Origin of the sequence: Eremococcus coleocola DSM 15696, from assembly GCF_000428865.1 — a bacterium.
GTDB classification, from domain to species: domain Bacteria; phylum Bacillota; class Bacilli; order Lactobacillales; family Aerococcaceae; genus Eremococcus; species Eremococcus coleocola.
Window position 1 is genome coordinate 115,343 of the sequence record NZ_AUAT01000001.1, and the last position, 42,040, is coordinate 157,382.

General features: G+C 38.6%; 42 protein-coding genes, 1 other RNA gene, 1 pseudogene and 1 other annotated feature (1 of these 45 only partly in view). Of the genes and pseudogenes, 8 read left to right on the forward strand and 36 right to left on the reverse strand.

Features of this window, described 5'->3' with window-relative positions; genetic code table 11:
• On the reverse strand, positions 1–51 hold the start of the coding sequence (locus G396_RS0100550; RefSeq protein WP_028124703.1) for an APC family permease. The gene continues 1,290 nt to the left of window position 1, outside the view; 51 of the gene's 1,341 nt are visible here — the first part of the coding sequence; its start codon is at positions 49–51; its stop codon lies off the left edge, out of view.
• Positions 52–314: 263 nt separating this feature from the next.
• On the opposite strand from G396_RS0100550, the gene G396_RS0100555 reads away from it, so the two are divergent.
• A complete protein-coding gene (locus tag G396_RS0100555; RefSeq protein ID WP_034907289.1) occupies positions 315–1,754 on the forward strand; it encodes an FAD/NAD(P)-binding protein in 1,440 nt (479 codons plus the stop codon).
• A 77-nt stretch (positions 1,755–1,831) separates the two neighbouring features.
• Here the strand turns inward: G396_RS0100555 and G396_RS11095 are convergent.
• The 17 genes and pseudogenes from G396_RS11095 to G396_RS0100640 form a co-directional block, all read right to left on the reverse strand.
• A pseudogene (locus G396_RS11095) lies at positions 1,832–2,014 on the reverse strand (M13-type metalloendopeptidase); the annotation flags it as partial.
• An 86-nt stretch (positions 2,015–2,100) separates the two neighbouring features.
• Positions 2,101–3,420, reverse strand: coding sequence for a bifunctional folylpolyglutamate synthase/dihydrofolate synthase (locus G396_RS0100565; protein ID WP_034907292.1), 1,320 nt, complete (start codon positions 3,418–3,420; stop codon positions 2,101–2,103).
• A gap of 328 nt (positions 3,421–3,748) precedes the next feature.
• Positions 3,749–5,449, reverse strand: a complete 1,701-nt coding sequence (locus tag G396_RS0100570; RefSeq protein ID WP_028124706.1) for a M3 family oligoendopeptidase — start codon at positions 5,447–5,449, stop codon at positions 3,749–3,751.
• A 116-nt stretch (positions 5,450–5,565) separates the two neighbouring features.
• The gene (locus G396_RS0100575) at positions 5,566–7,326 is read right to left on the reverse strand and encodes an ABC transporter ATP-binding protein (RefSeq protein WP_006418319.1); all 1,761 of its coding nucleotides are present in this window, start codon (positions 7,324–7,326) and stop codon (positions 5,566–5,568) included.
• Positions 7,313–9,061 carry an ABC transporter ATP-binding protein gene (locus G396_RS09740; protein ID WP_051221007.1) on the reverse strand — a complete coding sequence of 583 codons (1,749 nt, stop codon included), beginning with the start codon at positions 9,059–9,061 and terminating at the stop codon, positions 7,313–7,315. Before G396_RS09740 ends, G396_RS0100575 begins: the two co-directional genes overlap by 14 nt.
• Before the next feature lie 341 nt (positions 9,062–9,402).
• Positions 9,403–9,726 (reverse strand): HesB/YadR/YfhF family protein, encoded by a 324-nt coding sequence (locus G396_RS0100585; RefSeq protein WP_028124707.1) that lies wholly within the window; start codon positions 9,724–9,726, stop codon positions 9,403–9,405.
• Between the two features lie 61 nt (positions 9,727–9,787).
• Positions 9,788–10,423, reverse strand: coding sequence for a response regulator (locus G396_RS0100590; protein ID WP_006418272.1), 636 nt, complete (start codon positions 10,421–10,423; stop codon positions 9,788–9,790).
• Positions 10,420–11,505 carry a sensor histidine kinase gene (locus G396_RS0100595; RefSeq protein WP_028124708.1) on the reverse strand — a complete coding sequence of 362 codons (1,086 nt, stop codon included), beginning with the start codon at positions 11,503–11,505 and terminating at the stop codon, positions 10,420–10,422. The genes G396_RS0100590 and G396_RS0100595 overlap by 4 nt, the downstream gene beginning before the upstream one ends.
• Positions 11,502–12,251, reverse strand: coding sequence for a cell wall-active antibiotics response protein LiaF (liaF, locus tag G396_RS0100600; protein ID WP_006418183.1), 750 nt, complete (start codon positions 12,249–12,251; stop codon positions 11,502–11,504). Before liaF ends, G396_RS0100595 begins: the two co-directional genes overlap by 4 nt.
• Before the next feature lie 251 nt (positions 12,252–12,502).
• The gene (gene greA / locus G396_RS0100605; protein WP_006418595.1) at positions 12,503–12,982 is read right to left on the reverse strand and encodes a transcription elongation factor GreA; all 480 of its coding nucleotides are present in this window, start codon (positions 12,980–12,982) and stop codon (positions 12,503–12,505) included.
• A gap of 22 nt (positions 12,983–13,004) precedes the next feature.
• Entirely contained in the window at positions 13,005–13,634 is a 630-nt protein-coding gene (gene udk, locus G396_RS0100610; protein WP_006418460.1) for a uridine kinase, read from the reverse strand.
• Positions 13,635–13,788: 154 nt separating this feature from the next.
• A complete protein-coding gene (gene mltG / locus G396_RS0100615; RefSeq protein WP_028124709.1) occupies positions 13,789–15,024 on the reverse strand; it encodes an endolytic transglycosylase MltG in 1,236 nt (411 codons plus the stop codon).
• A 114-nt stretch (positions 15,025–15,138) separates the two neighbouring features.
• Positions 15,139–15,441 carry a DUF1292 domain-containing protein gene (locus G396_RS0100620; RefSeq protein ID WP_006418206.1) on the reverse strand — a complete coding sequence of 101 codons (303 nt, stop codon included), beginning with the start codon at positions 15,439–15,441 and terminating at the stop codon, positions 15,139–15,141.
• A 14-nt stretch (positions 15,442–15,455) separates the two neighbouring features.
• On the reverse strand, positions 15,456–15,893 hold the full coding sequence (ruvX, locus tag G396_RS0100625) for a Holliday junction resolvase RuvX (protein WP_028124710.1): 438 nt from the start codon (positions 15,891–15,893) through the stop codon (positions 15,456–15,458).
• Complete coding sequence (locus G396_RS0100630) at positions 15,894–16,151, reverse strand: IreB family regulatory phosphoprotein (RefSeq protein ID WP_028124711.1); 258 nt, start codon at positions 16,149–16,151, stop codon at positions 15,894–15,896.
• A gap of 87 nt (positions 16,152–16,238) precedes the next feature.
• On the reverse strand, positions 16,239–18,890 hold the full coding sequence (alaS, locus tag G396_RS0100635; RefSeq protein WP_006418356.1) for an alanine--tRNA ligase: 2,652 nt from the start codon (positions 18,888–18,890) through the stop codon (positions 16,239–16,241).
• A 271-nt stretch (positions 18,891–19,161) separates the two neighbouring features.
• Positions 19,162–19,971: a Cof-type HAD-IIB family hydrolase gene (locus tag G396_RS0100640; protein WP_028124712.1), complete on the reverse strand. Its 810-nt coding sequence runs from the start codon at positions 19,969–19,971 to the stop codon at positions 19,162–19,164.
• 141 nt (positions 19,972–20,112) lie between these two features.
• Here G396_RS0100640 and G396_RS0100645 point away from each other — a divergent pair, with 141 nt between their 5' ends.
• The gene (locus G396_RS0100645) at positions 20,113–21,069 is read left to right on the forward strand and encodes a diacylglycerol/lipid kinase family protein (RefSeq protein WP_028124713.1); all 957 of its coding nucleotides are present in this window, start codon (positions 20,113–20,115) and stop codon (positions 21,067–21,069) included.
• A gap of 65 nt (positions 21,070–21,134) precedes the next feature.
• Here G396_RS0100645 and G396_RS10820 read toward each other — a convergent pair whose 3' ends face one another.
• The 5 genes from G396_RS10820 to G396_RS0100670 all read right to left on the reverse strand — a co-directional run bounded on the left by G396_RS10820 (position 21,135) and on the right by G396_RS0100670 (position 27,026).
• Entirely contained in the window at positions 21,135–21,686 is a 552-nt protein-coding gene (locus G396_RS10820; RefSeq protein ID WP_006418439.1) for a GNAT family N-acetyltransferase, read from the reverse strand.
• Positions 21,687–21,696: 10 nt separating this feature from the next.
• Complete coding sequence (gene recD2, locus G396_RS0100655) at positions 21,697–24,210, reverse strand: SF1B family DNA helicase RecD2 (protein WP_028124714.1); 2,514 nt, start codon at positions 24,208–24,210, stop codon at positions 21,697–21,699.
• 154 nt (positions 24,211–24,364) lie between these two features.
• Positions 24,365–25,489 carry a tRNA 2-thiouridine(34) synthase MnmA gene (mnmA, locus tag G396_RS0100660; protein ID WP_028124715.1) on the reverse strand — a complete coding sequence of 375 codons (1,125 nt, stop codon included), beginning with the start codon at positions 25,487–25,489 and terminating at the stop codon, positions 24,365–24,367.
• Between the two features lie 15 nt (positions 25,490–25,504).
• The gene (locus G396_RS0100665) at positions 25,505–25,846 is read right to left on the reverse strand and encodes a cysteine desulfurase (RefSeq protein ID WP_006418274.1); all 342 of its coding nucleotides are present in this window, start codon (positions 25,844–25,846) and stop codon (positions 25,505–25,507) included.
• A 25-nt stretch (positions 25,847–25,871) separates the two neighbouring features.
• Positions 25,872–27,026, reverse strand: coding sequence for a cysteine desulfurase family protein (locus tag G396_RS0100670; protein ID WP_028124716.1), 1,155 nt, complete (start codon positions 27,024–27,026; stop codon positions 25,872–25,874).
• A gap of 180 nt (positions 27,027–27,206) precedes the next feature.
• On the opposite strand from G396_RS0100670, the gene G396_RS0100675 reads away from it, so the two are divergent.
• The 3 genes from G396_RS0100675 to G396_RS0100680 all read left to right on the forward strand — a co-directional run bounded on the left by G396_RS0100675 (position 27,207) and on the right by G396_RS0100680 (position 29,100).
• On the forward strand, positions 27,207–28,481 hold the full coding sequence (locus G396_RS0100675) for a replication-associated recombination protein A (RefSeq protein ID WP_028124717.1): 1,275 nt from the start codon (positions 27,207–27,209) through the stop codon (positions 28,479–28,481).
• Between the two features lie 95 nt (positions 28,482–28,576).
• Positions 28,577–28,765, forward strand: a non-coding RNA gene (gene ssrS, locus G396_RS11100) — 6S RNA.
• A gap of 59 nt (positions 28,766–28,824) precedes the next feature.
• Positions 28,825–29,100 carry a hypothetical protein gene (locus G396_RS0100680; protein ID WP_006418548.1) on the forward strand — a complete coding sequence of 92 codons (276 nt, stop codon included), beginning with the start codon at positions 28,825–28,827 and terminating at the stop codon, positions 29,098–29,100.
• Positions 29,101–29,272: 172 nt separating this feature from the next.
• Here the strand turns inward: G396_RS0100680 and G396_RS0100685 are convergent, their stop codons facing one another.
• The 3 genes from G396_RS0100685 to G396_RS0100695 all read right to left on the reverse strand — a co-directional run bounded on the left by G396_RS0100685 (position 29,273) and on the right by G396_RS0100695 (position 32,915).
• Positions 29,273–30,739, reverse strand: a complete 1,467-nt coding sequence (locus tag G396_RS0100685; RefSeq protein WP_028124718.1) for a C69 family dipeptidase — start codon at positions 30,737–30,739, stop codon at positions 29,273–29,275.
• A gap of 286 nt (positions 30,740–31,025) precedes the next feature.
• Positions 31,026–31,553, reverse strand: a complete 528-nt coding sequence (gene pyrR, locus G396_RS0100690) for a bifunctional pyr operon transcriptional regulator/uracil phosphoribosyltransferase PyrR (protein ID WP_006418539.1) — start codon at positions 31,551–31,553, stop codon at positions 31,026–31,028.
• A gap of 174 nt (positions 31,554–31,727) precedes the next feature.
• Entirely contained in the window at positions 31,728–32,915 is a 1,188-nt protein-coding gene (locus tag G396_RS0100695; protein WP_028124719.1) for an acetate/propionate family kinase, read from the reverse strand.
• A 203-nt stretch (positions 32,916–33,118) separates the two neighbouring features.
• Between G396_RS0100695 and G396_RS0100700 the strand changes: the two genes are divergently transcribed.
• The gene (locus G396_RS0100700; protein WP_028124720.1) at positions 33,119–33,472 is read left to right on the forward strand and encodes a hypothetical protein; all 354 of its coding nucleotides are present in this window, start codon (positions 33,119–33,121) and stop codon (positions 33,470–33,472) included.
• A gap of 109 nt (positions 33,473–33,581) precedes the next feature.
• On the opposite strand, the gene G396_RS0100705 is transcribed toward G396_RS0100700, so the two are convergent.
• The 4 genes from G396_RS0100705 to G396_RS0100720 form a co-directional block, all read right to left on the reverse strand.
• A complete protein-coding gene (locus G396_RS0100705; RefSeq protein ID WP_028124721.1) occupies positions 33,582–34,106 on the reverse strand; it encodes a GNAT family N-acetyltransferase in 525 nt (174 codons plus the stop codon).
• Positions 34,107–34,118: 12 nt separating this feature from the next.
• A complete protein-coding gene (locus G396_RS0100710) occupies positions 34,119–34,781 on the reverse strand; it encodes a hypothetical protein (protein ID WP_155857385.1) in 663 nt (220 codons plus the stop codon).
• 132 nt (positions 34,782–34,913) lie between these two features.
• Positions 34,914–35,852 carry an LCP family glycopolymer transferase gene (locus G396_RS0100715; protein ID WP_006418405.1) on the reverse strand — a complete coding sequence of 313 codons (939 nt, stop codon included), beginning with the start codon at positions 35,850–35,852 and terminating at the stop codon, positions 34,914–34,916.
• Positions 35,853–35,867: 15 nt separating this feature from the next.
• Positions 35,868–37,250, reverse strand: a complete 1,383-nt coding sequence (locus tag G396_RS0100720; RefSeq protein WP_028124723.1) for an MATE family efflux transporter — start codon at positions 37,248–37,250, stop codon at positions 35,868–35,870.
• A gap of 256 nt (positions 37,251–37,506) precedes the next feature.
• Here G396_RS0100720 and G396_RS0100725 point away from each other — a divergent pair, with 256 nt between their 5' ends.
• Together G396_RS0100725 and G396_RS0100730 are read left to right on the forward strand one after the other, a co-directional pair.
• Complete coding sequence (locus G396_RS0100725; RefSeq protein WP_006418140.1) at positions 37,507–37,686, forward strand: PspC domain-containing protein; 180 nt, start codon at positions 37,507–37,509, stop codon at positions 37,684–37,686.
• Between the two features lie 11 nt (positions 37,687–37,697).
• Positions 37,698–37,874 carry a PspC domain-containing protein gene (locus G396_RS0100730; protein WP_028124724.1) on the forward strand — a complete coding sequence of 59 codons (177 nt, stop codon included), beginning with the start codon at positions 37,698–37,700 and terminating at the stop codon, positions 37,872–37,874.
• Positions 37,875–37,997: 123 nt separating this feature from the next.
• Here the strand turns inward: G396_RS0100730 and rpmA are convergent, their stop codons facing one another.
• The 6 genes from rpmA to G396_RS0100760 all read right to left on the reverse strand — a co-directional run bounded on the left by rpmA (position 37,998) and on the right by G396_RS0100760 (position 41,726).
• Entirely contained in the window at positions 37,998–38,288 is a 291-nt protein-coding gene (gene rpmA, locus G396_RS0100735) for a 50S ribosomal protein L27 (RefSeq protein WP_006418182.1), read from the reverse strand.
• A gap of 18 nt (positions 38,289–38,306) precedes the next feature.
• The gene (locus G396_RS0100740) at positions 38,307–38,648 is read right to left on the reverse strand and encodes a ribosomal-processing cysteine protease Prp (protein WP_006418565.1); all 342 of its coding nucleotides are present in this window, start codon (positions 38,646–38,648) and stop codon (positions 38,307–38,309) included.
• On the reverse strand, positions 38,648–38,956 hold the full coding sequence (rplU, locus tag G396_RS0100745; RefSeq protein WP_006418178.1) for a 50S ribosomal protein L21: 309 nt from the start codon (positions 38,954–38,956) through the stop codon (positions 38,648–38,650). Before rplU ends, G396_RS0100740 begins: the two co-directional genes overlap by 1 nt.
• 37 nt (positions 38,957–38,993) lie before the next feature.
• Positions 38,994–39,066 (reverse strand) — a sequence feature (ribosomal protein L21 leader region).
• Positions 39,067–39,163: 97 nt separating this feature from the next.
• Entirely contained in the window at positions 39,164–39,712 is a 549-nt protein-coding gene (gene mreD, locus G396_RS0100750) for a rod shape-determining protein MreD (protein ID WP_245526825.1), read from the reverse strand.
• Positions 39,709–40,686: a rod shape-determining protein MreC gene (gene mreC, locus G396_RS0100755; protein ID WP_006418360.1), complete on the reverse strand. Its 978-nt coding sequence runs from the start codon at positions 40,684–40,686 to the stop codon at positions 39,709–39,711. The genes mreD and mreC overlap by 4 nt, the downstream gene beginning before the upstream one ends.
• 17 nt (positions 40,687–40,703) lie before the next feature.
• On the reverse strand, positions 40,704–41,726 hold the full coding sequence (locus tag G396_RS0100760; protein WP_006418483.1) for a rod shape-determining protein: 1,023 nt from the start codon (positions 41,724–41,726) through the stop codon (positions 40,704–40,706).
• Positions 41,727–42,040: the final 314 nt, after the last annotated feature.

Sequence of the window (42,040 nt, forward strand, 5' to 3'; positions counted from 1 at the left end):
CATAGTAATGGCATTGGTAAGGCCATAAGTTTTTTTAATCTCATTTTGCATTCACTTCACTCCTATATAGGTCATTATTATAGGCTTTTTATTTGCAGATGGAAATACTTTTCTGCTTAAAAATTTGAATTATATAAATACTCCACTTTTAAACAGATCGTTTTCCTGTACTACTTTTATATTTTTACGCATTATCCTATTTATTCATTTGTTACAATAAAAAATAATAAATATAATTAAAATTTAGTCTAAGAATTTAATCATTATAATTGATTTTATTGTATACTTACTTTAACAACATAAGGAGGTCACTTATGACCCAGAAAATCGCAATTATTGGGATGGGGGTTGCTGGGGGCGCAGTCCTAGCCAGTTACCACAAATTTTATCCCAAGGAAAAACTAGAAATTGACTGTTATGATGACCCTATCCATTTTGGTAAAGGTATTCCCTTCCGACCTGATTCTAGCCTCGCCTTAAATAACTCCAGGTCTGACGCTATATCCTTTGATTACCAAGACATGGATGATTTTGTATCTTGGTTGAAAGACCAAGATATCCCTTTCCAAGAGTATATGCCCCGCTGGACTTATGGAGATTATATGCTAGACCGTATCCAAGAGCTTAGCCATGACTTAAAGGCCAAAGCCATATACCAAAGAGTGACCGACATAACTTGGCTAGACCAAACTCAGCAGTGGCAACTAGTCGATCAAAGTGGCCAAAGCCAGGATTATGACCAAGTCCACCTTTGCTGTGGGGATTTACCCGCCCACGATTTTTATCACTTACTCGGCCAAAACCACTATATTCATAATCCATACCCGCTCCAAGCTATACCTATGACTGAAATGCCAGACCAAACATTAACAGTCATCGGTACTGGCCTTGCGGCCATCGATGTCCTAAAATATTGTTTGACACATAGTCCTCAAAGTCTGATTCAAGTCTTTTCTTTAAACAATTATTTTCCAACTATCCGCGGCAGGGACCAAGTTGACCTAGATTATAAATTTTTGACAGAGAATAATTTAGACCATGCCATGGCTAACAATCAAGGTCACCTGTCTTTTAATGACTTAGACCAATGGATTCAAGCAGACTTCGAACAAGTGGGAGTCACCTGGCCCGTTTTCAAATCAGAATGGCTTTTACCAGGTAAGGCAGGCCTTGACTTAAGTATGGGGCACCCCAAAATATTTGGCCGGGCCCAAGCTCTATTTCTCCACCTCTCAAACCTCTTATCCACCCGCCTTGCCACGATGACCGTTTCTGATTACCAAGCATTTAAAGACCATTATATGGATGCCCTCATCAATCTAAGGAATCCTATGCCCAAAGATTCTGCACTTATATTATTGAGAGCCTTCGAAGAAGGACGCTTGAAAACTTTAAATGGTATTGACAGTGTCCAAGCTGAAAACCAGACCTTCCATTTATTAAATGAGGACCATACTCTCATAGCTAGTTCTGATTGGGTTATTAATGCCACTGGCTACGGCTTAAATGACCAAAATCTAAATCAAGCGTCTTCTATCTTTAAATCTCTCATTAATAAAGGCTATGTTCAATTTGCAAACCTAGGTGGCCTAGCCATTGACTTGGACACAGGTCAGACAATTTCACCCAAATTAGGCCCCATTAGCCACCTACTGATTCATGGCACCCTGATTAATGGCCAAGTATTTCAGAATAATTCCACTATTAAGATTCAAGCCTGGGCCGATAAGTTAATCAAAAATAAAGCGCTATAACCCATAAAGACCTCCCGTCTTGGATAAAATTTTCCAAGCACAGGAGGTCTTCTTTTTATTTCTTTTCTGACGTTAAACTACCAAATAACCACCCGGTCTTCAGGAGCTAGGTACATACCATCGCCTGGTTGAGTTTGGAAGACTTCATGGAACTCCGCCAAATTACGGGGTTGGATATTAGCACGTAATTCACCCGGTGAATGCACGTCAATCTTTAAGAGGAGTTGCATGTATTCTAAGCGGGCCTTACGACACCAGATTAAATAAATAAGGCCACCTAGCTTTCATAATCAATTAAGCTAGGTGGTGACATTCTTTTATCAAAAATTTTCTTTGTAAATATTAATTAATTTCTTAGGCCATGTAAGATATATTGGCGGACTTGAGAGATAAAATAAAGCGAGCCTGTCACTAACAAGACTTGATTGTTTTCCCCCTCAAATTGATCAATGAATTCAGCCCAATCACCAATTACATGAAGATTAGGATTTGGGTCTTCATTCACTAGATTTTGCCATTCAGCCTGACTATAGGATTCATGGTGGTCAAAAGGGGCAATATAAATTTGACTAGCGGGGAAAAGATCTAATATTTGCAAGTGGGCTGACTGATTTTTACGATTCAATCCAGCAAAAAGAATTGTCACTTGACGGTCAATTAAATAAGTTTCAACCACTTGTTTTAAAGCTTCAAGTCCAGCTTCATTATGGGCGCCATCAATAAAAATTAAAGGCTGGTCACTAATTTTTTCCATCCGCCCTTGCCAGTGGGTAGTTAATAAATCTTGAGCCATCTTTTCTTTATGGAGCTCTATACCCTGATCATACATCCAATGTTGGAAGACCATCAAGGCAATTGCGGCATTATGCATTTGGTGTTGTCCTAACATTGATAGGCGAAATTCTTCTTTCTCCATACCTAAGTCATTCCAGTAAGTAAATTTGGACCCGTTTTCTAAAGATAAAGTCATAGGTAGGGCCCCAAATTCGTGGCCGTATTGGTAGAGCTTAGCCCCCTCTTCTTCCACCTTTGCTTCCACTACAGCCACACTGGAAGCTGGTAGTTGTCCAATAAAGACCTGGGCACCCCTCTTGATGATTCCTGCTTTTTGGTAGGCCACTGCCTCGACGGTATCGCCTAATTTGTCCACATGGTCTAATGCAACGGTGGTAATGACCGCATATTGGGCATCAACGACATTAGTACAGTCATTTAAGCCTCCAATTCCGACTTCAATCAGACATACATCAGGTTGCTTTTCATGGAAATATAAAAACAATAAGCAGGTATAAATCTCAAAAAATACTAATCGACCATATTGGGTTTGAGCCATATGTTCATTTAAATCATAAATTAGTGGCATTAACCGCAATAAATCTGCATCAGAAATATCATGGCCAGCATAAGAAATTCTTTCATTAAATTTTTCAATATGGGGTGAAGTAAAGGTCCCCACTTTTAAGCCTGCCCCAGCAAAAAGATTTTTTAAAAATGCGGTCGTGGACCCCTTTCCATTGGTTCCAGTCACTTGGATGACTTTCAGCCCTTTTTGGGGGTTACCCAAATAATTCATCGCATAATAAATCTTTTCAATCCCTTCACGTTGAATGGGATTAGACTCTTGGTTCATCCAATTTAAGGCTGCATTAATATCAGTAAATTTCATAAGACACCTACCTTATTCAAACTAGACAAATCATACTTTATTTAACAACAAATTTCTATAGAAATTTAATATTTTACAAAGAATTAACATAAAGATTCACTAGGATACTTCCACGAGCTTTTGCTAGGACAAATGGGATGATAATAGACTTTCTGAGTTTGATAGTGACGACTTTTTCCTTATTCGTCAGTCCTTGCACAATATTATGACGACTTAACCTCCAACTCGTCACCCCTCCCTACTCCCCGCCAAAACACACGCCTTTTAAGACTAGAACGCAAAAAAGCCCTCGCCTAAGAAACGGGCGAGAGCAAATTAAAATTATCAATTAAACTAAATCTGATTCAGGAATAGCAGCAAGGTAGTCACGAATAGTATTAACCAAACCTTCTAAGTTGCCTTTTTCAAATGGTGACTTCAAGTTAGCTTTTTCCACGATTTGACGGAAGGATAAGGTACCCCCAGCACGACAGATTGCAAGATAATCTTCCCAAGCTTTTGGATCGTGGTCAATGACTTGACGTTTCCAGAATTGTAAGGCACAAACTTGGGCCAAGGTATAATCAATATAATAGAATGGTGAGCTAAAGATGTGTCCTTGTCGGAACCAGAAGCCACCAGCTTCTAGGAACTCATCACCATCAAAGTCTTTCCATGGATTATATTGTTTTTCGAGTCGCCGCCAAGTTGCCCGGCGTTCAGCTGGAGTCATTTCTGGATGTTCGTAAACTTCATGTTGGAAGTGGTCTACTAGGACTCCATACGGTAAGAAGGTCACTGTTCCCATTAAATGACTGTATTTATATTTTTGTTCTTGGTCTTGGAAGAAGTCTTTCATCCAAGGATAGGCAAAGAATTCCATGGACATGGAGTGAATTTCACAGGATTCAAAGGTTGGCCAGACACATTCTGGACTTTGGATCCAACGAGAAGAATAGACTTGGAAGGCGTGGCCCGCTTCATGGGTCAGTACATCCACGTCACCAGAAGTCCCATTAAAGTTAGAGAAAATAAAGGGTGATTGGTAACCTGGAATATAGGTACAGTAGCCGCCCCCTTGTTTACCTGGTTTAGTAACTAGGTCTAATAATTCATGGTCAACCATAAAGTCAATGAACTCACCGGTTTCAGGTGACATTTCATGATACATCTTGACCCCATTGGCCAAGATTTCATCGGAAGTCCCTACTGGTGTCGCATTACCCTCTTTAAATTCTAAAGGCAAGTCATAAGACTTCAAAGCATCCAATCCTAAACGCTTAGCTTGGCGGGCATAGAGTTCTTGGTCCAACGGAACTACATGTTTTAGAATTTCTTGCCGGTAGGTCTCCACATCTCGACGGTTATAATCTAAACGGTCCATGCGGACATAACCTAATTCAACGAAGTCTTTAAAACCAAGGTCTTTAGCAATCTTATCTCTCACCTTAACCATCCGGTCATAAATTTCATCAAGTTTTGCTTGATTATCTGCAAAGAACTTACTGTTTAAGGCAGCTACTTCTTTTCGGACTTGGCGGTCAGGGTCTTGTGCAAACTTGCCTAAGCCTGGTAAATTATAAGTTTTACCCTTGTATTCAATCTCAGCCGATGCAATCAAACGATTATATTCAGTCACTAGACGATTTTCTTCTTGAATCAATTCAATGACCTTAGGATCAAAGGATTTCAAGGAGTTTTCAGCTAATTTAAAGAAGGTGCCTGGTAAATCTTCTTTTAATTGGTCTAAGTAGGATGAATTGAGGATAGCCCGATAGAAGTCAGTGAACCATTCTGTCACAATTGGACTGTGTTCATCCCAAAAAGCTTGTTCAGCTTCATAGAATTCATCCCGACTATCAATGGAAGCCCGGATGCCCACTAATTCTTGTAAGGTCATTAAATCATTTTGAAGGGCTTGTAGCTTATCAAGATTTTCTTTGACAGTTTCATAAGAATCTGCCTTTTTAATCGCATCAATATAGCCATAGAATTCAGCTTTAGCTTGGTCTAAGTCAGGTCGTTCATATTTGTATTCACTAAATTTCATTCAAAAACCTTCTTTCATTTTCATAAAGCTAGTATAGCACAATTTACAGCGTGCACCCTACTACTTATCTTATTAATCATCTTCCAGGAGAATATTCTCACAACTGTTCTAAAAATCTAAGGAGCTGTCCCACCTGCTTCTTCAACTTGAGCTTGATACATTTGCGCATAACTTCCCCCAGCTGCTAAGAGTGACCGATGATTACCCAATTCGACAATTTCGCCTTGGTCCAAGACTAAAATCAAATCTGCATCCATAATGGTCGATAAACGGTGGGCTACTACAATCGACGTCCGGCCGGTTTGAACCACTTGCATAGCATGTTGAATTAAGCTCTCTGTTTCAGTATCAATATGGGAAGTGGCCTCATCCAAGATTAAAATCTTAGGGTCAGAGGCTAAAGCCCGAGCAAAAGAAATTAATTGTCGTTCACCCGAAGATAAGTCTTGACCTTTTTCAACCACTGGACTTTGGATACCCTGGTCTAACTTAGCCAAAAGGGGGCCTGCCCCTACTTTAATTAAGGCTTCTTCTACCATTTGATCACTAATCCCTGCTTGGTTCATGGAGACATTGGAAGCGATGGTACCAGTAAATAGATAAGGATCTTGTAAGACAATTCCCATATCCTGGCGCACACTTTCCCGGTTATAGTCTTGAATAACTTTCCCATCAATCCGAATTTGGCCCTTTTGGGGGTCATAAAAACGGAATAATAAATTAATAATGGATGACTTCCCAGACCCGGTATGGCCCACCAAGGCAACCTTCTGCCCTTCTTGCACAGAAAAAGTAATATCTTTCAGGATATAATTATCCCCGTCATAAGCAAAGGATACATGATCAAAGTCAATATCTGCTTGCTTTATGGTCAAGCTAGCCTCTTGGTCCACTTCAACTGGTTGGTCTAAGAGTTCAAACACCCGTTTGGCTGCAGCTAAGGCTTGTTGAACCTGGGTCATCATCCGTACAATCATAGTAATCGGGTCAAAGAGACGGCTAACATAATTGATGAGCATATAGATTACCCCAACTGAAAAGCCTAATATTCTTTGGTTAAAACGAATCCCAATCATCGCCATAATCGCAAATAGAACAAGGTTTTTGAGTAACTCAGATAAGTTCCAAGATAAAAAGGCATCAGTGAATAAGTATTTCTTTTGCGAATTGAGGTATGCATCATTATCTTGATCATATGCATCAACCATATATTTTTGGCGACCGAATATCTGAACAATTCCAATCCCATTCACTAGCTCAGCTACATGACTATTTAAGTTGGAATAGGATTCACGCATGGCGGTATTGACCGGTCCAATGATCCGACTATAGGTGAGTTGCCAAAGGATAATAATTGGAATCAGTACCAATAAGGCTAAGGCAATCCACCCATTGATGCGGGCAATGGCCCAATAGGCCCCAATCACAGTTAAGGCATTAATCAAGACATTATTGGCAAAGACAGCAAAGAAATTATTTAAAATCACTTCGGTATCATTCACCACCCGGGTAGCAACCTTTCCGGCCGGCTTATCATCAAAATAAGAGACAGGTAACTTCTGCATATGAGCATGGGCCTGATCACGGAGAATCTTCCCAATTCGATTGGTCATATGTCTTAAAAGGACTGCTCCTGAAAAAGACAGTATTAAATTTAAAATCTGCAAGCCCATATAAATTCCGAAAAACTGGGTTAATTCAGCGAGTGGGACTTGACTGCCCTCCCTATAGGCATGAGTCAACCGGTCAATCAATTTGGAAGCAAACATAGGTAAATATACTGAGATTGCAATAGCTGACACAAGGAGTAAAAGTCCTATAAGTAAGCTTTGCCATTCATAAATAAAATAAGCGGACAAACGTTTAACGAGTTTCATAAGGACTCACCTCCTTAAGATAACCCTGCCGACGAGCCTGGGCTTGATACCAGCCATCCTGACTTATCAACTCCTGATGGGAGCCCTGTTGAATAATCTTACCCTGGTCTAACACCAGAATTAAATCAGCCTCTTCTACAGCTGATAGGCGATGACTGACAATAATCTTAATTTGGTCTTGGGCCTGGGCTTTTAAGTTGTCAATAATTTGACTTTCTGTTTTCGCATCAACCGCTGATAAAGAATCGTCTAAGATAAGTAAATCACCTTGAGCTAGAAAAGCCCGGGCTAAGGAAACTCTTTGTTTTTGTCCCCCCGAAATGGCGACCCCTTTCTCACCAATCATAGTATCTAAACCTTGGTTAAGATTGACAATATCTTTTTTGAAGTCTGCGGCAATAATGGCTTGATCAAGTGAACTTTCATCTGCTTGCGGATTGGAAAAATAAATATTATCCGCTACCGATTTAGAAAAAAGAATGTGTTCTTGCGGAACATAAGCCACTAATGATTCATATTGACTGAGATCAAAGTTTTCAATTGACTGACCATTAATCAGAATTTCCCCCTGGTGACTTAAGGAATATTGTCGGAGTAACTGCCGGATTAAACTTGACTTACCTGCTCCGGTTTTACCCACTAAGCCCAGAGTCTGACCTTTACTTATTTTAAAAGAAATATGATCTAGGCTTTTAAGTTTAGCACCAGGATAGGTAAAGGAATAATCCCTAAATTCAATTTGTTCAATCTGACTAATCGGTAGATTCCCCTCTTGGTCAGGCTCCCCTTTTTCTGTCTGTAAGGTAGTTAACTTACCGTAAGAAATCATAGCTTGTCGATACATCACAATAATTTCAGATAACCCCCAAATTGACATATGAAACATACCTAAGTACATTTGAACCGCCACTAGTTGCCCCAAGGTTACCTGACCCTGGCCTAAAAGATAGCCGCCATAAGTCAAAGAAATTGCTAAACTGAGTCCCCCAAAAATATTAGGAACTGATCCGAAGGTGGCAAAATATGGGTTCAACCGGTCTGCTTGGGCGACCACATCCTGGGTCCGATTGGCAAAATTTGTCTGTAAGGTCTCGGATTGACCGAAAGCCCGCATCACACGGACCCCCTCGACTGACTCTAATACTTCTTGGTTTAGGGCGACTACCGCATCCCGTTTTTGATCGTAAAGGCGGTCAAAAGTCTGACTTACATAATACATAATCACTGAAAAAAGGATGAAAGGACTCAGAGAAATTAAAACCAATTTAGCTGGATATAATAGGAGCATTACCACAAAAACCGCAACACACCGGAAGCAATCTCCGACTACCATCATAAACCCATAGCCAAGAAAGTCCCCCACCATATCCATATCTGAAGACAAGCGGGTAATTAAATCTCCTGACCGGAAGCGTTCATAGAAGGGGGCCCTAAAGCCTAACAAACGTTTAAAAAAATGATGGCGTAAATCTTTAACATAAGTATAAGCATTTCCTAAAATAAGAATAACCCAGGATAAATCCACCAAATATAAAGTGACAATTGCCAATAAAAAAGTAAGCATCAGGGTCATCAACCGCTGATTAGATAATTGATTAGCCACGACCGTATCAACAAATGTTTCAACCACCCGGTTAGGAACCATCCCAATCAGATTAGATAGCATGGCAAAGAGCGTGGCCAAACCATAAGTGATCGGCTTGCTGCGCATATATGCCCATAAATCCTTTAACATAGGGACCTCTTTTCTAAGTAAATTTGCATAAAAAACACCTATTCATAGAGTTATAATCTCCACAAATAGGCGCTCTTGACAGAAAATTGGTGTAGGGGTACACCAAGACCTAAATATCAATGTGTGGAGAATTTAACTGCATTGTATTTTGAATTACTTTGATCATATTAAACCCTCCTCTTCAATAGATATTAACTGTATTTTAACCCTTTTCTTAATTTTAGTAAAGATAAATTTGCATTTTTATTAGAAAATACAGCTGTTTTTAATCAATTACTTAATAATAAATGTTATGAGCTATAATCAAATTAGGATAGCTAAGTATAAAATATTCTAAATAACTAAGCCTGAATGGCTTGCCCATCTTTTTCAAAAATATATATAGGTTCATCCCGGCTCGCATCATAGCTCACCCGTAAATCATGGCCATCAAAGAACCACTCATCACTGGCTTCAACAAAGAATAAATAACCATCTTTTGCTTGGAACTGAGCTACTGGATTCTGTGGTTGACTTAACTCGATAGCCAAGCCAAAGGAATCAGTCACTGGTGAATCACCATAAATCCGGTTGCGAAATCGTACTCCTATACCTGTGGGTTCCTGCGGCATCCCTACAGATTCCTTAAACCATTGGCCCGCTTTTTCTTCAATAATTATTTTCATGTCATACCACTCCTTAAAGACTCATTATAGAACAAGTTCTTAAGTTGGCACAGGAATTTGCCTAGTCTTCGACTAGTTTATGCTGATAAGCATAAATTGTTGCTTGCGTCCGGTCAGAAACTTCTAATTTAGCAAGTATATTAGACACATGGGTCTTTACGGTTTTCAAAGTAATAAATAATTCATCTGCAATTTCCTGATTAGAGTAACCTTTAGCAATCAAGAGTAAGACTTCATATTCACGCCGCGTTAATTCATCGTGGAGCTGAGGTTGACTATCCTTGATATCTTTAGCCAATAAAATGTCATTGACTTCATCGTCCATAACTTGTTCACCCGAATAAGTTTCTCGGATTGCTTCCGCAATTTCCTTGGCTGATGAAGTTTTTAATATATAGGATTTTGCACCAGCTTCCAAGGCTGGATAGACTTTCTCATCATCTAGGAAGGAAGTCACAATGATTATTTTAGCCTGGGGCCAATCTTGCATTATCCGTTGTGTCGCTTCAATCCCATCCATGACGTCCATGACCAAATCCATCAAAATAATATCCGGCTTTAGCTCAACCGCTAAATGGTAGCCTTCCAAACCATTGGCCGCCTCACCAATCACTTCAATATCATCTTGAATGGATAAATAGCTAGATACTCCCAGCCGAACCATTTCATGATCATCAACTAATATCACTTTAATCATACTGTGCCTCTTTCTATTTGCATCGGTCTAGTTTTAGGAATCGAAATAATAATGGCTGTGCCTTGTTTTGGTAGAGTACGGATCCGTAATTGGCCACCTAAACTTTTGACCCGTTCTTCAATATTAGCCAGGCCATAGTTACCCGCATTGCGTAATTTTTCTAGGTCAAAACCAATGCCGTCATCAATGACCCTTAAGTCTACACTATCGGGGCTCGCTTCAAGATAAACATCCAACTGGCTAGCCTGAGCATGGCGGAGCGTGTTGGAAATTGATTCTTGGGCAATCCGGAAAAGATGATCTTCAATCCCCGAGTCTAACCGAATACTAGGATCTAGTTGCCAGTTAATGGTAATCGGCACCCGTCCTTGTAATTCTTTAAGAATCTGTTCCAAGCCCTCAGTTAACCGCCTGTCCCTCAATTCAACCGGACGTAAATGTAATAGGAGCGCCCGCATTTCAGTTTGTCCCCTAGCAATCACTTGGTCAATCCTAGCCACAGCTTGCTTAAGTTTTTCTGGAGCTAGGTCATCCATGCCCTCATTCAAAGCTGAAAGCATCATGGTTGCCGCAAACAAATCTTGACTAACCGAATCATGTAATTCTCGGGCAATCCTGCCCCGCTCCCCTTCAATAATCTCTTCTTTGGTATCTTGGCCAACAAAGGTTGGAGCAGCTGAATATTCTTGAATATCACTGGATAATTGAATCAATTTTTGTCTTAAGTCTTCAATATCCTGATAAAGACTAATCATCTGATTGCTCGCCCCCTTTTTCTGATTGGTTTCAGAAAAAATAGTATGGTTATATTTCCCCATGACTAACCAATTAAGCCGAGCCTGGATATCTTCATAAGGTTGATTAATTTGCAAACTATAAATTGAAGCATAGAAAGCTGCAATTAATATAATCGCCGCTAGTAACAAAGCGGTTAAAGGTAAGTCAAATGCTTTTAGGTCCCAGAACTGCTGAAAGCTCAGGAGATCAAGCCCCCAAATAAAGAAAGCTAATAAAGCAAGTAATGGTACAAATAACATGAGTAGTTGTTGGGCAAAAATAAGAAGCCACAGCCGTCCTTTCATAAGAAAATCACCTCAATATCTCCAAAAGCAACCGAAATAATTAACTTAATCCGGCGTTGATTTTTCTCATAGTCCGGGGTCAACCAGCGGAAATTTTCCATCAATAGTTGATACTTTTCCTGCTCAAAAACTACTTTACCTGACATAATTGAAATATTTAAGTGAATACCCAAGTCTTTTGGAATAATAATCCGGGTATTCCCAAAAAGCTTACGTATCATCACAACATTCTCACCTTGAGGCATAACAGCATTACCTAGATCGATGATATCATTGCCGCCAATATAAACTAAATTAATATCATCCCACTCAAAAATCGTTTGATGATTACTTAAAGAATCTTTGATATTTTGTTTTCTTAAGAGATGAACCTGGCCATGCTGGGGTGCCCTTAATTGAAGACCTCGATAGTAAGTCGACCGATTTAAAGGCCGCAGATAAGCTTGATCAAAATGTAGCAAACTATTTCCTTCATCGGTTGAAAACAATAAATAGACGATAATTAACATGGCGGCTGCCAACCAAAATGATTTAGTGGCTAGAAGGGCTGACAACATCAGAAACAAGCTCATTAAAGTCAAAATAATCCTTGGTATCCGTGCTTCAAAGAAAAGAGAGGCAACTAATAATATAGCTCCAAGAGCAAATACAATTAAGAAATGCCCATTCATTAAAATTTCTAAAAAGATCAGCAAAATCGAGAATAATAAGACAATAAAAATATTTCGCTTTAATAATGACTTCATAGGCCACCTCCCTGTGCTCTCCTATATTTTACTTTAGCCCTAGGGAGCCTGCAAGGCCTTCAAAAGATTTCACCCTTATTAATAATAAAATTTTGGAATTATTTATATCCAGAGTTAAAGCAAGTTTTGATTCCCTTTAATTTTTTTCCAAATAAAAAAACCTAATCCTTACGCGCAGATTGACTTTTGACTCAACAAAAGCCTACCTAATAGCGCCAGCGGACTAGGTTACTTGATACTATTTATTTTCCTTAAATTTTTTCAATATTGGTGATTTCTACATCGAAAGCTCCACCAGGAGATTCGATTGAAACAATTTGTCCCAATTTTTTTCCAATCAGTGATTTGGCAATAGGGGAATCATTAGAAATTTTGAATTCCATTGGATCTGCTTCAGCTGATCCAACAATAATGTAGGATTCTTCATCACCATCAGGTAATTCTTTAAACGTAACTTTCCGACCTAAAGAAACTTCATCTTCATCAACATGCTTATCATCGATAATTTCAGCAAAGCGAATCATGTTTTCAATGGTAGCAATGCGACCTTCAAGCATGGCTTGTTCGTCTTTGGCAGCTTCATATTCTGAGTTTTCAGATAAATCACCAAATGAACGAGCAATCTTGATTCGTTCAATAATTTCTTTACGACGGTTTACTTTTAAATCTTCTAATTCAAGTTCCAATTTTTCCTTTCCCTCAAGGGTCATAGGATATACTTTTTCGTCCATGGGTCTATATTTCCTCTCTAACTTAACCATTCACATGATTGAGAATGGTTGCAACTTTGGTTGTTAACAAATCGATTGCCACTTGGTTATAACCACCTTCGGGCACAATTATATCGGCGTAGCGTTTTTGGGGCTCCACAAATTGATGGTGCATAGGTTTAACCACATCCACGTATTGGTTAATTACGGAATCAATCGACCGCCCCCGTTCCTTAATGTCTCGTAGAATTCGACGACATAAACGAATATCATCATCTGTATCGACGTAGACTTTGATATCCATCAAGTTACGTAAACGAACATCATCTAAAATAAGAATACCTTCAACAATAATAACTTCTCGTGATTCTAGGAATTGAAATTCACCTGTCCGTGTAAAACTAGCAAAATCATACACAGGCATTTCTACCCCACCACCTTTAATTAAGGTAGTTAAATGTTGGAAAAATAAATCATTATCGAAAGCAAGTGGATGGTCATAGTTCACCTGACGTCTTTGTTCCATACTTAGATCAGATTGGTCCCTGTAATATGAATCTTGTTGTAATAATAAAACGGATAAGTCCGAAAAATTTTCTACAATTTGTCGGCTTACACTCGACTTACCCGAACCAGATCCCCCGGTGACACCTATGACAATGGGCTGTGCCATCAAGCTCCCTCCTTAATCAAAAACAGAAGTGAGACTAGGAAACCTAATCTCACCGAATGTTTTACATTTGGTTGTTCTAAACATCCAATTAATAATGATAGTATACTATAACTTTCAAAAAAAGCTATAGTAAATTGCTTCTATAAATAAAAATTTATTGATTTGATTCATCTTGGTTATCACTTGCTTGTTCTTCTTGGTTGCTTCCACCAGTACTTTCAGATGAATCATTAACATATTGTTCCACTAAGGCATTATGCTCTTCTATCGTTGTTGAATAATATATTTTTTGCGTTTCAATATCTGCAACAAAATAATAATATTCATTCCAAGTTGGATAAATAGCTGCAACAATGGCTGTCTTCGACGGGCTATTCATAGGTCCTGGTGCAAGTCCGGTATTTTTGTATAAATTATAGGGTGAATCTACTTCTAAATCATCATATGTCACTTTTTCCTTATGCACTCCTAAGGCGTATAAGACTGAAATATCAGATTGAAGTGGCATTTCCGCCGCTATCCGATTATAGAAGACACCTGATACTAGGCCACGATCTTCCTCAGTCACCGCTTCACGTTCAATCAAGGAGGCTAAGGTCAGAACTTGATGATAATTTAAGGTAGTATTGACTAAATCATCTTTTAATTCTTGATAAACTAAGTTTGAAGCAGCGACCATATCTTCAATCAATTCTTGGGCAGACATCCCTGCAAAATAATCATAGGTTGCCGGATACAGATACCCCTCTAAAGGCACCTTCATTCCACTGGTATCTGCTAAACCTTCTAGCAAGGAAGGATATTTCTTCCTTAACTGCTCTAAATAGTCTTCGTTTTTTAATTCTTTCATGAAATCATCGGCCGAAATAGCAGTGTTTTCCCCTACCATCTCAGCAATTTGGTCTGCAGTCATCCCCTCAACCACGGTTAACTTAGTATCTGCATCAACAAAGATAGGTTCTCCTCCAGCCTGAATGGTTTCCATTACCTTAGCCGCATTCATATCCTTAGAGAACTCATAATGACCAGCTTGAAGTGCTTTATCATTATTAAAACGCATATAATAGTTAAAAATTTGACTATTTTTAATGATCCCAGCGTCTTGTAAAATTTGAGTCACATCTTTGGTAGACGAATTAACTGGAATCGTGACAGCAACTGTCTCGTGATTATTGGGATCCATAGCTTTTAAGGCATCATTTACATACCAGAACCCCAAACCAGCCCCAATAATTACTAGGACAACCAGGCCTAAAACTAAGTATTTTAAAATTCGATTCGTTAAACGTTGTTCTTGTTTGACTTGTTTTTCTTTGTCTCGCGCTTGTTTGCGCGCTTCTTGCCACCGTTCTTTGAATGACAGATTGGACTTTTCTTCTTTCTTGGTCATACATGCTCCTCTATCTTCTAGGATTTCCAAAATTATAACAAAAATTTCAGGAAAATACCATGCAGACAAGGAAAATCCCACTTTTCACTAGAAAAAGTGGGGTTTTCTTCAAATTTATTCATCATCATCTGCAAGAAATGTATTTAGGACCTCATCAATCATATCCCATTCTTCTTCAGTCTCAATCGCTTGAAGGGCACCCGTTGTCCCGTCATCCGCTTCGACATAAGAGTAGGCCTGTAATTCAATGTCTTCTTCTTCAGCCAAGCCTGCAGGGTAAATTAATACATAACTCTTATTAAAGTCAGGAGATTCAAAGGTAAATAAAATTTCATAAAGGACTTCATTACCCTCTTCATCGACAACAGTAATATATTCATGGTCATGATTGTGGTCTAATTGTGGTTGGTATTCCATTTTATGCTCCTTTACTACTTAGAATTAGCATCTAAATAATTTTGTAAAATAATTACAGCGGCAAGTTTATCAATGATTTTCTTACGTTTTGACCGTGATACATTCCCCTCAGAAACTAACATCCGTTCAGCCTGAGAAGTTGTTAAGCGTTCATCTTGATAAGCTATCAATAAATCAGGACGGATATCCAATAATTTCTGACCATAGCGCTGTGAAGCTTGAGCTCGTGGCCCAATCGTATTATTCATATTTTTAGGTAAGCCAATAACAACTTTTTTTACTTGGTGCTGATCTAATAGTTCTAAGAGACGATCAAAACCAAAATCACCCGCTTCTTCATCAATGCGAATGGTTTCTAATCCCTGAGCTGTCCAACCCAAGAGGTCACTCATGGCAACCCCTACGGTCTTAGAACCAACGTCAAGGCCCACGATCCGTTCATATGCTGTCATTTAGGCTTGATCCTTAAGATACTCACGCACCAATTCTTCCATAATTTCGTCACGTTCATAACGGCGAATTAGGTTACGAGCATCATGATAACGTGGGATATAAGCAGGGTCGCCTGATAAGAGGTAACCAACAATTTGATTAATCGGATCATAGCCTTTTTCTTTCAAAGCTTCAAAGACGAGTTCTAAAGTTTCTCGAACACTATGTTGCGCAAGATCATCAACATTGAACAATATTGTTTCATCTAATGACATGATAACATCCTTCCTTTCTAGCAATAATTGCTAAATAATCGTTTTAGAATGGTAAAAAATTCTAAGCTTGTTATCTTTCTACATTATAAACTATTTTACTAATTTTTCAATTTCTAGGTCGATGGATTCCATTAATTCAGGAATACCGACTGGATTTTTACCACCTGCTTGGGCCATTTGAGGCTTACCGCCACCACCACCTTGAACATATTTAGCCAAAGCCTTAATCAAATCACCAGCTTTTACCCCTTTGTCAATTGCTTGGTCATTCGCCAACACTAGTAGGTTAGCTTTTTCTCCATTATCGGCGGCGACAATTAAAAGATCGGCATTGGCTTTTTGCTTCCAAATGTCCCCTAATTGACGCATGGCATCAGCAGATTGGTCTTTTAGGCTTAGAGCAATATAGGATACAGCGCCTACTTCTTTTACTTCATCAAATAATTTATCAGAAGCGGCTTGCATTACCTTAGCTTGAAGGGATTCAATTTGAGCATGAGCTTCTTTAAGTTCAGCTTGCATTTGATCAATGCGATTCACTAACATATCAGTTTGACTTACTTTTAGACGGTCTTGGATTTGATGTAAAATTGCTTCTTGGTCGCGATAATAATTAAAGGCGGCTTGGCCAGTTAGTGCTTCAATCCGACGAATTCCAGCACCAATCCCTGTTTCACTTAATAACTTAAAGGTACCAATTTGGTTGGTATTAGCCACATGGGTTCCGCCACACAATTCAATGGATTCATTTGAAATATTTACGACTCGGACAACATCTCCGTATTTTTCACCAAAGAGGGCCATGGCACCTAAAGCTTTTGCTTCATCAATTGGCATTTCGGTCGTATTAACTGCAAGGGAAGCTTCAATAAAGGCATTTACCTTATCTTCAACTGCCTTTATTTCTTCAGCGGTCATCTTGCCAAAGTGAGAGAAGTCAAAACGTAACCGGTCTGGTCCAACATAAGACCCTGCTTGGTTGGCATGGTCACCCAAGACATCTTTTAAAGCCCGATGGAGTAAGTGAGTTGCCGTATGGTTTTGGTTAGTTAAAGTCCGGTGTTTAGGGTCTACTTGTAAAGTATATGATTGGTCTAGGTTGATTGGCATCGTTAAAGCTTCAACCTTATGCATGGCTTGCCCATTTGGTGCTTTTTGAACATCAAGGACCCGACCCACTTCATCGTTACCGTCCATTATTAGACCCTTATCAGCAATTTGTCCTCCCATTTCAGCGTAAAAAGGTGAGCGATTAAAGAAGACCCAACCAATTTGGTTTTTAGCCAAGTTTTGGACGGACTCATCTTCAAAAACAATGGCTTTAACCGTCGCATTGCTAACTAAGCTGTCATAGCCAACAAAATCATATTCCGTATGGATATCCGTAAAGACTGTTGATTGAACGTTCATTGACTCTTCTTTAGACCGTGCTTGACGGGCTCGTTGTCTTTGTTGTTCCATTTCGGCTTCGAAACCTTGAGTATCAACAGAGAAACCACGTAATTCAGCTTCTTCTTGGGTTAATTCAAGTGGGAAGCCAAAGGTATCATAGAGTTTGAAGGCTTGGTCACCAGGGATTTCATAAACTTCTTCAGTCTTAAGGCTTTCAATAATCGAAACCAGGTGGTCTTCCCCTGCTTCAATCGTTTCATGGAAGCGATCTTCTTCTGAAGCTAAGACTGACTGAACAAATTCAACTTTTTCTTGTAATTCACTATAGAATTGACCCATAATTTGAGCAATGGTTGGGACTAACTGAGCCAAGAATTTATCTTTTATACCTAAGCGTCGACCGTGCATCACAGACCGACGAATTAAACGACGTAAGATATATCCACGGCCTTCATTAGAAGGTAAGGCCCCATCAGAAATAGCAAAAGAAACCGCTCTGATATGGTCAGCAATCACTTTGAAGGAAACTTTATTAGCACCAGCTTCTTCGTAGACAATCCCATCTGTTAAGCCTTCGATTTGTTTAATAATTGGTAAGAATAAGTCTGTTTCAAAGTTGGTTGGTGTATCTTGAACTACGGAAGTCATCCGTTCCAAACCCATCCCGGTATCGACGTTCTTGTTAGGTAGGGGTTGATACGTATCATCTGGCATATGGTTAAATTCAGAGAAAACTAAGTTCCAGATTTCTAACCAACGTTCATTTTCCCCCCCTGGGTAATTTTCAGGGTCATCCTCGGCTAAATTATTATAGGCTTCACCACGGTCATAGAAAATTTCGGTATCAGGACCACATGGGCCAGCACCAATATCCCAGAAGTTGTCTTCAACTGGCACTAAATGATCTGGATTGAAATTAGGTTGTTGTTTCCAGATTTCAGGTGTATCGGTATCTTCCGGATAGTAAGTGGCATACAATAACTCTGGCTCAAAGCCCATCCATTTGTCTGAAGTTAAGAATTCCCAGGCCCAGGCAATGGCTTCTTCTTTAAAGTAGTCACCAATTGACCAGTTACCTAACATTTCAAATAAAGTATGGTGGCGGGCCGTCACGCCAACATTTTCAATATCGTTGGTCCGAATACATTTTTGGGCATTGGTAATCCGTGGATTGGCTGGCACTTCAGTCCCATCAAAATATTTCTTAAGGGTGGCTACCCCTGAATTAATCCATAAAAGGGTTGGATCATTGATTGGAATCAATGAAGCAGATGGTTTCACATCATGGTTTTTCTCTGCAAAGAAATCTAAATACATTTGCCGAATTTGTGCACTGGTCAATTCTTTCATTTATAGTCTCCATTCATAAAAATATATAAAGAGCCGCTATATGCAAGGGCGACATTCCGCGGTACCACCTTACTTATAACGACTCATCATTATCTCTCTTCTATCATTAACGCTGATGAACGCCAATTTTTCAATTGGGATACTTAAGGGAGCATTATCACTGTGTCCTTTCACCAACCGACACTCGCTTTTCATCGGATAATATGGCCTTAATCATTGGTATTATACAGAATTATAGGGACTAAAGTCAATCCATACAAAGTCGATTCATTTATTTATTCAAAAAATACTTATCCACGATCGCTGCAACCCCATCTTCATCACTCGATAAGGTGACCTCATCAGCCACAGCTTTTAGGGCTGCCGATGCATTCGCCATGGCTACCCCAAGTCCCGCTGCTTGAATCATTGAAATATCATTATTCCCATCACCCATGGCAATCACTTGGTCGATTCCATAACCTAATTTATTAGCTAGGGTTTGTACAGCTAACCCTTTAGACACCTTAGAATTATAAAATTCAAGGTAAAATGGTTTGGAAGAAGTGCAGGTTGTTTCTTGACCAAAGTGTTGTTGTAAATCCATTTCAACCGTGTTGACTAGGTCTGGTTCCCCTACTGCAATAAATTTTAACTTAGCTTCTTGTAAATTTTTGAAATAGTCTGGATCAATATAATCAGACATCCCCGTAAGCTCAGACTCAACATGACTATAGGTAGAAACTTTATCTACAATGATTTTCCCCTCATGGTAGGTTAAGACAGAAAATCCTTTTTCTTGCAAGAAAGGAATAAAGGCTTTTTGGTCTTCAAAATTTATTGGCTGCTTAAAGATTATAGCTTGGTCTTGCATCCGATTCACTTGAGCCCCATTCATTGAAATAATATAGGAATTATAAGAATGCAAGTGAAGTTCTTTAGCTAAACTAATCATACCTTCATAGGGTCTACCTGAAGCAAGCACCAATTGAAACCCTGCTTCTTGAAAAGCCATCAAGCGGTCATAAGTTTTAGGGCTAATTTCTTGGTCAGAGTTTAGTAGTGTGTCGTCAATATCTAATACCAACATTTTATAAGTCATGGGTCACGCTCATTTCTTTTTTTGTTATGTCTCTATTATACATGGACCTAAATAGGAAACAAAACAAAAAGTTGGACAGGATGGTTTATTTATAAAGTCATATAGCTTATAATAAATACAAATTTTAAAAAGGAGTTTACTATGGGTAAACCAATTTATATCATTTGTCATCCTGGTTCTGGTAATGGTAAGGGAGGCAAATTGTTAAAAGCCGTCACCGATTGCTTAAAAGAATTTCATTTAGACTATTTAACCTATTTAACCGATTATCAAAATCATGCTCAACTTTTGTGCCAACAACTAGTAAAACGGACCCAAGGGAATTTTCAGCAAGCCGTCATGATTATTGGGGGGGATGGCACCTTACACGAAGTCATCAATGGTTTCCTTGCCAGTGGTTATAAGGTGCCTCTCGCCTATCTTCCGGCAGGAACAGGCAATGACTTTGCTCGAGTTTGGTCACCTAAGTTAAGTCCTCGTCAACTGGTCGAAAACCTAATCTACCAAAGAAAAATCAGCCAAGTACCTATCATTAAAGCCTTTAACAATGCTAATGAACATATTGATTATATGCTAAATAGCAATGGGTATGGCCTTGATGCCCAGATTAACTACCAGGCCCAGGTCTTTCAAAAAATGCCCCTCTTTCAAAAGTTTGGTCTCCATAAACTTGTCTATCTAGCCGGCTTAGTCAAAAGTTTAAGTCAAATCCAACGTTTTCAGGTTGAATTAAAAGTTGATGGACAAAGCTATCACTTTAATGAAGTTGGAATCCATTGCACCATGACCAATCCTTACCTTGGGGGTGGCATCTACCTCAGTAATCTAACTCAGCCTGAAGAAAAATTACTTTGTGCTGTAACCTACCATGATATCACCCTTAAAGCCGTCTTCGATGCGATTAAACGCGTCTTTCTTTCAAAAGACCATGATCAATCACCTTACATCTCGCAAATTAAAGGCAAACAAATGCAGGTTATGATTCAAGAGCCTGTTTGGGGACAAGCCGATGGTGAAGTAATTAGCAAAGATTTGGTCAATGTTTCTTACGAAATGGATACCTATCCGTTTATCCTTAATGAAGAACCTAAGTCATAGCTTATCCAAAAAAGGCCACTGTATCTTAGTCTAACTAAGTTACAGTAGCCTTTTTCTATTTTGAGTCAATCCTTATTTTGTTGAACTGGAATAAAATCTAATTGGTCTGATTGTTGATTCAATAATTGCTCCAGTTCATCGACATAAACTTGCTTGCCACGGTACAATATATCCAAGGGATAGCCATTCATAATTGACTGATATTTGGATACTTGAAAGTCATTGGCTAAATAAAAAGCGAGCCGACGTTGCCGCTGCTGGGCATTAGCCGCTGCTTTATCCTGAGGTTCAACTTCTAGGACGATGCTATAGTCAGGAAATGAGTGACCCAAGGCTTTGAATACACGACTACCATAGCCTTTGGAACGCTTGCTTGGATCAATTACCAAGTAATTGATATAAAAATGATGAGAGGACCGCATGGCTGTTAAGAAACCCACAAAGTCTAAACCATCAAAAATTCCAATTAAATCTACATGGTCTTGATCCAACATAACTAATAAATCTGACCAAGATAATAACTCTGCAGGCGGAAAACTATCTAAATAAAGTTGTTTAATCCTCTCAATTAAAGGCGACTGGTTCCCACGAGCATGTAGAGTTTTAAGCTGTATCATTTTATCCCTCCTATAGTTTTATGCCTTCCATCCCTATCATAGGATCAATATTTTGGTAATTATCCATGGTCAGATGATAGTCTGCCACTGCTTCTTCAATTTTATCCCTGACACCGAGCTCTTGTAATCCCGCTTCTTGAGCTAGCTTTATTTCCTTTATTTCCTTAGCTGATTCTTCTTGGCCTGGCTTAAGCACGATCCTTGCTTCACTTGTCTCTTTATGGTCTTCAGGGATTGGGCTAACAGAATTATTTTCATCGACTTGGTCTACTCCTAGTATTGCTACTTTTAACAAGTCTAAGAGAAATGTTTTGCGCTTGACTTGTCCTGAGCTCACGGCTTTTTGAAAGGCAGACAATGAGCCCAATAAAATTAAGCTATCTTGTGCCCTTGTTACAGCGGTATAAAGAATGTCTTTACGTAGCATCCGGTAATAATCATTGACAATAGGTAGGATAACCAAGGGATATTCCGACCCTTGTGCCTTATGGATGGACATACAATAGGCTAAAGCTAAATTATTGAGGTCTCCAGTCTTATAGGCCAAGACTTGATCATCAAACTGAACTAACATCTCAAAGTTTTCCTTAAGCTTCTTGTTAGCTAAATTAATCTCAATAATTTGCCCAATATCGCCATTATAGACCCCATCTTCACTATTATTCACTAATTGTAAAACCTTATCTCCTTCACGGAAAATTCGGTTAAAATGTTGGTATTCAATTTTTTGAGGACTTTGAGGATTAAGGAGGTCTTGCAGCATGGTGTTCAATTGGTTGATGCCAGCCGGACCTTTGTACATGGGGGCTAAGATTTGCATCGTTTGGGCCGAAAACCCTTTATTTAGAGCATGACCTACTATTTGTTGGACCGATTTAACAATTTGATTAGCGGGAGCAGGAATAAAAGTTCGGTCATTGCGCTTTACTTGAAAATCTTCTGGTAAATGGCCTTGGCGAATATGGTGAGCAAGGTCAATAATCGAAGAATCCTGGGCTTGACGGTAAATCCGATTTAATTCAGTAGTAGCTAGGGTCCTTGATTCAATCATATCAGCGAAAACACGGCCAGGACCTACAGAAGGTAATTGGTCGCGGTCACCGACAAATACGACTTGAAGATGATAAGGAATGGCCTGAACCAACCAATTCATTAACCAAGTGTCGACCATTGACATTTCGTCAACTACCAATAAGGATCCATCTAACTCTTGACCAATAAATGTTTCATAAGAAGCCCCTAAGGTATAGCCAATCATCCGGTGAATGGTAGCAGCCGGAAGTCCTGTCGTCTCTTGCATCCGTTTCGCAGCACGCCCAGTAGGAGCTGCTAATAAAATAGGCATTTGATTGGGATTTTGATCTAATTGACTTAAGTCATAGTCATGTAAGATAGCATGAACTTGAATAATGGCATTAATCAAAGTGGTTTTACCGGTTCCTGGCCCCCCTGTAATAATTGACATAGGTGCACTAATTGCCTGTTTAATCGCTGCTATTTGGTCTGGGTCATAATTAATCCCCGTTTGCAGAATTACCTGGTCAATTGCTTGTTGGATATCCTCATTGGAGTAACGTTCTACTGCTTCATATTTAAGGAAATCACGAATACGGCGCGCAATATTTGTCTCCGCATGATAGAGACTAGGTAACATAATGCCTTGATCTAACCTCATCAAATGCTGGGTTCGGATTGCCTCCTCTAAAGCTTCTACTAGAAGATCTTGGGAGACCATGACAGGTCGACTCGTTTCTAAAATTTCTTGGGCTTTTTTGAGGGCTTGGTCTTGACTTAAAAAGGTATCTCCTTGATTGTTCGATACCTGATAAACTGCGGTATAGAGCCCGGCAACGAGACGCTGGCTAGCCAAAGCATCAATGGCTAAACTTTCTGCCAGGTCATCCGCCTTATTAAAGCCAATTCCTTCAACCTGTTCGATCAGTTGGTAGGGATTATCATGAATCACTTCGAGGGTTTTTGATTCAAATTGACTATATATTTTCTCAGCCAAATGGTTCCCAAACCCCCACTGGTTTAATTGCATAAAAATCCGCTCAGTGCCCTGGTTCTCCATTAGGGTTTGGTGAATTTGATCGGCAACTTCTGCTTTCAAACCTTTGATTGAATCCAAAACCCGACGGTTTTCGATAATCTGATCAATAGTGCTTTCACCCAAAGCTTCAACAATTCGGCTAGCTAAAACTTCGCCCACTCCCTTAAATCGATAAGAAGATAGATAATCAATGAGTCCTTCTTCCGAAGTTGGGGTCAGTTGTTGGTAACGATTCACCTGAAATTGTTGGCCATATTTAGGGTGGCTGGTTACATAACCAAAAAATTCATATTCCGTGTCATAATGGAGGGTGGCCATTTGACCAGTTAAGGTCATAGTACCATCGCTCATAAACGAGGTTTCGTTAGCATCGACTGCAACTGCAACCACCTTATAAAAATTAGTGGGGTTCTCAAAAATAATCGCATCCACCTGACCGACTAGCCGTTCTTCGCCTTGCTTTGCCTGCATCAATCCCCCACCTTTCCTTCAAAGATTTACTATGTTCTACTATATCACAATCCCGCATATTATTTTAGTTTCCTACAGGAAATTATATTAAAAAACACGAAGCTCAAGCCATACGGACGAGCTTCGTGTAAAATTTAGTAAAATTTGTAATCATTTAAACATATTGACGTTGGCCTTGGGCCACTGAGTAAGCAGCATCAATAATTCCGCCACCCAAACATTCTAAACCATCATAGAAGACGACCGCTTGACCGGGTGTAATCGCCCTAACCGGATCTTGGAAATAAACCCGACCACTCCCTTGGTCCTCATTCAAGACTACTTTTACCTTAACGTCTTTTTGACGGTAACGGAATTTAGCAGTACATTCAAATTCCTGCGGCATATCCCTATCCACGGTAAAATGGATTTGAGAAGCATCCAAGTAATCTGAATATAGATTAGGGTGGTGATAACCTTGACCTACATAGAGCGTATTGGTTTCAAGATCTTTGCCAACTACAAACCATGGCTCGTTGGATTCGCCTCCACCGCCTATCCCCAATCCGTGTCGTTGACCAATGGTATAGTACATCAAACCGGCATGGTCCCCCATAATTTGGCCATCAAGGGTCACCATCTTACCTGATTTATTCGGTAAATAGTTAGATAAGAATTCATTGAAATTACGTTCACCAATGAAGCAAACACCGGTTGAATCTTTCTTTTTAGCAGTCGCTAAACCAGCTTTTTCAGCGATTTCCCGTACTTGTGATTTTTGCAAATGCCCTAATGGGAAAAGTGATTTTTTTAATTGATCTTGAGATAATTGGCTTAAGAAATAAGTTTGATCTTTATTATCATCCAAACCTCTTAATAAATGAACCGTTCCATCTGCATCGGTTTCCACTTGGGCATAGTGCCCCATAGCAACATAATCCGCGCCTAAGTCCATGGCATAATCTAAAAAGGCTTTAAATTTAATTTCTTTATTACACATCACATCTGGATTAGGTGTGCGGCCGGCCCGATATTCGGCTAAGAAATATTCAAAAACCCGATCCCAATATTCTTTTTCAAAGTTAACAGAATAATAAGGAATCCCAATTTTTTCAGCCACTAAGGCTACATCCTTATAGTCTTCCGTTGCAGTACAGACACCATTTTCATCAGTATCATCCCAATTTTTCATAAAGAGGCCGATCACATCATATCCCGCTTCTTTTAGTAAGAGCGCTGCGACAGAAGAATCCACCCCACCAGACATACCCACAATGACGCGGGCTTTTTTTTCAGTCATAATTGCTCCCTTCTCTTAGTCTTTAATTTCTACGAAGACATTCCGGTCTACGAAACCATCAAAGATAAAGTTCACTTTTTCTAATAACATGTCATTATTTGCTAATTTGGTAATATCAACTGCCTGTATGCCAGACCCGTTTACGGTTGAAATTTTTAATCCTTTTAAGTCTTTATCTACCGTTACTTTTAAGACAAATTCTTGATTGGATTCATTCTCCATATCTCGCTTATACTGGAAATTACCCCCCCGGGTATTCACGAAGCCATTATCTCTCAAAGTATAGGGTCTAGCTTCTGGACTCACGGCAAAAACTCGGTCTAATCCTTTAATACTTGCTTCTTTTTTAAATGCCATAATCTTACTCCTTTATACTATACAATTATTTTTGACGTTTACGATGAACGAGTTCACTTAATACTTTAATAAATTGATCAATATCCGCCCGACTGGTTTCACGCCCAAAGGAAATACGAATACTTTCTTGCCACCGATCTTCTTGACCTGGATAGTATGCTTGTAGAACCGCTGAGGGTTGAATGGAACCAGCTGAACAAGCCGAGCCAGCTGAAAGATAAATCCCTGCTAAATCCATTTGAATCAGAACTTGACTTGCAGGAATCCCCTTCAGCCAAAGATTATGAATATGAGCTGCTTGGTGATCTGAATCACCATTAGACTCATAGTCAATGCCTGTCTGATCCATCTGGTCAAATAAATAACGACTAAGGTCTTGATGTTGCTTCAAAACCTGGTCTAGGTCAGCTTGCATTAAGGTCAAAGCATGACTCATACCAGCAATATAAGGTATATTTTCAGTTCCTGACCGTTTGCTAGCTTCTTGGCCCCCCCCATATAAGAGTGGTTCTAGCACCATTTCTTTTTGGAAAGGTTGGTAAACAAGAAAACCAATCCCTTTAGGGGCTTGAAATTTATGACCCGAACCTACAAAAGAAGTACAAGGTAAATCAGCAAAACTCCAATCCAAATGTCCAATGGCTTGCACTGTATCGACATGGAACCAATAACCTAATTCTTTCGCCGCTTGCCCTAACTCCCTGATAGGCAAAATCGCGCCCACTTCATTATTCACCGCCATAGCGGTCCACCCAATGGTATTAGCTTTAGAAGCTGCTTGAAAATCAGTCAACTTAAATTGGCCACTTGCATCAGGATTAATATAAGAAACTTCAAAGCCTTGACTCTCTAAATGCTTAAGTACATTTTTTACTGAGGGATGTTCAATCGCTGAAGCAACAATATGGTTACCCAAGCCTAATTTACGAGCTTGGTGGGCTTGTGACCGTAGGGCCCAATTATTAGACTCGGTCGCACCAGAAGTAAAATACAAGGAATGGGAATCCACACCTAAAATATTTGCAAATTCTTGCCGAGCTTGCATGAGCTCCATCTTGGCGTTCTTACCTAAACGGTAGGTTGCAGATGGGTTACCATAATTTTCTTGCAAGACTTGCTGGATTTTAGTCACCACTTCCGGTCGCACTGGACTAGTTGCTGCATAATCAAGATATACCACACTGTTCACCCCTTTTTTTAATAACCTGGTTATTATAACATTGATTTGAACGTAATCAAGTCACAAGACTTAACTTCTTTATATTATACACTAGACATCCGGGGAAACCAATCTCCACCTAAGCTTAGAAGTCGAAAATCATGTATACTATCTTTAGATAAAGAAATGAGGGATTCTAAAATGCAACAACCCCTAGCTTACCGGATGCGGCCGCAAGATATCGACCAAGTCTTGGGCCAAGAACACTTAGTTGGACCTGGTCGTATCATTCGCAGGATGGTTCAAGCCAACCGTTTAACCTCCATGATTTTATACGGACCCCCAGGTACAGGTAAAACCAGTATTGCCACTGCCATAGCTGGAACTACCCACTACGCTTTCCGCCAACTAAATGCTGCCACAGATAGTAAAAAAGACTTAGAAATTGCGGTCGAAGAAGCTAAAATGTCCGGCACCCTAATTTTACTGCTGGATGAAATTCACCGTCTGAATAAAGTAAAACAAGACTTTCTCCTCCCCCACCTAGAAAGTGGTCGTCTCATTTTAATTGGAGCCACCACCGAAAACCCTTACATATCAATTAATCCTGCCATTCGCAGTCGTGCCCAAATTTTTGAAGTCAAGCCCCTCTCTAGTGAGGAGATTGTTTTAGGTTTACAAAGAGCTTTAACTGATGAAAAAAATGGCCTGGGTAAGTATAATGTCTCTATCAGTAGTGATGTCTTACAACATTTTGCCCATGTTACCCAGGGGGATATTCGCTCGGCTCTAAATGCTTTAGAATTAGCGGTCTTATCTACCCCACAGAATGACCAAGGACAGATTGTTATCAGTCAGGCAATTGCGGAAGAATGTTTGCAACATAAACGTTTAACCCATGATAAGGATGGAGATGCCCATTATGATGTGATCTCGGCATTACAAAAATCAATTCGTGGCTCAGATGTCAATGCTGCTCTTTATTATTTGGCAATCTTACTTGAAGCTGGCGAACTTGTCATTGCTTGCCGCCGCCTCCTAGTCATTGCTTATGAGGATATTGGGCTCGGTAATCCCCAAGCCACTGAGCGCACTGTCGCAGCCATCAATGCTGCTGAAAAGCTGGGTTTACCCGAAGCCAGAATCCCCTTGAGCTTTGCCACCATTGAATTAGCCTTAAGTCCCAAATCAAATACTGCTATCACTTCAATAGATGCCGCTATGGCTGCTATTCATGCCGGTCAAACGGGATCCGTGCCGGACCACTTGCGAGATAGCCATTATCAAGGTGCCAGTAAACTAGGTCGTGGGACTGATTATAAGTACCCCCATGCCTACCCTGGTCATTATGTCGTCCAAGATTACCTCCCTCAGAACCTCCTTAATAAGGAATTTTTTCAGACTGATCCTAATAGTAGTTATGAAGAAAAATTGGTTCAAATCTACCAAAATATTCAAGCAAAAAAAAGTCAATAGAATATTGCTGAAAGAGTTTTCTTTATTATTAGAATAACCTTTAAACCAATATTCTTTACAAGTTAATTGCTACATGCTATACTATAAACAGTAAAAAGTGTCTGAGATGTGCGTTGTTCATATATCGTGTGGACCGAACACTTCTAATCAAGGGATCCTATGATTTTGTAACAATGACGAGCCAATGAAACTTTGGATGTCAAGACCTATAAATGTGGAGCCCACCTGTATATACTTACAGGTTCAGTACATATATGTACATAGACGGCATCATCGGATTCTTTTTAAGCCAACCCTCGGGTTGGCTTTTTTAATCGGTAAAATTGAACCGGAGGTATCATTCATGTTAAAACTTGCTTTATTTCTCTTCGCCTTGCTCTTGGGTTTTATAGGGATATTTGTTCTGATAAAAGCCTCTAGCTTGCAACAATTATTTAGCCTCAAAAACAAATTAGGCTTAAGCATTTATGCTGCTATTTTTCTCATATTATGTTTGGTTATTAATTGGGCGACCTTAAGTGATCAGATTCAAATTGCCTTGGGTGTGGTCTTTATTGCCATCCTACTTTCTCTTTCTTTAATGCCGATTCTTTATTTTATGTTAAGTAGGAAATTATAGGTTTATCTTTTATCCATATCCACCATAGGAATTACATTTCCAAGCACTTCTCACTTTGCCCATAAGCATTTAACTAAAAAGGAGACTGAGTATTAAAAAACTCAGTCTCTCTTTTTTAAAGAATCAATTAATTTTTAGACTAGGCTTAACTAGGATAACTAGTCTGAAAATTTTATTCTTTAGCAAATTCATCTTGTAAAGCTTTGATAAATTCAAAAGCTTTATTAGCTTTTTCAATCGTAGTGTCAGTCACATATTTAGCAGCATCTTCTGGATCCGCTGCAAATTTTTCATTTAATTGAGCCACGATATCATCAATTTCAGCTAAGGTTGCTTCTTCTTCGGCATTCACTTTTTCACGAACTGCCATCTTAACATTGTCTTCATCTGCTAGGACAGCTTCACGAATCTTATTAGTTACCCAATAATATGAATTTTCGTCATATTCATTTGTGGTTACCTTATAAGATTCAGCAGTATCAGTAATATTAGCAAAGAATGGTAGGTATGGTGAAGCCAATGGTGAACCAATTGTTAACCACATAATAGCTGGAGATTCAGCTGGCATATCCTCCCGAACTTGGAAGATATGAGCTTCCATCGTATTTTGGTTACCAATTGGATATAATTCTTTCACTTCTTCACCTTCAGCTGCGGCAGCTTCTTCTTCAGGATTACCTGTAGAAGATGATTTTCCATCAACTGCTTTTACATCAGTATCTTCGAAACGATCACGTTGGAAAGCAAAAATATCATCAATTGAAATCTTTTCATCGGTAGTATGATAGAAAGGATATTCTTCCATTTCTAAGTCAACTTCTTCAGTTGGGTTAAGGCGGTTAACCCCTGCCCAATACCGAGAATAAGTTCCTTCAGTTGGTTTTTCGCCATAAGAAGCAGCTACTTTAATCATTTCACCATCTTTAACTAAAGTGCCCGCTTCTTCAGCGGTTTTAACTAAGTTTTCAGAAGCAATCACATTTTCTGTATCAGTTACATCAATGGCACCCATAAAGAATGCATTAGGGAAAACAACGAATTTATCCGTTGGCATTTTGATTGCAGCATAGTTATGACCAGAAACAATTTCGATATACCAAGTTTCAGTTTGGTCAGCAATAATCAAGGAGTTGCCCTCAGCGGCACCTTTTTCATCGATGACTTTGGCTAACATTTCTACCCCTTCACGGGCGGTTTTAACGTGTGGCAAAATTAGGTTGGTAATAGCTGATTCAGCTAAACCATCTTCAAGTAATGGGTCAACAGCTAAAATTTCTTCCTTAACATAGGTAGAAACCGTAGCATCCATCATCACACCAAATTCATTGAAACCTGCTTCATGATATTCACCATATTCTGGTGTGGTATCAGGTAAAGCAGTATATTTGAAAGATTTTTCAGGTAATTCATATTTAAAACCATTCACATCTTCTAACATAGCACCTTCTTCGTTATCCTTTTCAGGGAAAACGACGAAAGTCTTATTATGATCTGTTTCCAAATCTTCAGTCCGACCAAAGATAGTTGAACCATCTTCAGTTAAATCCTTACCAACATAAACCCCAGTACAAGCTAGTGCTGGTTGCGACAACAAGAGGGCCAAGCCCAATCCTGACATCAAACTAACAAGTTTTTTCATTCTCCATAACTCCTTTTCTTTATTATTTATTACTATGATAAAACTTGTTTATTCTAAAGCGTTCACTTGTCAATTTCTCTCCCAAAAAATTTACCAAGCTAATCTGGCTATATTATAATACAAAAATAAAGATTTTGATAAAAACTTTGAAAATTCATATCTAATTCTTAAAACGTTTTCATTTCATTATAAGCGTTTTCATTATATTCTAATGATTTGTTCAAACAAAAATAACCCAAAAAAGTAACTTCAGAAACCACCTTTTCTTAAGGGTTATTAATTAAGTTTAATTTACAATGACCACCCGTTCATCCTGATCAACCTCGGTTAAGCGTACTTCTACCCGTTCACTTCTTGCAGTAGGAATATTTTTTCCAATGTAATCCGGACGAATCGGTAATTCGCGGTGACCACGGTCCACTAGGACAGCTAATTGAATGTTAGCGGGTCGGTCATGCATCATTAAGGCATCCATGGCAGCCCTAACCGTCCGACCCGTATACAGGACATCATCAACAATCACACACCGTTTATTCGTCAAACTTTGCGAAAAGTTAATTGACTTAATGCGGGGCTCAGCTTGTTTTTGACTCAAATCATCACGGTAAAAGGTAATATCTAAGCTCTCTAGTGGAATATCTACGCCTTCAATTTCTTTAATTTTAAGAGCTAGGCGCTGGGCTAGATAAATACCACGTGTTTTTATTCCGACCAATATCAAATTATCAGTGCTTTTATTGCGTTCTAAAATTTCATGAGCAATCCGCTTTAAAGTCCTGTCTAAAGCAACTTGTTCCATTATCTGTCTTTCCATGAATATCCTCCTCTCACAAATAGAATCAATCGATAAAAAACACGAACCTAGACAAGATGAGACTGTATTTTGAATTTCATTTCTCAATAATTATTAGAGAAGTGACTCAATACTCTGCCCTTTTCTGGTTCGTGTTTTTATAGTCAATAATGACTGTTTAAAGATGATAAATTTCTATTTTAAACGTTCAACATCACGGGCAATTTCGACTTCTTCATTTGTAGGAATATTAATTACTGTAACTTTAGAATTATCAGCTGAGATAATCGCTTCTTTACGAGTGTCATTACGTTCTGGGTCAAGTTCAATACCAAACCAAGTAATGCCCTTAAGAATATTTTCCCGTTCTTCTTTAGAGTTTTCACCAATACCAGCCGTGAAGACAATCACATCTACACCATTCATGGCTGCAATATATTGACCAATATACTTTTGAACCCGATTGTCAAAAATTTCAAGCGCTAATTGAGCACGTTCGTTTCCTTCGTAAGCAGCTATTTCAACATCCCGCATATCAGAAGAAACACCTGAAATACCTAATAAACCAGATTGTTTATTAAAAATATTAATCATTTCATTAACATCCGTAATATTTAATTTATCCATTAAGAAAGGAATTAATGAAGCATCAATATCACCAGTACGTGTTCCCATAGTAATCCCAGCTAATGGAGTGAAGCCCATTGAAGTATCAATTGATTTACCACCATCAACGGCAGTAATAGAACCACCATTTCCTAGATGGCAAGTAATAATTTTAAGCTCTTCGATCGGTTTACCTACAATTTCTGCAGCACGACGTGAAACATAACGATGGCTAGTACCATGCGCCCCATAACGACGAGCTCCAAACTTTTCATAATATTCATAAGGTAAGCTATATAAGTAATTTACCGCTGGCATAGTGGTATGGAAGGATGTATCGAAAACAGCAACCATATGCGCATTTGGTAAGCGTTTTTGGAATTCACGCATCACTAATGCTTCAGCAGGATTATGAAGTGGCGCAAATTCTGCCAATTCTTCAACTTTTTTAATTACATCTTCAGTTACAACGGTTGAATCCTTAAAGAATTCGCCCCCAGCAACAACCCGGTGACCCACACCTGTAATTTCTTCTAAATCTTCAATGATTTTGAATTCTTTTAATTTTTCAAATAAGATTTCAACTGCACGACCATGGTCGGCAATATCTTCCACCGTTTTAAATTCTTGGTCATCACCGTATTCAATTTTGAAGATAGAGTCACCAATCCCAATTCTTTCTACAAGGCCCTTAGCGATGACGGTTTCAGCCGGCATTTCAAAAAGTTGGAATTTTAAACTAGAAGATCCTGCGTTAATTGCAAATGTTTTTGTCATTTAGACATACGCTCCTTTATTTTTAATCTTACATATTCTATATTATACAGATTTTTCTTATTCTGTGCAGTAAAAGTTAAGCCTTTCCATAAAAAAGGCTTGTTATTTTCTTATAAAATCTATTAATCTATGTAATAACCTTTGGCTTTTATCTTTCTTTAGCGTAGAATAACAATAGAATTTCTTTAGAGAGAAGGATAATTATGGCTTTTAAAGATACATTTACTTTTGACCATTCAAAATCTTTAGGAGATGTCTTAAAAAAAATTCTTACCAAAGATAATGATCAGGCAGAGCTGGGAAAAATCAAGGATGAAAACGGGAATGTTTTACCTTACGATACATACTTAGACCAACTAATTTTCCAAGAAGAGTTTGAAACAGCCCATCAATTTATTAATGATTTTAAGTTTCAATTATCTCTCCATGACCACACGGTACTAGTCAATCAATATATTAATGGGCTTTACGATCTTGATCCTGCAATTCGGGAAAGAAATGGTCTGGGTGAACAACAATTAGAAGCCATCAGAACCCGCCTGAATGATATTTTATAATCCTTAATAGGTGGAATTGATCAAACATCAGTTAACACAAATAAACAGAAATATAAATTTTAAAAAATAGAGGGGGTTGGGCTTTTTTGCCCAACCCCCTCTATTTTTTTTAATTATTCTCTAAAGCTTTTTCATAAACATATCTTAAGCCCTTTGGTTTCTCTGCCACATAAATTATCCCAGACTGAATAAAACCTAAACTAGCAGCCAATGCTTGTAAGCGTCGATTCTTAGGATGAGTATCAATTCGAACAAAATGGTAGCCTTGATTAAGCGATAAGGTCAGTAAATGGCTGACGAAATTTCTGCTTATTCCCTGCCCCCTAACTGAAGGATCCAGGGCCAAACGGTGGATGGTTGTATAGGGTTGGTCAGGATACAGCCAATGGCCCGCATAAATTTCTTGATAGAAAGGATCCGCTTCTGTCATTAAAGTCGCGGTCCCAATAATCTTGTTCTCATGAATTAATAGTTGACACCACTGCTTATCAATATCTGCTTTCAAAATCTCTTCATTTGGGCCTTCGCCATTTTGCCACTGGTCTGATCCGTCCTGGGCTAAAAGCTGACGAGCACTCGCAATAATATCCATTATAGAATGTAAATCTTCAGTTTTTGCTGGACATACATACATAAGATGGCCTCCCTACTTGGAAATCCAACCTTGAATCATGGTTGTTTTATTTTCAAAAACCTGGTCCTCAATCTCACGATCAGACGTCTTATTTTTTAATTGGATCGGAATTTGGTATTTCTCCAACATCACCCGTGATTTTTCATTAAACCCAATTTTTTGAAATTGATTATCATTAAGATAATAGACTTTACCCACCCGCCGCGGCTGATCTACTTTATCAGTAAACTCAATCCAGCGTTTACCAGCAGAATAAATTCCATCTTGAATTTTAAAATAATAGACCCCTTGGGGGTTTTTACCAAGGTATTCGATGTCTTGGCTTTTTTCTTTGGCTATATATAAATCTGTCTTCTCAAATACTTGCGGAATCAAAGCGATACTATAGGCTGACTTCTCTGTAGCTGAATAAGGAAAATCCATCATAAAAAAAGTCCGTTTATATTGTCTTACTGCAGCGTTTAGGCCACCGGTTTTATTAATTAAATCACCATATTTAGTAAAACCATAAGCAGAATAGGCCCCTACAAGGAGTAAGACTATGCAGGAAGTTTGTAAAATTCTTTTTGCGGTTTTAGAAACTTTTATATGTGAAACAGTCGAAATTACCAACAAAAATGCAATTAATCCAATAATCAACATCACCGCGAAATGCCAGTAATAAAATTGTTCCATCTTTAGCCACTCTTGATACACCAGTAAATCCTCTTTTCATTTTCTTATTTTCTTCTAGGAAGTCTCTAGATAGTATCCTTGTGTTTTTCAACATTAACTTATTTAAAAGTATTTTTCTAAAAAATTTTAGGTCTAGTCAAGCCCAAGTTCAGTCTTTAACCGCACCTGAGTCTCAGCTAAAGTATTTTCATCTAATACTTCATAAGAAACACCATCAATCGTTTGCCCTTGACCACTTAACTGATATTCATTTACTTGGCTAATTGCAGGTCGGTAGTGATCATTCAAGTACATTAATTGTTTGATACTTAAATTGGTTTGAATATTATTTTTTAAACTCTTCATTAACCCCAAGTATTTAATTGGATTTTTTATTTCTAACGCAGATTGTAGAATAGCCATGATTACAATCCGTTGGTTACCTTGGCGACCGTAATCACCACCTGTATCATCCCTATTTCGAGCAAAAGCTAAAGCTCCTTGCCCATCTAAATGAATGGCTTGACCTTCAACAAAACTATATCCGTCTTGGTCAAAAGTGGAAGTAGGGGTAATATCTATACCTCCTACCGCATCAACAACTTCTTCTAGCCCTTCCATATTTACTGTGATGAAAAAATCAATTGGAATATCCAATAAGTCTTTTACTGTCCGACTGGCCAAATCTTCACCCCCATAGGCGTAGGCGTGATTAAGCTTGTCCATCCCCTCTTGTCCTGGAATTTGCACATAGGTATCTCTAGGAAGAGATGTCAGATTTGTTATTTTTGTCTCTGGATTAATGGTTGCTAAAAGCATGGTATCAGAGCGTCCCTGCTCGGTACGACCTAGATCTCCTGTATCTACTCCTAAAAGCAGGATAGAAAAAGGTACTAAGCCTTTATCCTTATCAGATAGCGTAACTCTTGGCGGTTCGTTTTTGACTGCCGCCATAGTCTGAGTTGGAACTGGATTTGCTAATAATTGACTATTTACTAAACTATATACACCTAGTACAGCGATTAGAATTAAGAATGCAATCGTCCATGGCCATTTATGACGTTTATGATGTCGTTCACTTCTAGATTTCATAATATTCCTCCAATTTTAAACTGTCGTTTGTGTCCAATCACGGGTCTTATAAATATAATAACCAAAAAGACAAACACCTGCATTTGATACGAGCATGGCGATCCAAATCCCTGTAGACCCCAAACTAGTCATTTCACCCAATACCCAAATAACGGGTAGGCGTAATAACCAAAGCCGACCAATTTCCATGAACATACCGTATTTGGTTTTACCACATCCTTGGAAATAACCATTAAAAATCGAGAATAAACCCATAAAGAAAATAATAAAGGCTGTATAAGCTAAGTATTCTTTAGCCTGCATCCAAAGCTCAACCGATGCATCTTGTTTGATAAATATACTCAGGAGGGGTTCTTGGAATAATAGAACTAAAAGCGATGCAACAAAAGAAATTGATAAAACTATAGCAACAGCCCGTTTAAAGAAAGCTCTAACCCGATCGTAAGCTTGGGCCCCCATATTTTGACCAATAATTGAGGTTAAAGCCCCTCCAATTCCCATTTGAGGTTGAGTAATAATGTCAGTTATCCGGTTAACCATAGAATAAGCCGCCAAAGTATCTGTCCCGTAACCTGCTATCAAGCCATTTAAGACAGTAAAACCAAGGGCTGATCCACCATAGCCGACTGCAGTTGGCGTTGCTACTTTGGTAATATGCTGGACAACCTGCAAATCAAACCGATTTTGTCGCATGGATACTGGAAATTCTGATTCTTTCTGACTAATCCTAAAGGCTAGGACGTATAATAAAATTTTCGAAATAACGGTCGCCCATGCCGCCCCTTGGATTCCCATGTTTAAACCTGGAAGTCCCAAAAGAGGGAGTCTCTCAAAGATAAAGAAAGGATCTAAAAGTACATTGGTTAAAGAAGATATAAAGGAGATAGTTGTTATTGTTTTGGTTTTGCCTTGAGCATTTAAAATAGCTTGATAGCCAAAGTATAAAAAGTCAAAAAAGAGTCCGATATAGTTAATTCTTAGATAGGCTAAAGACTTATCAAATAAAGTGCCCGTGGCTTGCATCCAACGTAACATAGTGGGAGCCGAGATAATCCCAATTAAACAGGCGGCCAAACCTACTAGAAAAGTTAACACTAAGGTATTATTCGCATAATGTTGGGCATAATTTTTTCGTTTGGCGCCTAAAAACTGAGCAATAATTGCGGTTGCTCCAACCCCAATCCCCATTCCAATTGCGATAAAGAGAAAGTTGAGGGGCCAGACGAAGGCCGTTGCCGCAAAATCTTCAGCGGAAATTTGAGCCACGAAGAGACCATCTGTCAGATTATAAAGTGTTCGCACCAAATTATTAATCATTAATGGAACCGAAATGGTCATAATGATTTGGTTAATTGGACCGGTTGTTATATAAGATTGTTTATTATTAGTTAATTCCATTTAATCACCTTTTACCATTATATGGCTTTATTTTCTAAAAGGCGATTAAAAAGCTAAAATGTTACTGATTTTCATGGTTATATTTTTATCTCATCGGCTATATAGACATTTATACCAAATTATATTGATTATTTCTTGATAAAAATACAACTTTATTTTAAATACAGAAAAGGTTTACTTAAACCTAATTTTCACAATCTATTTTAACTAGAATGTGATAAAATATTTATAAAGAAAAATGAAAGAAGGATTTCTCATGACCCCTAAAAAATTATTTCGGTCCAAAACAAATCGTATATTATTTGGTGTCTGTGGTGGTCTAGCAGAATATTTTGATATTGATCCAACCATAATTCGTGTAATTTGTGTGCTCTTTATTCCAGATTTAGTGATCTATTTCTTGTTAGCATTGATTATTCCTGAAGACCCACGATAAGGAGGTAAACCATGCAAAGACCTAATCTCTACCGGTCACGCAATGACCGCATGCTCCTAGGCGTTTGTGGTGGCCTAGCCGAATACTTAAATATGGATTCTACCTTAATCCGTGTTTTATGTGTTCTCTTCATTCCAAATCTCGCTCTATATTTTATAGCAGCTTTATTTATACCTAATCAAAAATAATTCATTCATCAAATTACACTTCAAGTCAAAGACGGGATTAGGCAAAAAGCCTCGTCCCGTCTTTAAATGCACAAAAAAATAACCGACTCAAGATTAATCTCGGGTCGGTTATAATGAAATTTATTATGCTTCTTGAGCGACTGGATAAACGCTCACTTGTTTTTTGTCGCGGCCTTTACGTTCGAACTTAACCACACCATCGATGGTTGCGAATAAAGTATCATCGCCACCACGTCCTACGTTAGTACCTGGATGGATTTTAGTACCGCGTTGACGGTAAATAATTGAACCACCAGAGATAAATTGACCGTCGCCTACTTTAGCGCCTAGACGTTTGGATTCTGAATCACGACCGTTGGCTGTAGATCCGCCACCTTTTTTGTGAGCAAATAATTGTAAGTTTAATTTCAACATATTCTAGCACCTCCTGTGTTATTTCTGGAATTGTTTAATTTTTATATATTCGGGGTAATTTTCTGCTAGCACATCCAATGCAAAAACTAAGTGTCGTAAAAGCAGCTGACCATCCTGGTCACGTCTTTTCTCACCTGTCTCAGCGATGTCTAACTTCAAATAGCCACCCTCTATTTCATCAACTTGACTTGTAACCGGAATTTCTAACAAGGCTTGTAGGGAATTCTCGATTGAAATCAACTGACTCGAAACCGCAGCACACACAATATCTTCTCCTGCCTCAGCAAAACCAGCATGTCCGCTAACTTCTAAAGACTGGATTTGACCCTTGTGGTTACTGGCAATTTGAATATTAATCATTAGGCATTAATCGCGTTAATGGTTAACTTAGTATATGGTTGACGATGACCTTGTTTAGAATGAGAATCTTTACGACGTCTGTATTTAAAGATAGTAATCTTTTTACCGCGACCTTGTTTTTCAACAGTCGCTTCAACAGTTGCGCCTTCAACTAAAGGTGTACCTACCTTAGTATCTTCGCCACCTACAAGAACAACTTGATCAAAAGTCACTTTGTCTCCTGCTTTAGCTTCTAATTTTTCAACAAAAATTGTTTGGCCAACTTCAACTTTAACTTGTTTTCCGCCTGTTTTGATAATTGCGTACATTCAAGCACCTCCTATTATTTTTTTACAGAATTTACATTCTGACACCGAGACTCGCCATTAAAAGTGGTTTAGAACTCTTAGAAACTTTCTCTGAGCGGTTGCAGATGGGTGCACAAATACAACATTAGAATTATAACAAATGCACCTTTAGCCGTCAAGCCAAAGATGCATTTGTTTTGAATATTCTGAATTATTATATAAATTTTATTAAAATACAATGTACTCTTCGTAACCCAACCAGCGTAAGATCCCTTTAATTGGGAAAAATAATAGAATCATAACTACAAGGTTAAAGACTAAAGTCGGGGCGAGCCGCATAATAATAAAATCAATAATACTATGACTCGTAATGCCTAATTCTAAATAGAAAAGATATACCAGAAAATCTTGTAGGGTTAGAAAGACAATGAATAACATGGCGTGAATTAGACCATTTTTAGGAAGGTAACGTTTTACCTTGATAATAATATAAGCAATGACCAAATATAAAGTCGCGTTGAGACCCAGTAAATTGGTATTGTAAGAGTCATAAAATAAACCAAAGACGAATGCATATGGTAAAATATATGAGTCTCTAAAATAAAAGGCAAATAAAATAATAAAATAAAGCGTTAAATGCGAAATTATAATTTGATTAGGTGTAATAAAAGCAGTCGGAAAAATAGCTGGCAAGGCATTATCAATGAGACTCGTTATAATTAAAATGATCGGAATCATCCAATTTAACCGCCGCCACCGATTTACTGTCATCTTCATTCCTGACCACTCTGCCCTTCGTCGGTCGATTCGGAATCTTCCACTAAACTAGCTTCAGATTCATCTCCATCCGTTTGAGATTCACTCTCAGCCTCACTCGAAGATGCCGATTCTGTTTCAGGTAATTTCATACCTTCGGTGCCTGTTTGCTGTTTGATTACTGTGACAAAACGAATATCTGTCATTTCACCCGCTGGTTCTACGGTTACTTCTTGGAATAAACCATAAGCGTCCATTTGAGCTTCTACCACTTTACCAATCAGTAAAGTCGACGGGATAACCCCACCCAAACCAGATGTGATCACCATATCCCCAGCTGCAATTTTGGCATTCGGATTAATTTGAGTCATATGGTAATAACCGGTTTTAGCATCATAAGATGAGATAATACCATTTGCAGAAGAAGACTCATCTTTGGTCTGGATTCGAGCTGCCACCATACCATCATTATTCTGTTGAGATGTTAGTAATAAGACCTTCGATGAATTTGGATTAACTTCGAGGATGCGACCGATTAATCCATTCCCTGCCATAACCGCCATATCTTTCTCGACTCCATCACGAGACCCAACATTAATCATCATTGTTTCAACCCATTGATCCGGATTACGTGAAATAACGGTCGCATTAATCACTTCATAATTGGATAAGACTTCTTTTAAATCTAATTCTTGTCGCATTTTTTCATTTTCAGTTTCTAAGTCTGCCACACGGACTTGAAGTTCATTAATTTGATCGATATTCTCTTTTAAAGCTTGGTTTTCATCAAAAGTATTAATTAAATTATCCAATGAATCTGCGAATTGCACTACCATATTGACTGGCTCAGAAAAAAGCCGACCAATCCAGGCACCCGTGTCATTCACAGCAGTTGAAACAAGATTGTGACTTCCCTTTGAAATGGAATAAGCGATTAATGAGATGATTGCTAAAGCAGACAAAAGTAAAGCAATCAATTTTTTTTTATCAAACATATCTATCCTCTTTCTGATTAACGATGGCTAACTTCTGCAGCCTTCGATTCTTTATCCATGCTCCTTAATAGCTTTCCTGTTCCTAGAATCACTGCATCGACGGGATTGGGGGCTAAATTTGTAGGAATTGCTAGAGCTTGGAATAACCTCTCTGGTAATCGTTTCAACTGGGCACCTCCACCGGTTAAGACAATTCCCGTTTGTAAAATATCCCCAGCTAATTCAGGAGGTGCAAACCGTAAGACATTTCGAATACTTAAGACTAACTGTTCAACCCATTGATCTACACATTTTGCAACCAATTCAATACTAATCTTCAGCTCTGTCGGCAAACCAGTACTGAGCTCATTACCAGAAACAAGTAGATTGACTTCTTTATCTGAATCAGTCAGGGCCGCATTACCTAAGTCATGTTTTAGTTTTTCAGCTGTGTCTTGTGAAATTAATAAATGGTGTTCATCCCTAACACGACTCACAATTAATTCATTTAAAGCTTGGCTACCGAAATTGGAATTATAAGAAGCGATGATTTCACCATATGAAATTAAAGCCACATCGATCAGACCAGCACCTATATCCACAAGGAGAAATCCTTTAGGATCATAAACAGGTAAATTTGCACCTAAAGCCGCAGCAAAAGGGGCATCAATAATCATTGCTCGACTGATACCAATATCTCTTAAAAGATTTTCATAGGCTTTCTGATCAACCTGCGATAGGCTACTAGGCAAGGCAATCGCAACTTCAGGCCGAGAGCCAATTTGTCTAATAGCCGCCTTTATGAAGTAGGCTACCATTTGCTTAGCATAATTATAATTATGAATACGTCCTTGAATAATAGGTTGAACAAGCTTATATTCTAAAGACGTTTTGCCTTGTAATTCAAATGCTTTTGTTCCAAAGACAAGGTCATTTGGCTTATTTTGATTCACTGCAAGAAGTGAAAGTTCTTTTAAAGCAATGCCTTTACGATTAATATAGACGATTGTTTTACTAGAGCCAAGATCTAAGGCGATTTTATTTTTACCAAAGAATCCCATATAATTTCCTCCCCTTTACAGTACTCGATAAATTATACCCAAAATTACATAACTTAACAAGGCTTTACATATCAACATTTACGATAACGTAACCATACATAACATTACTGATTTTTGAGAATTTTTGCCCCTTTTTTGCCCCATAAAAAATAAGCCTACCCCATATAAGTATAGTGACCCCAAAAAGTTGGACCAGAGAGATGAGTACATATTTTATGTACTTGTCTCTCTTATTTTTTGTTTTCTAAGCAGCTTGAAGTGAATGGCGATAAGCAATTGGGCTCATCCAGTTTAATTTTTCTTTGATTCGTTCT

What these genes read in the sequence shown, in the direction of transcription:
- G396_RS0100645 (WP_028124713.1), top strand. Translation starts at nt 20,113, where the DNA reads ATGGGTAAACCAATTTATATCATTTGTCATCCTGGTTCTGGTAATGGT.
- recD2 (WP_028124714.1), bottom strand. Translation starts at nt 24,210, where the DNA reads ATGCAGGCAAAGCAAGGCGAAGAACGGCTAGTCGGTCAGGTGGATGCG.
- G396_RS0100620 (WP_006418206.1), bottom strand. Translation starts at nt 15,441, where the DNA reads ATGGAATACCAACCACAATTAGACCACAATCATGACCATGAATATATT.
- G396_RS0100570 (WP_028124706.1), bottom strand. Translation starts at nt 5,449, where the DNA reads ATGAAATTTAGTGAATACAAATATGAACGACCTGACTTAGACCAAGCT.
- rpmA (WP_006418182.1), bottom strand. Translation starts at nt 38,288, where the DNA reads ATGTTGAAATTAAACTTACAATTATTTGCTCACAAAAAAGGTGGCGGA.
- mltG (WP_028124709.1), bottom strand. Translation starts at nt 15,024, where the DNA reads ATGACCAAGAAAGAAGAAAAGTCCAATCTGTCATTCAAAGAACGGTGG.
- alaS (WP_006418356.1), bottom strand. Translation starts at nt 18,890, where the DNA reads ATGAAAGAATTGACCAGTGCACAAATTCGGCAAATGTATTTAGATTTC.
- G396_RS0100680 (WP_006418548.1), top strand. Translation starts at nt 28,825, where the DNA reads ATGTTAAAACTTGCTTTATTTCTCTTCGCCTTGCTCTTGGGTTTTATA.
- mreD (WP_245526825.1), bottom strand. Translation starts at nt 39,712, where the DNA reads ATGAAGATGACAGTAAATCGGTGGCGGCGGTTAAATTGGATGATTCCG.
- G396_RS0100565 (WP_034907292.1), bottom strand. Translation starts at nt 3,420, where the DNA reads ATGAAATTTACTGATATTAATGCAGCCTTAAATTGGATGAACCAAGAG.
- G396_RS0100705 (WP_028124721.1), bottom strand. Translation starts at nt 34,106, where the DNA reads ATGTATGTATGTCCAGCAAAAACTGAAGATTTACATTCTATAATGGAT.
- G396_RS0100715 (WP_006418405.1), bottom strand. Translation starts at nt 35,852, where the DNA reads ATGAAATCTAGAAGTGAACGACATCATAAACGTCATAAATGGCCATGG.
- G396_RS0100590 (WP_006418272.1), bottom strand. Translation starts at nt 10,423, where the DNA reads ATGATTAAAGTGATATTAGTTGATGATCATGAAATGGTTCGGCTGGGA.
- G396_RS0100760 (WP_006418483.1), bottom strand. Translation starts at nt 41,726, where the DNA reads ATGGGATTCTTTGGTAAAAATAAAATCGCCTTAGATCTTGGCTCTAGT.
- G396_RS0100695 (WP_028124719.1), bottom strand. Translation starts at nt 32,915, where the DNA reads ATGACAAAAACATTTGCAATTAACGCAGGATCTTCTAGTTTAAAATTC.
- mreC (WP_006418360.1), bottom strand. Translation starts at nt 40,686, where the DNA reads ATGTTTGATAAAAAAAAATTGATTGCTTTACTTTTGTCTGCTTTAGCA.
- mnmA (WP_028124715.1), bottom strand. Translation starts at nt 25,489, where the DNA reads ATGACTGAAAAAAAAGCCCGCGTCATTGTGGGTATGTCTGGTGGGGTG.
- G396_RS0100730 (WP_028124724.1), top strand. Translation starts at nt 37,698, where the DNA reads ATGCAAAGACCTAATCTCTACCGGTCACGCAATGACCGCATGCTCCTA.
- udk (WP_006418460.1), bottom strand. Translation starts at nt 13,634, where the DNA reads ATGGCACAGCCCATTGTCATAGGTGTCACCGGGGGATCTGGTTCGGGT.
- G396_RS0100675 (WP_028124717.1), top strand. Translation starts at nt 27,207, where the DNA reads ATGCAACAACCCCTAGCTTACCGGATGCGGCCGCAAGATATCGACCAA.
- greA (WP_006418595.1), bottom strand. Translation starts at nt 12,982, where the DNA reads ATGGACGAAAAAGTATATCCTATGACCCTTGAGGGAAAGGAAAAATTG.
- G396_RS0100700 (WP_028124720.1), top strand. Translation starts at nt 33,119, where the DNA reads ATGGCTTTTAAAGATACATTTACTTTTGACCATTCAAAATCTTTAGGA.
- G396_RS0100685 (WP_028124718.1), bottom strand. Translation starts at nt 30,739, where the DNA reads ATGAAAAAACTTGTTAGTTTGATGTCAGGATTGGGCTTGGCCCTCTTG.
- G396_RS0100575 (WP_006418319.1), bottom strand. Translation starts at nt 7,326, where the DNA reads ATGAAACTCGTTAAACGTTTGTCCGCTTATTTTATTTATGAATGGCAA.
- G396_RS0100710 (WP_155857385.1), bottom strand. Translation starts at nt 34,781, where the DNA reads ATGGAACAATTTTATTACTGGCATTTCGCGGTGATGTTGATTATTGGA.
- G396_RS0100720 (WP_028124723.1), bottom strand. Translation starts at nt 37,250, where the DNA reads ATGGAATTAACTAATAATAAACAATCTTATATAACAACCGGTCCAATT.
- G396_RS0100585 (WP_028124707.1), bottom strand. Translation starts at nt 9,726, where the DNA reads ATGAAAATAATTATTGAAGAAAAAGCGGGCCAATGGTTTAAGGAATCT.
- rplU (WP_006418178.1), bottom strand. Translation starts at nt 38,956, where the DNA reads ATGTACGCAATTATCAAAACAGGCGGAAAACAAGTTAAAGTTGAAGTT.
- liaF (WP_006418183.1), bottom strand. Translation starts at nt 12,251, where the DNA reads ATGAAGTCATTATTAAAGCGAAATATTTTTATTGTCTTATTATTCTCG.
- G396_RS0100595 (WP_028124708.1), bottom strand. Translation starts at nt 11,505, where the DNA reads ATGAAAGGACGGCTGTGGCTTCTTATTTTTGCCCAACAACTACTCATG.
- G396_RS0100555 (WP_034907289.1), top strand. Translation starts at nt 315, where the DNA reads ATGACCCAGAAAATCGCAATTATTGGGATGGGGGTTGCTGGGGGCGCA.
- pyrR (WP_006418539.1), bottom strand. Translation starts at nt 31,553, where the DNA reads ATGGAAAGACAGATAATGGAACAAGTTGCTTTAGACAGGACTTTAAAG.
- G396_RS09740 (WP_051221007.1), bottom strand. Translation starts at nt 9,061, where the DNA reads ATGTTAAAGGATTTATGGGCATATATGCGCAGCAAGCCGATCACTTAT.
- G396_RS10820 (WP_006418439.1), bottom strand. Translation starts at nt 21,686, where the DNA reads ATGATACAGCTTAAAACTCTACATGCTCGTGGGAACCAGTCGCCTTTA.
- G396_RS0100725 (WP_006418140.1), top strand. Translation starts at nt 37,507, where the DNA reads ATGACCCCTAAAAAATTATTTCGGTCCAAAACAAATCGTATATTATTT.
- G396_RS0100665 (WP_006418274.1), bottom strand. Translation starts at nt 25,846, where the DNA reads ATGGCATTTAAAAAAGAAGCAAGTATTAAAGGATTAGACCGAGTTTTT.
- G396_RS0100740 (WP_006418565.1), bottom strand. Translation starts at nt 38,648, where the DNA reads ATGATTAATATTCAAATTGCCAGTAACCACAAGGGTCAAATCCAGTCT.
- ruvX (WP_028124710.1), bottom strand. Translation starts at nt 15,893, where the DNA reads ATGACAGCATATGAACGGATCGTGGGCCTTGACGTTGGTTCTAAGACC.
- G396_RS0100640 (WP_028124712.1), bottom strand. Translation starts at nt 19,971, where the DNA reads ATGACTTATAAAATGTTGGTATTAGATATTGACGACACACTACTAAAC.